Origin of the sequence: Dorea sp. ICN-14282, from assembly GCF_037890115.1 — a bacterium.
Classification (GTDB): Bacteria; Bacillota; Clostridia; order Lachnospirales; family Lachnospiraceae; genus Dorea_B; species Dorea_B phocaeensis.
Window position 1 is genome coordinate 345,199 of the sequence record NZ_JBBKBH010000002.1, and the last position, 57,671, is coordinate 402,869.

56 protein-coding genes, 1 tRNA gene and 1 other annotated feature (2 of these 58 only partly in view) are annotated in these 57,671 nt (G+C 45.2%); of the genes, 10 read left to right on the top strand and 47 right to left on the bottom strand.

Features of this window, described 5'->3' with window-relative positions; translation table 11 throughout:
* From rdgB to murB, 12 genes are all read right to left on the bottom strand, one after another.
* Positions 1-260: the beginning of an RdgB/HAM1 family non-canonical purine NTP pyrophosphatase gene (gene rdgB, locus WKT00_RS07095; RefSeq protein WP_101695055.1), read on the bottom strand. It extends 376 nt beyond the left edge of the window; 260 of the gene's 636 nt are visible here — the first part of the coding sequence; the start codon lies at positions 258-260; the stop codon falls past the left edge of the window.
* Positions 261-299: 39 nt separating this feature from the next.
* On the bottom strand, positions 300-1,448 hold the full coding sequence (locus tag WKT00_RS07100; protein ID WP_101695056.1) for a THUMP domain-containing class I SAM-dependent RNA methyltransferase: 1,149 nt from the start codon (positions 1,446-1,448) through the stop codon (positions 300-302).
* A gap of 150 nt (positions 1,449-1,598) precedes the next feature.
* Positions 1,599-1,814 carry a hypothetical protein gene (locus WKT00_RS07105; protein WP_159459855.1) on the bottom strand — a complete coding sequence of 72 codons (216 nt, stop codon included), beginning with the start codon at positions 1,812-1,814 and terminating at the stop codon, positions 1,599-1,601.
* A gap of 292 nt (positions 1,815-2,106) precedes the next feature.
* Complete coding sequence (locus WKT00_RS07110; RefSeq protein ID WP_173814972.1) at positions 2,107-2,568, bottom strand: DUF1700 domain-containing protein; 462 nt, start codon at positions 2,566-2,568, stop codon at positions 2,107-2,109.
* Between the two features lie 116 nt (positions 2,569-2,684).
* Complete coding sequence (locus WKT00_RS07115) at positions 2,685-4,796, bottom strand: glutamine synthetase III family protein (protein WP_101695059.1); 2,112 nt, start codon at positions 4,794-4,796, stop codon at positions 2,685-2,687.
* A 132-nt stretch (positions 4,797-4,928) separates the two neighbouring features.
* Complete coding sequence (fba, locus tag WKT00_RS07120; RefSeq protein WP_101695060.1) at positions 4,929-5,792, bottom strand: class II fructose-1,6-bisphosphate aldolase; 864 nt, start codon at positions 5,790-5,792, stop codon at positions 4,929-4,931.
* 192 nt (positions 5,793-5,984) lie between these two features.
* Positions 5,985-6,056 (bottom strand) — tRNA-Glu (locus WKT00_RS07125).
* 173 nt (positions 6,057-6,229) lie between these two features.
* On the bottom strand, positions 6,230-7,162 hold the full coding sequence (locus tag WKT00_RS07130) for a diacylglycerol/lipid kinase family protein (RefSeq protein ID WP_101695061.1): 933 nt from the start codon (positions 7,160-7,162) through the stop codon (positions 6,230-6,232).
* Positions 7,163-7,247: 85 nt separating this feature from the next.
* Complete coding sequence (locus WKT00_RS07135) at positions 7,248-7,505, bottom strand: HPr family phosphocarrier protein (protein WP_101695062.1); 258 nt, start codon at positions 7,503-7,505, stop codon at positions 7,248-7,250.
* A 16-nt stretch (positions 7,506-7,521) separates the two neighbouring features.
* On the bottom strand, positions 7,522-8,403 hold the full coding sequence (whiA, locus tag WKT00_RS07140) for a DNA-binding protein WhiA (protein WP_101695063.1): 882 nt from the start codon (positions 8,401-8,403) through the stop codon (positions 7,522-7,524).
* Between the two features lie 9 nt (positions 8,404-8,412).
* Positions 8,413-9,294, bottom strand: a complete 882-nt coding sequence (gene rapZ / locus WKT00_RS07145) for an RNase adapter RapZ (RefSeq protein ID WP_101695064.1) — start codon at positions 9,292-9,294, stop codon at positions 8,413-8,415.
* 1 nt (position 9,295) lies between these two features.
* On the bottom strand, positions 9,296-10,219 hold the full coding sequence (gene murB, locus WKT00_RS07150; RefSeq protein WP_101695065.1) for a UDP-N-acetylmuramate dehydrogenase: 924 nt from the start codon (positions 10,217-10,219) through the stop codon (positions 9,296-9,298).
* 187 nt (positions 10,220-10,406) lie between these two features.
* Here murB and WKT00_RS07155 point away from each other — a divergent pair, with 187 nt between their 5' ends.
* Complete coding sequence (locus WKT00_RS07155; RefSeq protein WP_340263048.1) at positions 10,407-11,696, top strand: HlyC/CorC family transporter; 1,290 nt, start codon at positions 10,407-10,409, stop codon at positions 11,694-11,696.
* Between the two features lie 60 nt (positions 11,697-11,756).
* On the opposite strand, the gene WKT00_RS07160 is transcribed toward WKT00_RS07155, so the two are convergent.
* The 3 genes from WKT00_RS07160 to rpiB form a co-directional block, all read right to left on the bottom strand.
* Positions 11,757-12,491 (bottom strand): hypothetical protein, encoded by a 735-nt coding sequence (locus WKT00_RS07160; protein ID WP_340262449.1) that lies wholly within the window; start codon positions 12,489-12,491, stop codon positions 11,757-11,759.
* A gap of 43 nt (positions 12,492-12,534) precedes the next feature.
* Positions 12,535-13,296 carry an N-acetylmuramoyl-L-alanine amidase gene (locus WKT00_RS07165; RefSeq protein ID WP_101695067.1) on the bottom strand — a complete coding sequence of 254 codons (762 nt, stop codon included), beginning with the start codon at positions 13,294-13,296 and terminating at the stop codon, positions 12,535-12,537.
* A 122-nt stretch (positions 13,297-13,418) separates the two neighbouring features.
* Positions 13,419-13,859 carry a ribose 5-phosphate isomerase B gene (rpiB, locus tag WKT00_RS07170; protein ID WP_101695068.1) on the bottom strand — a complete coding sequence of 147 codons (441 nt, stop codon included), beginning with the start codon at positions 13,857-13,859 and terminating at the stop codon, positions 13,419-13,421.
* A gap of 97 nt (positions 13,860-13,956) precedes the next feature.
* Between rpiB and WKT00_RS07175 the strand changes: the two genes are divergently transcribed.
* Positions 13,957-14,736 (top strand): HAD family hydrolase, encoded by a 780-nt coding sequence (locus WKT00_RS07175; protein WP_101695069.1) that lies wholly within the window; start codon positions 13,957-13,959, stop codon positions 14,734-14,736.
* A 94-nt stretch (positions 14,737-14,830) separates the two neighbouring features.
* Here WKT00_RS07175 and WKT00_RS07180 read toward each other — a convergent pair whose 3' ends face one another.
* The 9 genes from WKT00_RS07180 to WKT00_RS07220 form a co-directional block, all read right to left on the bottom strand.
* Positions 14,831-15,448 carry an HAD family hydrolase gene (locus WKT00_RS07180; RefSeq protein WP_242962652.1) on the bottom strand — a complete coding sequence of 206 codons (618 nt, stop codon included), beginning with the start codon at positions 15,446-15,448 and terminating at the stop codon, positions 14,831-14,833.
* A 15-nt stretch (positions 15,449-15,463) separates the two neighbouring features.
* Positions 15,464-16,726, bottom strand: a complete 1,263-nt coding sequence (uraA, locus tag WKT00_RS07185; RefSeq protein ID WP_101695071.1) for a uracil permease — start codon at positions 16,724-16,726, stop codon at positions 15,464-15,466.
* 119 nt (positions 16,727-16,845) lie between these two features.
* A complete protein-coding gene (gene xylB / locus WKT00_RS07190; protein ID WP_101695072.1) occupies positions 16,846-18,303 on the bottom strand; it encodes a xylulokinase in 1,458 nt (485 codons plus the stop codon).
* A gap of 196 nt (positions 18,304-18,499) precedes the next feature.
* Positions 18,500-19,693, bottom strand: coding sequence for an elongation factor Tu (gene tuf, locus WKT00_RS07195; protein WP_101695073.1), 1,194 nt, complete (start codon positions 19,691-19,693; stop codon positions 18,500-18,502).
* 119 nt (positions 19,694-19,812) lie between these two features.
* On the bottom strand, positions 19,813-21,930 hold the full coding sequence (gene fusA, locus WKT00_RS07200; RefSeq protein WP_101695074.1) for an elongation factor G: 2,118 nt from the start codon (positions 21,928-21,930) through the stop codon (positions 19,813-19,815).
* Between the two features lie 14 nt (positions 21,931-21,944).
* Positions 21,945-22,415: a 30S ribosomal protein S7 gene (gene rpsG / locus WKT00_RS07205; protein WP_207653806.1), complete on the bottom strand. Its 471-nt coding sequence runs from the start codon at positions 22,413-22,415 to the stop codon at positions 21,945-21,947.
* A gap of 184 nt (positions 22,416-22,599) precedes the next feature.
* Positions 22,600-23,022 carry a 30S ribosomal protein S12 gene (gene rpsL, locus WKT00_RS07210; protein ID WP_101695076.1) on the bottom strand — a complete coding sequence of 141 codons (423 nt, stop codon included), beginning with the start codon at positions 23,020-23,022 and terminating at the stop codon, positions 22,600-22,602.
* A gap of 117 nt (positions 23,023-23,139) precedes the next feature.
* Complete coding sequence (locus WKT00_RS07215; RefSeq protein WP_340262465.1) at positions 23,140-23,616, bottom strand: VanZ family protein; 477 nt, start codon at positions 23,614-23,616, stop codon at positions 23,140-23,142.
* Positions 23,617-23,625: 9 nt separating this feature from the next.
* Positions 23,626-24,189 (bottom strand): HD domain-containing protein, encoded by a 564-nt coding sequence (locus tag WKT00_RS07220; protein WP_101695078.1) that lies wholly within the window; start codon positions 24,187-24,189, stop codon positions 23,626-23,628.
* 160 nt (positions 24,190-24,349) lie between these two features.
* On the opposite strand from WKT00_RS07220, the gene WKT00_RS07225 reads away from it, so the two are divergent.
* Positions 24,350-25,111 carry a sulfite exporter TauE/SafE family protein gene (locus WKT00_RS07225; protein WP_101695079.1) on the top strand — a complete coding sequence of 254 codons (762 nt, stop codon included), beginning with the start codon at positions 24,350-24,352 and terminating at the stop codon, positions 25,109-25,111.
* Positions 25,112-25,124: 13 nt separating this feature from the next.
* On the opposite strand, the gene WKT00_RS07230 is transcribed toward WKT00_RS07225, so the two are convergent.
* The 14 genes from WKT00_RS07230 to WKT00_RS07295 all read right to left on the bottom strand — a co-directional run bounded on the left by WKT00_RS07230 (position 25,125) and on the right by WKT00_RS07295 (position 40,907).
* The gene (locus WKT00_RS07230) at positions 25,125-25,292 is read right to left on the bottom strand and encodes a FeoB-associated Cys-rich membrane protein (protein WP_101695080.1); all 168 of its coding nucleotides are present in this window, start codon (positions 25,290-25,292) and stop codon (positions 25,125-25,127) included.
* 49 nt (positions 25,293-25,341) lie between these two features.
* Positions 25,342-27,531, bottom strand: a complete 2,190-nt coding sequence (gene feoB / locus WKT00_RS07235; RefSeq protein ID WP_101695081.1) for a ferrous iron transport protein B — start codon at positions 27,529-27,531, stop codon at positions 25,342-25,344.
* 19 nt (positions 27,532-27,550) lie between these two features.
* Positions 27,551-27,769, bottom strand: a complete 219-nt coding sequence (locus tag WKT00_RS07240; RefSeq protein WP_101695082.1) for a FeoA family protein — start codon at positions 27,767-27,769, stop codon at positions 27,551-27,553.
* Between the two features lie 51 nt (positions 27,770-27,820).
* Positions 27,821-28,030 carry a FeoA family protein gene (locus WKT00_RS07245; protein WP_101695083.1) on the bottom strand — a complete coding sequence of 70 codons (210 nt, stop codon included), beginning with the start codon at positions 28,028-28,030 and terminating at the stop codon, positions 27,821-27,823.
* Positions 28,031-28,215: 185 nt separating this feature from the next.
* Positions 28,216-31,884 carry a DNA-directed RNA polymerase subunit beta' gene (rpoC, locus tag WKT00_RS07250; RefSeq protein WP_101695084.1) on the bottom strand — a complete coding sequence of 1,223 codons (3,669 nt, stop codon included), beginning with the start codon at positions 31,882-31,884 and terminating at the stop codon, positions 28,216-28,218.
* A 14-nt stretch (positions 31,885-31,898) separates the two neighbouring features.
* The gene (gene rpoB / locus WKT00_RS07255) at positions 31,899-35,765 is read right to left on the bottom strand and encodes a DNA-directed RNA polymerase subunit beta (RefSeq protein ID WP_101695085.1); all 3,867 of its coding nucleotides are present in this window, start codon (positions 35,763-35,765) and stop codon (positions 31,899-31,901) included.
* A gap of 285 nt (positions 35,766-36,050) precedes the next feature.
* The gene (gene rplL, locus WKT00_RS07260; protein ID WP_101695086.1) at positions 36,051-36,428 is read right to left on the bottom strand and encodes a 50S ribosomal protein L7/L12; all 378 of its coding nucleotides are present in this window, start codon (positions 36,426-36,428) and stop codon (positions 36,051-36,053) included.
* 47 nt (positions 36,429-36,475) lie between these two features.
* Positions 36,476-37,039: a 50S ribosomal protein L10 gene (rplJ, locus tag WKT00_RS07265; RefSeq protein WP_101695087.1), complete on the bottom strand. Its 564-nt coding sequence runs from the start codon at positions 37,037-37,039 to the stop codon at positions 36,476-36,478.
* Between the two features lie 33 nt (positions 37,040-37,072).
* Positions 37,073-37,210: a sequence feature (ribosomal protein L10 leader region), on the bottom strand.
* Between the two features lie 157 nt (positions 37,211-37,367).
* On the bottom strand, positions 37,368-38,060 hold the full coding sequence (rplA, locus tag WKT00_RS07270; RefSeq protein ID WP_101695088.1) for a 50S ribosomal protein L1: 693 nt from the start codon (positions 38,058-38,060) through the stop codon (positions 37,368-37,370).
* A 56-nt stretch (positions 38,061-38,116) separates the two neighbouring features.
* On the bottom strand, positions 38,117-38,542 hold the full coding sequence (gene rplK, locus WKT00_RS07275; protein ID WP_101695089.1) for a 50S ribosomal protein L11: 426 nt from the start codon (positions 38,540-38,542) through the stop codon (positions 38,117-38,119).
* Positions 38,543-38,606: 64 nt separating this feature from the next.
* The gene (nusG, locus tag WKT00_RS07280) at positions 38,607-39,122 is read right to left on the bottom strand and encodes a transcription termination/antitermination protein NusG (RefSeq protein ID WP_101695090.1); all 516 of its coding nucleotides are present in this window, start codon (positions 39,120-39,122) and stop codon (positions 38,607-38,609) included.
* A 33-nt stretch (positions 39,123-39,155) separates the two neighbouring features.
* A complete protein-coding gene (gene secE / locus WKT00_RS07285; protein ID WP_101695091.1) occupies positions 39,156-39,347 on the bottom strand; it encodes a preprotein translocase subunit SecE in 192 nt (63 codons plus the stop codon).
* Positions 39,348-39,371: 24 nt separating this feature from the next.
* The gene (rpmG, locus tag WKT00_RS07290; protein WP_076781083.1) at positions 39,372-39,521 is read right to left on the bottom strand and encodes a 50S ribosomal protein L33; all 150 of its coding nucleotides are present in this window, start codon (positions 39,519-39,521) and stop codon (positions 39,372-39,374) included.
* A 150-nt stretch (positions 39,522-39,671) separates the two neighbouring features.
* Entirely contained in the window at positions 39,672-40,907 is a 1,236-nt protein-coding gene (locus WKT00_RS07295; protein ID WP_101695092.1) for a threonine/serine exporter family protein, read from the bottom strand.
* Between the two features lie 124 nt (positions 40,908-41,031).
* Here WKT00_RS07295 and WKT00_RS07300 point away from each other — a divergent pair, with 124 nt between their 5' ends.
* From WKT00_RS07300 to WKT00_RS07310, 3 genes are read left to right on the top strand one after another with little or no spacing between them, the layout of a single operon-like run.
* Positions 41,032-42,171, top strand: coding sequence for a glucose-1-phosphate adenylyltransferase (locus WKT00_RS07300; RefSeq protein ID WP_340262501.1), 1,140 nt, complete (start codon positions 41,032-41,034; stop codon positions 42,169-42,171).
* A 2-nt stretch (positions 42,172-42,173) separates the two neighbouring features.
* A complete protein-coding gene (gene glgD, locus WKT00_RS07305) occupies positions 42,174-43,289 on the top strand; it encodes a glucose-1-phosphate adenylyltransferase subunit GlgD (RefSeq protein ID WP_101695094.1) in 1,116 nt (371 codons plus the stop codon).
* A complete protein-coding gene (locus tag WKT00_RS07310) occupies positions 43,286-44,842 on the top strand; it encodes an ABC-F family ATP-binding cassette domain-containing protein (RefSeq protein ID WP_101695095.1) in 1,557 nt (518 codons plus the stop codon). Before glgD ends, WKT00_RS07310 begins: the two co-directional genes overlap by 4 nt.
* 47 nt (positions 44,843-44,889) lie before the next feature.
* Here WKT00_RS07310 and WKT00_RS07315 read toward each other — a convergent pair whose 3' ends face one another.
* Positions 44,890-46,311 (bottom strand): alanine/glycine:cation symporter family protein, encoded by a 1,422-nt coding sequence (locus WKT00_RS07315; protein WP_173814986.1) that lies wholly within the window; start codon positions 46,309-46,311, stop codon positions 44,890-44,892.
* Positions 46,312-46,604: 293 nt separating this feature from the next.
* Between WKT00_RS07315 and WKT00_RS07320 the strand changes: the two genes are divergently transcribed.
* The 4 genes from WKT00_RS07320 to WKT00_RS07335 are packed head-to-tail and all read left to right on the top strand — an operon-like array spanning position 46,605 to position 50,628.
* Entirely contained in the window at positions 46,605-47,006 is a 402-nt protein-coding gene (locus tag WKT00_RS07320; protein WP_101695097.1) for an RrF2 family transcriptional regulator, read from the top strand.
* 54 nt (positions 47,007-47,060) lie between these two features.
* Entirely contained in the window at positions 47,061-48,944 is a 1,884-nt protein-coding gene (gene cooS / locus WKT00_RS07325; RefSeq protein ID WP_340262510.1) for an anaerobic carbon-monoxide dehydrogenase catalytic subunit, read from the top strand.
* An 11-nt stretch (positions 48,945-48,955) separates the two neighbouring features.
* On the top strand, positions 48,956-49,408 hold the full coding sequence (locus tag WKT00_RS07330; protein WP_340262513.1) for a 4Fe-4S dicluster domain-containing protein: 453 nt from the start codon (positions 48,956-48,958) through the stop codon (positions 49,406-49,408).
* Positions 49,405-50,628, top strand: a complete 1,224-nt coding sequence (locus WKT00_RS07335; RefSeq protein ID WP_101695099.1) for an NAD(P)/FAD-dependent oxidoreductase — start codon at positions 49,405-49,407, stop codon at positions 50,626-50,628. Before WKT00_RS07330 ends, WKT00_RS07335 begins: the two co-directional genes overlap by 4 nt.
* Positions 50,629-50,706: 78 nt before the next feature.
* Here the strand turns inward: WKT00_RS07335 and WKT00_RS07340 are convergent, their stop codons facing one another.
* The 8 genes from WKT00_RS07340 to WKT00_RS07375 form a co-directional block, all read right to left on the bottom strand.
* On the bottom strand, positions 50,707-51,618 hold the full coding sequence (locus WKT00_RS07340) for an NAD(P)-dependent oxidoreductase (protein WP_101695100.1): 912 nt from the start codon (positions 51,616-51,618) through the stop codon (positions 50,707-50,709).
* An 18-nt stretch (positions 51,619-51,636) separates the two neighbouring features.
* Positions 51,637-52,248: a M48 family metallopeptidase gene (locus WKT00_RS07345; RefSeq protein ID WP_340262520.1), complete on the bottom strand. Its 612-nt coding sequence runs from the start codon at positions 52,246-52,248 to the stop codon at positions 51,637-51,639.
* A 3-nt stretch (positions 52,249-52,251) separates the two neighbouring features.
* Positions 52,252-52,725, bottom strand: coding sequence for a MazG family protein (locus WKT00_RS07350; protein ID WP_340262523.1), 474 nt, complete (start codon positions 52,723-52,725; stop codon positions 52,252-52,254).
* On the bottom strand, positions 52,712-53,731 hold the full coding sequence (locus WKT00_RS07355) for a helix-turn-helix transcriptional regulator (RefSeq protein WP_101695102.1): 1,020 nt from the start codon (positions 53,729-53,731) through the stop codon (positions 52,712-52,714). Before WKT00_RS07355 ends, WKT00_RS07350 begins: the two co-directional genes overlap by 14 nt.
* Before the next feature lie 283 nt (positions 53,732-54,014).
* Positions 54,015-54,374, bottom strand: a complete 360-nt coding sequence (locus tag WKT00_RS07360; protein ID WP_173814989.1) for an arsenate reductase family protein — start codon at positions 54,372-54,374, stop codon at positions 54,015-54,017.
* Positions 54,375-54,492: 118 nt separating this feature from the next.
* A complete protein-coding gene (locus WKT00_RS07365) occupies positions 54,493-55,848 on the bottom strand; it encodes a GntP family permease (RefSeq protein ID WP_340262531.1) in 1,356 nt (451 codons plus the stop codon).
* Complete coding sequence (locus WKT00_RS07370) at positions 55,829-56,578, bottom strand: SDR family NAD(P)-dependent oxidoreductase (protein ID WP_340262534.1); 750 nt, start codon at positions 56,576-56,578, stop codon at positions 55,829-55,831. Before WKT00_RS07370 ends, WKT00_RS07365 begins: the two co-directional genes overlap by 20 nt.
* 20 nt (positions 56,579-56,598) lie before the next feature.
* Positions 56,599-57,671, bottom strand: partial view of an MFS transporter gene (locus WKT00_RS07375; RefSeq protein WP_159459856.1) — the 3' portion only. Its footprint extends 400 nt past the window's final position; the window shows 1,073 of its 1,473 coding nt (coding positions 401-1,473); the start codon falls outside the window, past its right edge; its stop codon occupies positions 56,599-56,601.

Genomic DNA, 57,671 nt, shown 5'->3' on the forward strand with positions numbered 1-57,671 from the left:
CCTCCAAGATAATCGATCTCCAAGCCCGAATCATCCGCAAGCACAACTGCATCTTGGTACGCTTCATATTTAGCCGCTTCCTGTGCGATTTTCGTAGCCTTAATCAGCGCATTTTCTTCAAATGTCGTTCCATCCTCTACCACATCCACATCAATCCCCGCTTCTTTCTGCGAAAGAATCTCTGCTCCTAAATCCGAAAGAATCATCCGAATTTCTACCATCTTATGTTCATTTCCTGTTGCAAATATAATCGTTCTCATGTTCGTCCTTCTTTCTGTCTTATCCGTCTTTTAAGGCGCCTATTTCTTGATTCTCGGCGGTCTCGGTCCCTGATACTGATAAAAGTACGTCTTTAACATTCCATTGTAAATTTTTCGATTCTTGTCTGCCTTGCGTCCAAAGTAGCGCTCCGCCTCCTCATAAGAGGTAATCATATATGCCGACCAGCTGTCTAACCTTTGATAGCTTTCCCCAAACGCCCGATAAAGCGCCGGCAAATCCTTTTTCTCTTCCAATCGTTCTCCATAAGGTGGGTTCGTAATAATAAACCCATACTTTTTCGGATGATTTAACTTGCTTACATCTCGCTCCTGAAAATGAATCAGATGATCCACTCCGGCCTCTCTTGCATTTCTTCTTGCGATCTTAATGACAGAACCATCCACATCATAGCCTTGAATATCTGTCTCAATCTCATCGTCTATCAGGTCATTTGCTTCATTAATACCATCATACCAAAGCTTCTTCGGAATCAGGTTTGTCCATGCTTCTGCCGTAAAAGACCGATTCATTCCCGGCGCAATATTCGCCGCCATCATCGCCGCTTCAATCGGAAATGTCCCGCTTCCACAGAATGGATCCACCAAAATCCGATCTTTCTTCCACGGAGTCAGCATAATCAGAGCCGCAGCCAATGTCTCCGTAATCGGCGCCTTGCCGGACACCTCACGGTACCCTCTCTTGTGAAGAGAGATTCCCGAAGTATCAATACCAACCGTCACTACATCCTTCATTAAGAATACGCGAACCGGATAAGACGCCCCATCCTCCTGAAACCAGGAAATGCCATAATGCTGCTGCATCCGTTTGACCATTGCCTTCTTCATAATTGATTGAATATCCGACGGGCTGAATAACTTACTTTTTACAGAAGCGGCTTTCGCCACCCAAAACTTCCCGTCTTTGGGAATGTAATCTTCCCATGGAAGTTCTGCTGTCCGGTCAAACAGTTCCTCAAAACTCCTTGCCGTAAAACTTCCCACTTTCCATAGAATTCGCTCCGCCGTCCGAAGGAAGATATTGGCTCTGCATACCGCATCTGCATCTCCATAGAAAGTAACTCTTCCATCCTCTACCGATGAAATCTCATAACCAAGATCTATAATTTCTCTTTTTAATACCGCTTCCAGGCCAAAGTGACAGGGAGCGATCAACTCTGCTTTTTTCATATATTTCTCCATATGTATCCTATTTTTACAACTTTATCTTACTGGCAATACTTCCTCTTTGTCAATCAGAATTTACAGCTTCAAAAATCTCCACATACAGTAACAGGAGGTATGCGAAATCCCGCACACCCCCTGCCACACCATTTTCAATTAGTAACGACTGCTCTCACTGCCAGCGGAAGCATTTTTGTTAGATGCATTTTTGTCAGACGCGTTTCTGTCAGATGCATTCTTATCGGAAGCATTTCTACCTGCTGCATTCTTATTAGACGCATTTCTGTCAGATGCATTTCTGCCCGCTGCATTCTTATTAGAAGTGTTCTGTGCAGACATTTTGTCGTTTGATGCATGATAATTCTTAGCCATGTCAATTCCTCCTAATCTTTTCTTGGTACACTGTTATTTTGATCTATCTTTCCACTTTTTATGTATCATATTCAGAAAATCTTAAGGAGAATTAGATTTTTTTAATTTTTAACTTGCTTTTTGACCTTTCCTATATTATACTAACACATGTAGAAAGGATGCTTTCTACAACCCCTTATTAATTATTTATACTCCCCTCAAAAGACCGATGGCTCCCCCATCGGTCTTTTACTTTATCTTTATTCTTTTACATCAAACTGTTCTCATCTTCTTCGTGCTTTTCGCGCAGTTCTCACCGCCGTCTTCCTCCAATGATACGAAGAATCAGCCAAATCAACAACAACGGCATTATAATCGGCGCTACCAGGCTAAAGATCCCGCCAATCACTGCCACAACAATTACGATTACACCTATAATTCCAAGTATCAGGAACAGCTTCTTCCACCAGGTGTCAAATCCAAACACATGCACTTTTCCCGCTGCCTGCTCCTTACCATTTCCTCCTGAACTTCTTTTAGGCTCATAAGAATATTCCTCGTAAGCCTGCCCTCTATTCTCCACAGAATCCACAATCGTCTTCGCAATCGCCCATGGATCCCCTAATTCCGCCGTCACTTCTGCCTCACTTCTACCTTTTCCAATCTCATCATCAATATAACTGCTGTAATATTCTACATTTTCCTGTACTACAGCGCCACTTAAATCATTGCCGAGTGCGCGTTTTAATCTGATTAAAAATTCCTTCTTTGTCATCAATCTCCTCCTGGTAAAACTAAAAACCCTGCATTTAGAATAGCATATCCAATTGCCCATTCCAAGTGCAAGGTTCTTAAAATTTTCTAATGTATTTCTAAAGTTCTTTTCTCTTTTTATACTTCAAAGATCAGATCTCCATAAGACGGCATCGGCCATGCCTCTTTATCAACGATCATTTCCAGCTTGTCAATTGGCGCACGAAGGGCTTCCATAGCAGTGCACACTTCAAAGTGATAGTATCTTGCCCGCTCTTCTCCGTCTTCCATTCCTGCTGCCGTCTCCGCCACCTGTTCCAAGTTCTGAAGCGCTCGTTTTGCTTCTATAAGAAGCCCCGATGTCTCTTCCAGAAGTTCTGCCTGTACTGTCGCTTTCACACCAGCTTCCCGAACAGCCAAAACCGTATCAGCCAGCGTCTTGGTATATCCGATCACAGCCGGAATGAACTGCTTGCCCGCCATATCAATCATCGTACGCGCCTCAATATTGATGGCCTTTGAATAATTTTCAAACTTAATCTCCGCGCGGGACTCAAGCTCTGCTCGTGTAAATACGTGGAACCGCTCAAACATTTCTACCGTTTTCTCCGTCGTCAGCGCCGGAATCGCCTCTACCATCGAGCCAAGGTTTGGAAGTCCACGGCGTTTTGCTTCAGCTACCCAATCCTCAGAATATCCGTCTCCGTTGAAAATAATCCGCTGATATTTGGATGCATATTCCTTAATCAGGTCATGGACCGCCATTTCAAAGTCCTCTGCCTTTTCCAGTACCTCACAGGCATCCGCAAATGCTTCCGCCACGATGGTGTTCAGCACCACATTCGGACCTGCCACAGAATCTCTGGAACCAACCATTCGGAACTCGAATTTATTTCCTGTAAATGCAAACGGAGACGTCCGGTTACGATCTGCCGTGTCCTTCGCAAAATCCGGAATAGCACGCACACCGGTTTTCATCTTTCCGCCCTTTAAGCTATGAGTTGCCTCTCCTGTATCTACTAGCTGCTGGATTACATCCTCCAGCTGTTCTCCTAAGAACACAGAAATAATTGCCGGCGGAGCCTCTGCCGCCCCAAGCCGGTGATCATTTCCCGGATTCGCTGCAGATTCCCGCAAAAGATCCGCATGTTCATCTACTGCTTTTAAGATACATGTCAAAACCAAAAGGAACTGAATATTTTCATGCGGTGTCTTCCCCGGATCCAGCAGATTCTTTCCATCGTCTGTTGTCAAAGACCAGTTGTCATGTTTTCCGGATCCATTGACTCCCGCAAATGGTTTTTCGTGGAGGATGCATTTCAGTCCATGTTTTCCTGCCACCCGTTTCAATGTCTGCATCACAATATGGTTGTGATCAACCGCCACATTTGCCGCTGCATATATCGGTGCAAGCTCATGCTGTGCCGGAGCAGCCTCATTATGTTGAGTCTTAGCAGAAACGCCCACTTTCCAGAGCTCTTCGTTGACATCTTTCATAAATCCCGCAATTCTCTGGCGAATGGTTCCAAAATAGTGATCATCCAACTCCTGCCCCTTTGGCGGCATCGCGCCAAACAGGGTACGCCCCGCATAAATCAGGTCCTTTCTCTCTTTAAACTTTTTCGCATCTACAAGAAAATACTCCTGCTCCGCACCTACGCACGGTGTTACTTTCTTAGATGTCGTATTTCCGAACAGACGGATCAGGCGAAGCGCCTGCTCATTGATGACTTCCATAGAACGAAGCAATGGTGTCTTCTGATCCAGTGCTTCTCCTGTATAAGAACAGAATGCCGTCGGAATACACAGAGTCGCACCTGCTGCATCATGGCGTACAAACGCCGGAGAAGTACAATCCCACGCCGTATATCCTCTTGCTTCAAATGTCGCCCGCAACCCTCCAGACGGGAAGGAAGAAGCATCTGGTTCTCCCTTGATCAGTTCTTTCCCCGAAAAACTCATCAGTACTTTACCGCTCGGAAGTGGAGCAGATATAAACGAATCGTGTTTCTCAGCCGTAAATCCCGTCAATGGCTGGAACCAATGCGTATAATGCGTCGCACCTTTCTCAATTGCCCACTCCTTCATCTCATGCGCAATGACATCGGCCGTCACAAGATCCAATTCCTTGCCTTCCTCAATCGTCTTCTTCAGATCTTTATAGACTTTTTTCGGCAGACGTTCCTGCATCACGGCATCATTAAAAACATCTTCCCCAAAAATATCTGCTACATTAAATGCTTCACCCATGTTTCCTTCGTTTCCTTTCCCGTTACTTTTCTCTCTTCTTTAGTATCTCATTCCTATCTCATGCCCCTCCCGGAGAGGGATTAGAAAAAGGCACTCCAACCCTCGTTGGAACGCCTTTGTTCTCAAGAAGTCTTAAGCTTTTCCTACAGAACCGAATAACTCCATCTTCTCTTTTACAGTCGCCATAATTGCATCTGCACCTGGTTTTAATAACTTACGTGGGTCAAATCCCTTGCCTTCCAGGTCTTTTCCTGCTTCGATATATTTGCGTGTAGCATCTGCAAATGATAACTGACACTCTGTATTTACATTGATCTTAGCTACTCCAAGATCGATTGCTTTCTTGATCATATCTTCCGGAATACCTGTACCTCCGTGAAGAACTAATGGCATCTTTCCAGTCAGTTTCTGGATTGCATCCAATGTCTCAAAACTAAGTCCTGCCCAGTTAGCCGGATATTTTCCGTGAATATTTCCGATACCTGCTGCCAGCATATCTACACCGAGGTCAGCAATCATCTTACACTCCTGAGGATCTGCGCACTCGCCCTGTCCTACAACACCGTCTTCTTCTCCACCGATAGAACCAACTTCTGCTTCCAGAGACATCCCCTTCTCTCTGCAGATCTCAATCAGTTCTTTTGTCTTTGCAACGTTCTCTTCGATCGGATAGTGAGATCCATCAAACATGATAGAAGAAAATCCTGCTTCGATACATTTCTGACATCCTTCATAAGAGCCGTGATCCAAATGTAATGCTACCGGCACGGTAATTCCAAGCTCCTCGATCATAGCTTTTACCATAGCTGCTACTGTCTTAAAGCCTGTCATATACTTTCCTGCACCTTCAGACACACCTAAGATTACCGGTGATTTGCACTCTTCTGCTGTCAAAAGAATACTCTTTGTCCACTCCAGGTTATTGATATTGAACTGTCCTACTGCGTAGTGACCTTCGACTGCTTTTTCAAGCATCTCCTTTGCTGATACTAACATGATTAATTCCTCCAATCTTTTCTTGCCCAAAGGCGCGGCAGCTGTTTGTCTGCCGTGTATAATTTCGCTTGTTCTATTATATCTCATTCCCAGAGAAATGACAACTAAAAAACTTTCAGCAAGTGTTTTTGAAAGACAAAATCTCAGCCAAAGCAAAAAAAGATCTGTGAAAACTTCACAGATCTTTTCAAGTGACTCCAAGGGGAATCGAACCCCTGATTCCAGCGTGAGAGGCTAGCGTCTTAACCGCTTGACCATGGAGCCTTGTCGTTTCGTACTTGCTTAGTATAGCAAACCCTTCCGGAAAATGCAAGCACTTTTTTTACTTTTTTTATGTTTTCTACTTTTCCAGTCTTTTGAAGGCTTCCGGGAAGAGAGCCTTTTCTCTGTTTCGACTTCCTTCCCGGGATGATCCTGATTCGATTCTTTTGTTCTTTCTACTCTTCTTCGTCCTTCTTCTCCATCAGATCCTTCACATGTTCTTTGGGTACCATGATATGGAGCTGCTGCTTTAGATTTTCAATCTCTACCCGATCATGCTCCCCGCCAAATTCTCCATCCAGCGTCCAGGGAATCTCTTCTAGTGACTCAAACACAATCTTCCCTGTCTTGAACGTGTACATATGCTTCGTATCCACCTGCTCAATCAAAAGCGCTGCAATAATCTCCTGAAGTGCAATCGGATTCTTCGGTGTACGAATCAGCGTCACCTCAAAGACTCCATCATCGAATACAATCTGTTTTCCGACCATGCTTCGAAATCCTCCTACCGACCGGGAGTTCGTTACCATTCCAAAGATAAATTCATCCTCAATCACTTCCCCGTCATGGGTCACCTTAATTCGATAAGACGGTACATTGAACAGCCGCTTTGTTCCTTCCAATACATAGGCTAGATGACCTAACACATTCTTCATCCCCTGCTTCGTCTGGTAGGACACGTCCGTAAACAGTCCAAAAGCCGCAATATATACAAAAATATCATCATTAAATCTTCCCACGTCACAAGGGAATTCCACCCCATTCACAGCATTGTCCGCCGCTCCTAAAAGATTCTTTGGAATATGCAGACTATTTGCGAAGTCATTGGTTGTTCCGGTAGGAATATAGCCGATAGGATTACGATCTGTACGCTGCATCATCCCGGTCACCACCTCGTCAATGGTTCCGTCTCCGCCGCTGCACACAATCAAATCAAATTCCTGTGACTGGTAAGAACAGATCTTCTTATAAGCATCCTTATACGCCTGCGTTGGGTAGGCAACCACTTCATATCCTGCTTTCACAAAAATGTCGATCACATCCGACAGCTTCGGTTTTAGCAGTTCCTTCCCCGCATGCGGATTATAGATAAATAACAAGCGTTTCATTGCCCTTCCTCCTTCATGTATCTATTCTATATGAAAAAAGACTGCTGTAAATCACTTTACGGCAATCCTCTTACACCTCTATGTATTAGCCACGGGCAGCCAGAAATCTCTCAACGCCGGCCGCAGCCTCTGTCTCGTCTTTCCCGTCTGTGATCACAACAATATTTTCTCCCTGCTGTAGGCGCAGACTCATCATTCCCATGATACTCTTTGCGTTGATCTTCTTACTGCCAACTTCGAAGTACACAGTGCTGGAATACTGGCTTGCTTCCTGAACCAGATGCGCAATCGGCATATCTTCCTTTTCCATATCCTTCTCAATCGTAACAGGCTTCTTAATCATAATCTATTGCTCCTCCTTACTGATCCCTTAACTTTTCTGCTAACTCACTTAACTTCCTAAGACGATGATTCACTCCCGACTTTCCAACGGGATTCTCCATCAACCGTCCCAGTTCTTTCAATGTTGCTTCCGGATATGTCAGACGTGTAAGGGCAACGTCTTTCAGTCCTTCCGGCAACTTATCAAACCCAAGGGTATCTCTGATATATGCAATATCCTCCAGCTGTCTTACCGCAGCCGATACGGTTTTGTTGATATTGGCTGTCTCACAGTTTACCTTTCGGTTCACACTGTTGCGCATCTCCTTCATAATCCTGACATTCTCAAGCTCCATCAGAGAAACGTGCGCCTCCATAACGTTTAGAATATCTACAATCTGGGAACCTTCCTTCAAGTAGACAACATACATCTTCTTGCGCTTTACAATCTTTGCATCCATACCAAAGCTGTTGATCATATCTTTTAAGTGCTCCGCCTGTTCTTCTTTATCACAGACAATCTCAAAATGATAGGATTTGCTCGGATCACTTACCGACCCTGCCGCAAGGAACGCACCTCGTATATAGGCTCTCTTACAGCATACAGACTGCGTCATTGCATTACGCACCGCTAAAAGTTCTTCCCCTTTTGCATAGAGGAAATAACTGCAATTTCCGGTTGCCATATTTCGGCGAACCACAATATCATTTCCTATATTAAAGGTTTTTCTCAATAATGTAAAGCATTTTCTTGCCACCCCAAAATTTTCCATATGCACGCGAAGAGCGCATCCACCGTTTTTTTTGTCCGCAAAGATTCCCGACAGCCGCACAATCGCGGACAATTCTGCCAGATTACAGTGCCTTGCCGTTGCAAAATGCTCCGCCAACTCTTCTTTTATTTTACTCGAAAACGACATGTTACACCTCTATTTTTCCTTCGTAATCGCGTCTTTCCCAATGTCCCGGTGCTCCACGCGGATTCCGTAATCTTCATTTCCTTTGATCGCATCGTAAAGCTCATTGGCTAGTGTTACCGAACGGTGCTTGCCGCCCGTGCACCCAATTCCGATTACCAGCTGCGTTTTCCCTTCCTGCACATAATTAGGAATCAGGAACTCCACCATATCCACCAATTTCTCCAAAAAGCAAACCGCCTTTTCATTGTCCATCACATAGCGTCTGACCGGTTCATCATTGCCGCTCATCGGGCGTAGCTCGTCAATATAATACGGATTCGGAAGAAAACGCACGTCAAATACCAGATCTGCATCTGCCGGAATTCCATACTTAAACCCAAAAGACAACACAGAGATATATAAATTCTTGTACTCCTTATTCTGAACGAAAATTTTAGTCAGCTCTGCCTTCAATTCCCGCGTCAGCATATGGCTGGTATCAATTAAGTAATCCGCCCGTTCCTTTAGAAAGGCAACTTTGCTTCGTTCTCTTTGAATCCCTTCATCTACCCGGCCGCCGTTTCCTGACAGCGGATGAAAACGCCTGGTCTCTTTATAACGTTTAACCAGCACATTGTCACTGGATTCCAAATAGAGGATCTCATACTTCATCCCCATATCATCCAGCTCTTCCAATACATGTTTCAGTTCTTTAAAAGTCTCTCCGCTTCGAATATCCACACCCAAAGCCGCCTTATTAATCTCCGTTCCTGATACCCTCCACAGATCCGCCATTTTGGGAATCAACGGCACCGGAAGATTATCCACACAGAAATACCCCATATCTTCCAGCATTTTAAGGGCTGTACTTTTTCCTGCTCCCGACATTCCTGTCACGATTACAAATCTCATCTTAGAATTCTCCTAATCTCTTTACTTCCGGTTCCAGCTTCACGCCAAACTGCGCTTCCACCTTCTCTGATACCTGGCGTATCAGTTCTGCAATCTCTGCTGCCGTTGCATGATCCTTATTGATTACAAATCCGCAATGCTTTTCAGAGACTTGAGCGCCGCCCACCTGAAAGCCGCGAAGCCCTGCATCCTGAATCAATTTCCCTGCAAAATATCCTTCCGGACGTTTAAAGGTACTTCCAGCGCTTGGATATTCCAATGGCTGTTTTGTAATCCGACGTTCCTTAAGATCGTCCATCACTGCCTGGATTTCTTCTTTCTTCCCTTCGGAAAGGGCAATCTCTGCCTCCAGCACAATATAATGCTTTCTTGCAATCACACTTGTCCGATAACCAAGCTCCAACTCCTCATTTGAAAGCGTCAGTACCTCTCCTTCCTGTGTCAGCACCGTCACTGCCTTCAGCACATCTTTCATCTCTCCGCCATACGCTCCTGCGTTCATCACGCAAGCGCCTCCAAGCGTTCCCGGAATGCCCGCTGCAAATTCAAATCCGGTAAGTGATTCCGAAAGCGCCCGATTAGCAACCGCTGATAAAAGTGCACCTGCCTGTGCACGAAGCAGTGTTCCCTCCACAGAGATATCATTCATTTCCTTATAAAATTGGATGATCACTCCGCGGTACCCCTGATCGGACACCAAGAGATTACTGCCATTTCCCATGATATAATATGGGACACCTTCCTCACGGCAAAGCGCTGTCACCTTGCACACTTCTTCCACGGAATTCGGGCTAACGAATAAATCTGCCGGTCCGCCCACACGGAACGTCGTATGCAGCCGCATCGGCTCCTCCTTTTTCACACGTTCTTCCGGCATCCATTCTGTTAATTTCTGATACAAATTTTTATATACATACTCACTCATAGATCCTTACTCCATCATTCTAATTCTATCTTATTTTCTACTAATCCTTTTGATTCACCGTTCATCATACACTATCTACCAGGTAAATTCAACGTGCACTTGCAAATTCACTCCAAATGCGGTATATTAAATCCGTATAACATTTTCAAATGATAAGATTATTATGAAAAAAGGAGTGGATTATTCATTGGACTCGAGTGACGTCACGCAACTAATTATACTGATTCTTTTATTGGGGCTGTCTGCATTCTTTTCATCTGCAGAAACAGCGCTTACAACTGCAAACCGGATTCGGATGCGCAGCATGGCAGAAGAGGGCAATAAACGTGCCCAGGCCGCAATGCAGGTAACCGACAATTCCGGGAAAATGTTAAGTGCGATATTAATCGGGAACAACATTGTTAACCTGTCAGCCGCATCATTGACCACAAGCTTAGCTTATAGCTTCGGTGGCTCCATGGTCGCGATTGCCAGTGGTATTCTGACAGTATTAATTCTTTTATTTGGTGAGATTACACCAAAAACCATGGCTACCATTCACGCTGAAAAGATGGCGCTTATCTATGCTCCTATCATACGCGTGTTTATGAAAATTATGACTCCGCTTATTTTTGTAATCAACGGATTATCCATGGGCATCTTATTCCTTCTTAGGGTCGACCCTTCTGCAAAGAATAAGGCCATGACCGAGACAGAGCTTCGTACTATCGTGGATGTCAGCCACGAAGACGGTGTCATTGAATCCGACGAGCGGGAAATGATATATAACGTGTTCGATCTGGGTGATGCCAAGGCAAAAGATGTTATGGTTCCCCGGGTTCACGTAACCTTCGCCGATGTTAACAGCAGCTACGATGAGCTGATCGACATCTTCCGCGAAGACAAATTCACAAGACTTCCGATTTTTGAAGATACCACGGACAATGTAATCGGAACCATTAACATGAAAGACCTTCTGTTGTACGATAGTTCCAAAGAATTTCATATCCGTGACATTTTGAGGGAAGCTTATTTCACTTACGAATATAAAAGCATTTCTGAACTTTTGGTTGAAATGCGTCAGGCCTCTCTTAATATCGCCATCGTTTTAGACGAATACGGCGAGACAGCCGGTCTTATTACACTGGAAGATATTCTGGAGGAGATCGTCGGAGAGATTCACGACGAATATGATGAAAACGAGGAAGAATATGTCAAAGAAGTAGGGGAGCGTGAATATCTGGTTGAAGGATCTCTGAATCTGGATGACTTAAATGACCGTCTGGATCTTGACCTTTCTTCTGAAGAATATGATTCTCTGGGCGGATTCATTATCGAACGATTGGATCGTCTGCCAGAAGCCGGAGATGAAATCACAACTGACGAGGGCATCCGTATGGTGGTCGAGAAGTTAGATAAAAACCGAATCGAACGCGTTCATCTTTATCTACCGGAAAAAGAAGAGACCAAAGAGGAAGAAAGCGAAAAAGATTCCTAAATCATCGATTGCAATAAAAAAGCTGGAACAGATTTTTACTGCTCCAGCTTTTCTTTTGCCTTATTCATCTTCTGCGCTATCAATCTCTTCTCCCGCAAGCTTCAGGATATCTGCAATCTGAGCCTCTGAAATTCCAAGCTTTTCTGCCACCTCATCTACTGCTACTTTTCTTCCCATTTCTTCACTCATAGACTGAATGGTCTCATCCAGCTCCGATACCTGTTCCACCATCTTCTTATCCTGGCGTTTCACTTCTGTCTGTTCTTCCACCAGCGCAAGCATTCCGGCGCGAACCTGATCCATAATCTCTTGCTCCTCCAGCTCCCGGTCATTTCGGCTGTCAGATTCCTTCAATGCAAGCATCAAGCTGACATTTCCTTCCTGAATTACATCTCCGATAAATACCTGTGATCTGTTAATCTTCACCGCCAGCTCTACTACCTTCGGAAAATAATAAAGCAGCCTTGCTTCCTCTTCGCTTCCCGCCTTCATTTCTCCTAGCTCTTCAAGATAACTCTCTACATATCTCTGCTCTTCTTCCGTAAGAATCGGACATGGTTCTTCCTGCGCCTCCACCTGCTTAGGTCCGCTAAGAATGCCGCCCATCTTCTCATAGCCACTCACAGCAACCTTTTGAGACAATAGATAATCGCAAACCAAATCTATCTGCTCTCGGCTTAACTGCTCATCTTCAAAGTAAGTTTCAACCTCTTCTAAGGTTATCTTCTTCTCCTGAGACTCTGCCAATTCCAGAATCCTCTGCAGCTTTCCTCTAAACTCTAATCTATCTGACACACTTTGTTCCTCCAATTTCTTTCGTGTGATTCCTTATCTTCCTCTACTTTACAATAACCGCCGGATAACCTGCACGCTTTATCTTACGCTCCATCTCTGCCGCTTCATTCAGATCCTGATACGAGCCTATCTGCACACGATAGTACGGCCCGTCATCATTGATATAAGCCGGATAATCCAACTCCATTAGTTCAGCAAGCAGACGTTCCGCATACACCCGGTTCCGGAATGCTCCCACCTGCACACGATAATCAGAATCTCTAATAACGCCTGCATTATCTAGAGAATCTAAGACTCCTTCCGCAATCGCCTGTGCAATCGAGTCCAAATTCTTATCAAACAGATTATTATCCACATCCGAATTGATAAACCCGGCTTCCACCAGTACCGCCGGCATCTTCGTCCTCTTCAGAACCACAAGATTCGGCCTTTCCTTCACGCCCAGATTCACAAATCCAATGGACTCTAGCTGTTCATTAATATCCTGCGCCATCTGATACTTCAAACCCGACAAATTGTAAACCAAAGATTCCACTCCCGACACCTGATTATCCGTCGGGAAAGAATTACGGTGAATAGACAAAAAGAAGTCCACTCCCGCATTGTTCGCTTCCATCGCCTTCTGAAAAGGTGTTTCATAGACATCTTCTGTACGGGTATACAACACATCAATTCCATGGTTCTGAAGGATCTCTCCAACCGCAAGTGTCAGACGCAGCGTATCTTCTGCTTCCTTTCGTCCTTCGTACACTGCTCCCGGATCACGCCCTCCGTGTCCGGCATCCAGCATCATTGAATATGGCATATTTTGACACCTCCTGTGTAATCAGCCTGATAGACCTTATCTGATATCAGCTTATGCCTTCTTCGCAAAATATGCCACACACAATCGGTAATCCTTTCAAGCAATCTCTTTTTCAGCTGTATCTATGCATTCTCAATCTCAGAGATCATATCCACGCGCGTCTGATGGCGTCCGCCAAGGAAACTTGCATCCAAATACTCTTTTACAATCGTTTTCGCCAGTTCCTCTCCAACAATTCTTGCGCCAAAAGCAAGAATATTTGCATTGTTATGTTCTCTTGCCAGCCTTGCAGAACATGGCTCCGAGCAAACAACCGCACGGATTCCTTTAACCTTATTCGCTGCAATAGAAATTCCCACGCCAGTTCCACAGATCAGAATTCCCAGATCCACTTCTTTTGCCACAACGGCACGCGCAACCTTCTCGCCATATTCCGGATAATTACAGCTGTCATTGGTATCCGTTCCAAAGTTTACTACTTCATGTCCCAATTCTTTTAAATAATCCCCAATCGCAAATTTCAGTTCTGTTGCTGCATGGTCATTTCCAATTCCAATTTTCATTCCTAAGATTCCTCTCTTCCATTCATTTTCTTTTTATATTATAATAGCTACAGATTGAATACGCAACCGTACAATCTTGAAACAAAGGAGAATTGCTATGATAAAACTAATTGCCAGCGATCTGGACGGTACACTTCTTAGAAACGGCGCTCAGGAAGTGGACCCGAAAGTCTATGATCTTATAAGAACTCTAAAGGAGAAAGGAGTTCATTTTGCCGCCGCAAGCGGACGCCAGCTCTACAGCCTGAGACATCTGTTTGAACCAGTCAAGGATGAGATTTCTTACATTGCCGAAAATGGTTCCCTTTGTATCTCAGGGAATCAGGTAATCTCTAAAGGCCTGATTTCGCGCGAGTTAAGCTTACGCATTTTTGAAGCCGCAAGGGAATATGGCTCCTGCCACATTCTTCTTTCCTGCGAATCGGCCTGTTATACAGACTCTCAAGACCCTGTTTTCAACCATCACATGCGTGACGTGGTGCATTACGATATCAAAACAGTAAATCGCCTGGAAGAAGTCAACGAACCGTTCTTAAAAATTGCACTGTGCGACTTTGACGGTACCAAAAAGCTGCTCCCTTATTTTCAGGAGCGTTTTGGCGATGAAATCAAAGTCGTTACTTCCGGTAATTTATGGGTAGACTTTATCGCTCCCGGTGCCAACAAAGGAACGGCGCTTCAGGCTCTTGCCAGCCATCTTGGCATCACGCCGGAAGAATGCGTTGCCTTTGGCGATCAGTATAACGATACGGAAATGCTTCAGTTTGCAGGCACCAGCTACGCCATGTCTACTGCAGCGCCAGGCATTGCCTATTATGCCACATATGTAACCAACTCTGTGGAAGAAGTCCTGGAGGATATTGTAGATACTTTATAATCCTGCCGGAACCCTCAAAATCAATCTATATGTTACCACAAAAATGCTCAGATCTTACGATCTGAGCATTTTTATAAACCTTGTACAGCCTTATTTAAAACATTTGCAGCAACTCCCGGAACTTATGAAGCGTCGGATATTCTCCTTCTACTTCTCCAAATCCATATGCCGCATAAATCATCGGAACTCCCGCTTTTTTACACGCATCTGCATCTCCTTGGGTATCCCCCACATACACAGCCTCCCGAATATGATTTCTCTCCATAATGATCCGGATGTTTTCCGCCTTCAGCTTCCCCGTATCTCCCGGACAGGTATGATCTGTAATCACATCTTGAAGTCCTGTATTCTTTAAAAAGGCTTCAATATATCCTTCCTGACAATTGCTTACAATGCAGAGTTTATACGTTTGCGCCAATTGTCTAAGCACTTCCGGAACGCCTTCATACACCTTACACGGCGCTGTCTCCATCCATTTATTCTGATGACGAAACAGCACTTTTGAAAGTTCCAGCTGCTCTTCTTTGGTCAGTTCCACAAACAAATCTGCCATAATTTCTTCTAATGGCTTACCGAACTCTTTCTTCAATTCTTCTTGTGTCACCCTGCGTTTCACTTTTGTCTCTTTCTCTAACGCATCATTCCAGGCAACCGCTACTTCTTTTGTCGAATCCCACAATGTACCATCCACATCAAAGATAATTGCTTCCATAATCCTTTATTTCCCCTATGCTTCTTCCCGGTCATTCGTTAATTTCAGCCGATCCAGAATATAGAATACCAGACTCAAAATCATTCCTACAATACATGCCAGTACCATTCCCGTTAGCTCAATATCTCCAAACTTCACCGCAATTCCTGACAATCCTGTTACAAATACCACGGATGTCAGAGTCAGATTTCTTGAAAGTCCATAATCCACCTGAGAATCCACCAGAATCCGGATACCGGACGCTCCGATCATTCCATATAACAAGAACGAAATTCCTCCGATTACAGGTCCTGGTATCGTCTGAATCAGCATAGAAAGTTTTCCTACAAAAGAACATATAATAGAAAGGAAGGCTGCTCCGGCAATCACCCGCACACTGTACACTCTTGTCACTGCCATCACGCCAATGTTCTCTCCATACGTCGTTGTTGGAACAGAACCGATCAATCCTGAAATCATAGTGGAGAAATTGTCTCCAAAAAGAGATCTATGAAGACCTGGTTTCTTCAGAAGATCCCGGCCGACAATTTTACTGGTTACGACCTGATGTCCGATATGTTCAGAGGTAATCACCAGAAGTACCGGCAAAATCATCATAATAGCTCCCATATCGAATTTAGGCATCTGGAAATTCGGCAGTGCAAACCAGGAAGCTGACGCCACCTGTGAAAAATCCAGAATTCCGCAGGCAAGAGCTGCAACATATCCTGCAATAACCGCAATTAAGATAGGAATTACCGATAAAAATCCCCGGAACAGAATATTTCCAAATATCGCAACACCAAGTGTCACTGCAAATACAATCACATTTCTAGGATCTACCTTATCCGCCAGAAGACCTGCGTTATCCGCTGCAGATCCGGATAATTCCAATCCAATCAATGCAACTACCGGTCCCATAGCCGCAGGCGGCAATACAACATCAATCCAATCTGTTCCACATTTATAAATAATAAAGGATAAAATACAGCCGAAAAATCCGACTGCCACAAAGCCACCCAACGCATATTCGTATCCTAATTTGCTGATTACAATTCCTGCCGGAGCAAGAAACGCAAAGCTAGAGCCCAAATAGGCCGGAGCCTGTCCTTTTGTTACTGCAATAAACAATAATGTTCCCACACCGTTCATAAACAACACGATTGCCGGGTTAATCCCAAACACGAACGGCACCAGTACCGATGCGCCAAACATCGCAAACATGTGCTGAATACTCAGCGGCAGAAGCAGTTTAAATGGAACCTTATCTTCTACCTGAATAATCTTACGACTTTCCATCTTTCATTTCCTCCTGTGTCTCTCCTGACATACCTTGCGCTGGTCTGTATCACAAAGGCCAGCGCGTTACATTCTTGTATATTCTATCACACCAGACCCCAAAAGGAAACGAAAAATCTTTAAAATAGTTCTTTCACCGCTGGATAAATTTTCCGGAATTCCTGATATCTTTCCTCGTATTTTTGAACCAGATCTGCCTCAGGTTCAATGGTATCGATTACCTTAACCACCTTCTCGGCAACGGTCTCTACATCTGGATACGCTCCACATCCGACTGCCGCAAGCATCGCTGCTCCCAGAGCCGGACCTTCCTCACTCTCAATTACATCCACCTTGAGATTCATAATATTTGCAATCATTTTCTTCCAGAGAGGGCTTTTGGCTCCGCCACCGCAAATCTTTGTCCGTTCAAGCTGAATTCCCAGACTTCTGGCAACTTCCAGAGAATCTCTAAGACCAAATGCTACACCTTCCAGCACAGCCTGCGTCATTTCCTCCCGCGTGGTATCCATAGACATTCCGATAAACATTGCCCTTGCATCCGGATTGTTATGCGGAGAACGTTCCCCCATTAGATACGGCAGATAAAAGACATGATTTTCTCCAAGGCGGCAAATGCCTTCCTGTTCTGCTTTGAAATCTTTTGTCTTCAAAATCTCTTCGCTCCACCACTTATTGCAGGAGGCTGCGCTAAGCATACATCCCATCAAATGATAATTTCCATCCGCATGAGCAAAGGAATGCAGTGCATTATGCTCATCCACTCCAAAATTCCTGCTGGAGATAAAAATCGTCCCGGAGGTTCCAAGCGAAATATTGCAGCGTCCATCTCCGACCGTCCCGGTTCCCACAGCTGCAGCTGCATTGTCCCCCGCACCCGCAATTACTTTCACATTTTCAGACAGACCAAGATCCTTTGTAATCTCTGCTTTCAGCGTACCTACTACCTCATAGCTTTCATAGAGTTTCGGAAGCATTTCCTCCGTGATTCCACAGATCTTTAGCATTTCTTCCGACCATCTTCGATTCTTCACATCCATCAAAAGCATTCCAGATGCATCCGATACATCCGTGCAAAAACTTCCAGACAAGCGATAGGCCAAATAATCCTTCGGCAGCATAATTTTTCTGATTTTCCCAAAATTCTCCGGCTCATGTTCTTTCATCCAGAGAATTTTCGGAGCTGTAAATCCTGCAAATGCAATATTTGCCGTGTATTCTGACAGCCGTTCTTTTCCAATCACCTGGTTGAGATATTCGGTCTCCTTACCGGTTCTTCCGTCATTCCACAAAATTGCCGGACGAATCACCTGATCTTGTTCATCCAATACTACCAGACCATGCATCTGCCCCCCGAAACTGATGCCTGCCACTTCTTCCTTCGGATATCCTGCCAATAATTCTTTGATTCCTTCCATAGACTGATCAAACCAGTCCTGCGGATTCTGTTCAGACCATCCTGGATTTGGGAAATAGAGCGGATACTCTCTTGAAGCGATATTCTCAATCTTTCCGTCCTCATTCATCAGCAAAAGTTTTACCGCCGATGTCCCAAGATCTACTCCAATGTACAGCATATTTATGTCCTCCTTCTTATCATGTCTCCATTATGATCTAATTCTAACACAGCCAGATCTAAAACTCTATCATATATATTTTTTCAGCACATAAAAACAATCCTGTCTTTTAGAATACAAAAACAGGGACCCTCAAATCAATGAGAGTCCCTGTGATAATCTTATCTATCGCTTAACACAAAGTTATTGCAAAAGATTACTCGATGATGTCTTTAACAACACCAGATCCTACTGTACGTCCACCTTCACGGATAGCGAAACGAAGTCCCTCTTCCATAGCTACTGGGTGAATCAGTTCAGCTGTCATCTCGATGTGGTCTCCAGGCATACACATTTCAACACCTTCTGGAAGGTTACATACACCTGTTACGTCTGTTGTTCTGAAGTAGAACTGTGGACGGTAGTTGTTGAAGAATGGAGTATGACGTCCACCTTCATCTTTTGTTAATACGTAAACCTGAGCTGTAAATTTCTTGTGGCATGTTACGCTGCCTGGTTTACACAGAACCTGTCCTCTTTCGATCTCTGTTCTCTGAATACCACGAAGAAGAGCACCGATGTTATCTCCAGCCTGAGCCTCATCAAGAAGCTTACGGAACATCTCAACACCTGTAACAACTGTCTTCTTAGTATCTTCGTGAATACCAACGATTTCAACTTCGTCAGATACATGAAGAACACCACGCTCTACTCTACCTGTAGCAACAGTTCCACGTCCTGTGATAGAGAATACGTCCTCTACTGGCATCAGGAATGGCTTATCTGTAGCACGCTCTGGATCTGGAATGTAGCTGTCAACAGCATCCATAAGTTCCATGATCTTGTCTCCCCATGGTCCGTTTGGATCTTCAAGAGCCATAAGAGCAGATCCCTGAACAACTGGTGTATCATCTCCTGGGAATTCGTACTCATCAAGAAGTTCACGAATTTCCATCTCTACTAATTCAAGAAGTTCTTCATCGTCAACCATATCACATTTGTTCATGAATACAACGATGTAAGGAACACCTACCTGACGAGAAAGCAGGATGTGCTCTCTTGTCTGAGCCATAACTCCGTCTGTAGCAGCAACTACAAGGATAGCTCCGTCCATCTGAGCTGCACCTGTGATCATGTTCTTAACGTAGTCAGCATGTCCTGGGCAGTCTACGTGAGCGTAGTGACGTTTCTCTGTCTCGTACTCAACGTGAGCTGTAGAAATAGTGATTCCACGCTCTCTCTCTTCTGGAGCCTTATCGATGTTCTCGAAGTCTACTTTAACGTTTCCTGCAACTCTTTCTGCCAATACTTTTGTAATAGCAGCTGTTGTAGTTGTTTTACCGTGGTCAACGTGACCGATTGTACCGATATTACAATGTGGTTTTGTTCTTTCAAATTTAGCTTTAGCCATTTTGAATATCCTCCTTATTATAGTGCCTTATAAGGCAAAATTTAATTGTTTACGTTTTGCTCGGCTATCTCTGATTATATTTCAAATCAAAGTGTTTTTCAAGCTTTTTTAGCATTTAATTAATCATTTTTACCGGATAAGATCTTTTCCTGTACAGATTTCGGTACTGGCTCATATTTCTCGAAGAACATTGAGTAGTTACCACGTCCCTGTGTTCTGGAACGAAGATCTGTAGAGTATCCGAACATTTCGGACAACGGAACATATCCACGTACGATCTTACCGCCGCCAAGGTCATCCATTCCTTCGATACGTCCACGGCGAGAGTTAATGTCTCCAATAACATCTCCCATGTACTCTTCCGGCATGGTTACTTCAACCTTCATAATAGGCTCAAGAAGAACCGGAGCTGCCTTCTTCATAGCATCCTTGAATGCTAAAGATCCGGCAATGTGGAATGCCATTTCACTTGAATCGACTTCATGGTAAGAACCATCGTATACGTTAGCTTTAATACCAACAACCGGGAATCCTCCAAGGATACCAGACTGCATAGCCTCTTCGATACCTTCACCGATCTTCGGAATATATTCCTTCGGAATTGCTCCTCCGACTACGGTAGACTCGAACTGGAATGTCTCCTCACCGTTAACATCCATTGGCTCAAATTTAACTTTACAGTGTCCGTACTGTCCACGTCCACCTGACTGTTTTGCATACTTGCTGTCAACATCAACCGCTTTTGTAAATGCCTCTTTGTATGCAACCTGAGGAGCACCTACATTAGCCTCTACCTTAAATTCGCGAAGCAGACGGTCAACGATGATTTCCAGATGAAGCTCACCCATTCCGGCGATGATTGTCTGACCGGTCTCGTGATCTGTATGAGCACGGAAGGTCGGGTCTTCTTCTGCCAGTTTTGCAAGAGACTCTCCAAGTTTACCCTGGGAAGCTTTTGTCTTAGGCTCGATAGCGAGCTCGATAACTGGCTCTGGGAATTCCATAGACTCCAGGATTACCGGATGCTGCTCATCACAGATGGTATCACCTGTAGAAGTGAACTTAAATCCGATCGCTGCTGCGATATCTCCTGAATAAACTTTGTCTAATTCTTCTCTCTTATTTGCGTGCATCTGAAGGATACGTCCCACACGCTCTTTTTTGCCTTTTGTAGCATTCAGTACATAAGAACCGGAGTTCATTGTACCAGAGTAAACTCTGAAGTATGCCAGCTTACCAACGAATGGGTCTGTCATAATCTTGAATGCAAGAGCTGCAAATGGCTCTTCGTCAGAAGAATGTCTTACTGTCTCATTTCCGTCCATATCAACACCCTGGATTGCAGGAACGTCTAATGGAGATGGCATGAATTCGATGATTGCATCAAGAAGCTTCTGAACACCTTTGTTTCTGTAAGCAGTACCACAGCAAACCGGTACAGCATCACATTCACAAGTAGCTTTTCTCAGCACAGCTTTCATCTCTTCAACAGTAGGCTCTTCTCCTTCCAGATACTGCATCATCAGATCGTCGTCTAACTCACAAACCTTCTCAACCAGCTCTGTGTGATAGAGTTCTGCATCTTCCTGCATATCTTCTGGAATATCAGTAATGGAGATATCATCTCCCTTATCATCATTATAGATGTAAGCTTTCATTTCAAACAGATCGATAATTCCCTTGAATTCATCTTCTTTTCCGATCGGGATCTGAAGACAGATTGCATTCTTACCTAATCTTGTTTTAATCTGCTCTACTGCATTGTAGAAATCAGCACCCAAAATGTCCATCTTGTTGATGAATGCCATTCTTGGTACGTTGTATGTGTCAGCCTGACGCCATACGTTTTCTGACTGCGGCTCAACACCACCCTTAGCACAGAACACACCAACAGCTCCGTCCAGTACACGAAGGGAACGCTCAACCTCTACGGTAAAGTCTACGTGTCCAGGGGTATCAATGATATTGATACGGTGCTCTAAAGCGCCAGCTTTTGGCTTGCAGTTTTCCTGCAGTGTCCAGTGGCATGTTGTAGCGGCAGAAGTGATCGTGATACCTCTTTCCTGCTCCTGAGCCATCCAGTCCATGGTAGCAGTACCTTCGTGGGTGTCACCGATCTTATGATTTACACCAGTATAGTAAAGAATACGCTCTGTTGTCGTAGTCTTACCAGCATCGATATGAGCCATAATACCAATGTTTCTTGTTCTATCTAATGGATATTCTCTTCCTGCCAAGATCTTTTCCTCCCTTAGAATCTGTAATGAGCAAATGCCTTATTAGCCTCTGCCATCTTATGCATGTCTTCTTTCTTCTTCACAGATGCACCAGTGTTGTTTGCTGCATCAAGAATCTCGTTTGCCAATCTTTCTTCCATTGTCTTTTCTCCTCTTTTACGAGAAAACAATGTTAACCAACGAAGCGCTAATGCCTGTCTTCTGTCAGCTCTTACTTCGATTGGAACCTGGTATGTTGCACCACCGATACGTCTTGCCTTTACCTCAAGTACTGGCATAATGTTGTTCATTGCCTCTTCAAACACTTCGATAGCTGGCTTGTCGGATTTCTCTGCAACTCTTTCAAATGCTCCATATACAATCTTCTGAGCTACACCCTTCTTACCATCAAGCATGATGTTGTTGATAAGCTTTGTAACCACTTTGTTGTTGTATAATGGATCCGCTAATACGTCTCTTTTTTGAGTATGTCCTTTACGTGGCACGGTTCTTCCCTCCTTAAACATTTTAATTTAATTCATCGGTACTCACATGTGTCCTCTAATGATACAGTGTAGTGCTGGGTATAGGCCATACCTCGCGGCATTGCCGCTGATATCTATATCCCTTGCAACTTACTTAATCATAGTTCTGTTTGTGACTACGGTTTTGTTTGGTAAATCCTAAGATTTACTTTTTAGCGTCTTTTGGTCTCTTAGCGCCGTATTTAGAACGAGCCTGTCTTCTCTTTGCAACACCTGCTGTATCAAGTGTTCCACGAACGATGTGGTAACGTGTACCTGGAAGGTCTTTTACTCTTCCTCCACGGATCAGAACAACGCTATGCTCCTGAAGGTTGTGTCCTTCTCCTGGAATGTAGCTTGTTACTTCGATACCGTTAGACAGACGAACTCTGGCGATCTTTCTAAGAGCTGAGTTAGGCTTCTTAGGTGTAGCTGTCTTAACTGCTGTACATACACCTCTCTTCTGCGGAGCAGATGCATCTGTACTTCTCTTTCTTAAAGAGTTGTACCCTTTCTGAAGCGCTGGAGCTGTAGACTTCTTTACAGCTGTCTGACGTCCCTTCTTTACTAACTGGTTAAATGTTGGCATTCTCTTTCACCTCCTACGATTATAATAAGCTGCATATTCATCTTCATGAATATCGGCACAAAAATATAATGCCCTTTTGTGCACGCTAAATTAGTGTATTACTATTTTTCACGGTTGTCAAGATGTTTTCCCGGATTTTCTGGAATCTTGGCATTTCAGCAGTATATATATAAGAAATATTCCTGCCAACAGCCCCACCGAATCAATCAGAACGTCCGTCAGCCGTCCGCTTCTTCCCGGAACAAACAGCTGATGGAACTCATCACTGGCAGCATAAAATGCTCCCACTGCAAACATTATTAAGCTTCCCCGCTTCGCATCCGGTATATAGCTATTCCACGTAAGCATCAATAGAATCCCCAGAATCGCATATTCCGATGCATGTGCACATTTCCGAATAGGGTATTCTATCTTCTCGGTAAATTCCTGCTGGCGATCTTTCTCCCATTCTTCATAGCCCGGGACAAGTTTCTGCAAGATCAATGTGCCGGCAGACATGCTCATCTCTGAGGACTCTTTTGCAGGCGCCGCTGAAAACCAGAAAATAATGCACATCCAGGCAAGCGTTAATCCTGTATAAATGATCCGTTTCATAAATCTTCCTTACAAGCCCAGCACATCTGCGATTGCGCCCATCTCTTCCAATGCCACATCAATCAGATCATCTAAGCTAAGCCCTGTAAACTCAATGGATTCCATATAGTCTCGATTTGCTCCGGACGCAAAACGCAGCTCGTTAAAACGCTTCATAACCGATTTGTGCTTTACACTTGCAATCTTCTTATCCGGATAAATCTGCGCAACCGCCTTTACAAATCCACTCATCGGATCTGCCGCAAGCACCGCATACTGCAATTTCGTCTTTGCTTTCATTCCGCTCTTTGGATTGTGTGCACAAATCGCATCAAATAAAACCTTGTCCTCGATGCCTTCTTTTTTCAGAATCTCTACCGAAGTTGGGCCATGCACACTCATATCATTCTGCCAGTCGCACTGCTCCTCGTCTAAATCATGGAGAAGTCCTACAATCCCCCAGTATTCCACTTCATCCGGTGCAAGTCTCTTTGCAAGCCCTTTCATAATTGCTTCCACTGCGTAGGAATGTACAATATAATTTTCACCCTTCATATATTTCATAAGTATCTCATGTGCTTGTTCTCGATTCATTTTCTATTCCTCCTCTAATGTCTAATTGCTGTAGCCATTGTAGCACACCTCTCTATAAAAAGGAAGGTTTGAACCCTTCCCCATTCTCCTGTATAATAGAAAGAAATCAGCTTACGAATACATGATTTTAGAAAACAAACACATTTAGAAAGGACTCATCATGCATATTACAAGCCAAACATTTCTTATTATCTGTCCACTTCTATTCCTGGCTGGAATGATTGACGCCATCGGCGGAGGCGGCGGTCTCATTTCAATTCCCGCTTACCTGATTGCCGGGCTGCCGCCCCACACGGCCATCGCCACCAACAAACTGTCCTCCGCCTGCGGAACCACTCTTGCAACCATCCGCTTTGCCAGAAACGGACTCATTCACTTAAAACTTGCCATTCCCGCCGTTATTATGGCAATGATCGGCTCTTCCATCGGAGCTCACTTATCGATGCGGGTGCCAGAGCAGATTATGACTGGTCTGATGGTTGCCATTCTCCCAATTTCTGCTTGTCTGGTACTGAACAAAAAGCTCTTTCACGATCAGGGATCTGACGAAGTGATCTTAAATCGCCGCACCTATCTGACCGCCGCCATATCTGCATTCCTAATCGGCGGTTACGACGGATTCTACGGTCCCGGTACCGGAACATTTCTCATCATTGCATTCACCGTTTTTGCAAAAATGGGAATCAAGACGGCAAACGCGCAGGCAAAAGTAATCAACCTGACCACCAACATTACTTCTCTTCTCATTTTCCTTCTAAACGGACAGGTTCTACTTCCCGTTGGTCTTGCCGCAGCGGCATGCAACATGATCGGAGGTCACCTCGGCGCAGGACTCGTTATGAAAAATGGTGCCCGAATTATCAAGCCCAGCATCCTTCTTGTTCTCCTTTTGCTGGCATTAAAAGTGGCAGGCCCATTCTAGCCTGCCATCTTTCTTACTCTTTTGTTTTTATTTCCGGCATATGTCCACAGCTTCCACTGCAGCCGGCGCAGCCGCCGGAACATCCGCAGCCGGAACTGCCATTTTTCTTCTGCTGATGTCTCTTTAGCACAACATACGTACAATATCCCAAAATCAGCGCAACTATGAGTAAATCAATCATCTCATTTCTCCTTTCCCTAAGAAGCCGGACGCTCTTTTTTCTATTTTTCTTAAATATTTGCCGCCTGTACCGAACGCTTCGTATACATCTCGTTTTTCTTTCCCGGATCCGGGCGCAGCAACAGGAATAAAAACAGAATTGCCACTAAGATTCCCACCGCCGAACCAATTCCAAACGCACCGCCCATCATTAGCGATCCAATCTGGTAAACACTCAGACAAATCAAATACGCGAAAACATTCTGGAATAAAACCGCAAACCAAAACCATTTTCTGGACTGCATTTGCTGCGCCATGGTAGCAATCGCCGCCAGGCACGGGGAATCCAGAAGATTAAACAGCAGGAAGGAAAATGCTGCCAGCGCACTTGGAAACCAGACGCTAACTGCCTGCGCCACCGTCACTGCATCTTCAGTGTCACCACTTACATTTGCCAATACACCCATGGTAGATACAATCGCTTCTTTGGCTGTAAATCCAGACAAGGACGCCGCCACAGGCTGCCACTCTCCGAATCCAAGCGGTGCAAAAATCGGTGCAATCACTCCACCAATCATTGCCAACAGACTGTCTCCGCTTTCTTCTACCATTCCAAATCCCGCATCTGTAAATCCGAATCCACCCAGGAACCACATCACTACACACGCCAGGAACAAAATCGTTCCCGCCTTTATGATAAATCCTTTCAGCCTTTCCCATACATGGAGAAGTACCGTTTTGGCCTGAGGAATATGATACTGAGGAAGTTCCATAACGAACGGCGCCGGTTTTCCTGCAAAAGGTTTCGTCTTTTTTAAGATAATCGCAGATACCAAAACAGCTGCAATTCCAACAAAGTACATCAGTGGAGCCATCAGGCCTCCCACTTCATAACTTCCCGTCGCATAGCTGGTCATCACGCCTCCCATTAATGCAATCACCGGAAGCTTGGCTCCGCAAGGAATAAAGGTTGCAGTCATAATCGTCAGCCGTCTGTCATTGTCCTGCTCAATGGTTCGTGACGCCATAATTCCCGGTATTCCACATCCTGAAGAAATCAGCAGCGGAATAAAGCTTTTGCCGGAAAGTCCAAAATGGCGAAATACTCGGTCCATTACAAACGCAATCCGCACCATGTATCCACAGTCTTCCAAAATGGATAACAATAGAAACAGAATCGCCATCTGCGGAACAAACCCAAGCACTGCTCCTACGCCGCCGATAACGCCATCTACCACTAGACTTGACACCAGGTTTCCTACGCCCAGATTCTCCAGCAGGGCGCCCGCCGCATTCTGAATTGCCACCACAAAGGTATCATTGGTCCAGTCCGTCATAAAGGTTCCTACCGTTGTAACAGAAAGATAGTAAACCACAAACATAACTGCAATGAAGATCGGAATTCCGAATATTCTGCTTGTGACAACCCGGTCAATTCGGTCTGATACCGTCATCTTTTCTTTCGATTTCTTTACGGATGCCTCCACAACTTTCTGTACAAACTGATAACGCTGATCCGTTACAATACTCTCCATGTCATCATCGTACTTTTCTTCAAGCTTTTTCCGAATTTCATCCACACTCACATGAGAAGAAGCTCCTGTTTTCCACCGTCCCATTACTTTTTCATCCTGTTCCAGCAATTTTACCGCATACCATCTCTTCTGTTCTTCCTCGACTTCCGCAGGCAAAAGATCGCTCACCCGCTCTACTGCCTGTTCCAGATCTTCTGAGAAAATCCGCTTCGGAAGGTTTTCTCGATCCATCTTTGCTGTGCGGCGAATCTCCGAAAGAAGTTCCGAAAGTCCCATCCGCTTCAGCGCAGACGTCTCAATCACCGGGCACCCCAACAGATTGGACAGCTTCCTGATATCAATACGAATCCCTCTCTTTTGCAGAAGATCCGCCATATTCAGCGCGATCACAACCGGTATTCCCGTCTCAATCAGCTGTGTTGTCAGGTACAGATTCCGCTCAATATTCGTGGCATCCACCAGATCAATGATAACGTCCGGTCGTTCTTCCAGCAAATAGTTGCGGCTTACTACTTCTTCCAATGTATAAGGAGACAGAGAATAAATTCCCGGAAGGTCTGTAATCGTCATTCCTTCCTCATTGCCTTTTCCTTTCAGCTTTCCTTCCTTTTTCTCCACGGTAACTCCCGGCCAGTTCCCAACGTATTGATTCGCTCCCGTCAAAGCGTTAAACATCGTCGTTTTTCCACAGTTTGGGTTCCCGGCAAGCGCCACTCTCATTTCCATCTTGTCTTCCTCCTTTATTCTATCGCACCTGTACACATTCTGCATCATTTTTCCGAATAGAAAGTTCATAGCCTCTCACTGTAAGTTCCACCGGATCTCCCAGCGGCGCCACCTTACGAATGTAAAGTTCACTCCCTTTTGTAATCCCCATGTCCATAATCCGACGTTTATAAGCGCCGTCTCCTTCGATCTTTTCCACCACTACGGTGCTTCCTACTTTTGCTTCCCCTAATGTCATATTCTTCTCCTTTTGTCCTTAACTTCACTCAATCTTCATTTTAAAAAGCAGCTAAATCATAATGTGTTTTGCCATATCCCGGTTAATGGCTACCCTGGAATCCTTCACATTGACAATCACATTTCCTCCCAGCGAAGAGAGCACCTCTATCTTGGTTCCAACTACAAAACCAAGATTTTCCAAAAATCGTCTGGTTTCTTCATTTCCACTGACTCTGCGGATCACATTACTCTCGCCTGTTGTCATCATTGTAAGCGGCATCACATCACATCTCCTTTATGATATATTTCCTTGTTTGATATTGATTATCATTTGCTTTTATATTCTATACGCTTGTGCCCACTTTGTCAATAGTGATATTGATAATTTTTTTCATTTAAAATCAGGCAGTAAAAAAAGATACACCGAAGATTTTCTCTCCGATGTATCCTTCTTCTTTATAAGCTTTATTCTTCTACGATCTCTTCTTCAACCGCTTCAACTTCTTCACTTTCTGCGCTTTCTAATGTCTCGTCTTCCAGCGTCAGATCCAGTTCTTCCTCTTCCAGCAGTTCTTCTTCCAGCTCATCGGACTGAAGTCTGATATCACGATATTTTCTCATACCCGTACCTGCCGGAATATGTTTACCGATAATAACGTTCTCTTTCAGACCTACCAATGGGTCAATCTTACCTTTGATCGCTGCCTCTGTCAGAACTTTCGTCGTCTCCTGGAAAGATGCTGCTGACAAGAAGGAATTGGTTGCCAGAGATGCTTTGGTAATACCAAGCATGATCTGTTCTCCGGTAGCCGGTGTCTTGCCTTCTGCCTCTAATGCTTCATTCACATCTTCAAATTCCAGTCTGTCAACATTGGTTCCCGGAAGGAATTCTGTATCTCCAGCTTCTTCAATGCGAACTTTCTTCAGCATCTGACGAACAATCACTTCGATATGCTTATCGTTGATCTCAACACCCTGAAGACGATATACACGCTGTACTTCCTGGATCATGTAATCCTGCACAGCACGAAGTCCCTTAATCTTTAAGATGTCGTGTGGATTCACGCTACCTTCTGTCAGCTCGTCTCCGGCCTCTAACTGTACGCCATCCTGAATCTTAATTCTGGATCCGTAAGGAATCAAATATGCCTTAGACTCTCCGGTCTCATGGTTTGTTACAATGATTTCACGTTTCTTCTTCGTATCATTGATATTTGCAGTTCCTGCAAATTCTGTGATAATTGCAAGACCCTTCGGCTTTCTGGCTTCAAAAAGCTCCTCGACACGAGGAAGACCCTGTGTGATATCGTCACCGGCAACTCCTCCTGTATGGAAGGTACGCATGGTCAGCTGTGTACCCGGTTCTCCGATAGACTGAGCTGCAATAATACCTACTGCCTCTCCTACCTGTACCGGCTCTCCGGTCGCCATGTTGGCGCCGTAACACTTCGCACACACACCACTGTGAGAACGACAGGTCAGAATCGTACGAATCTTGATCTGTGTCAGAGTCTCGCCGTTCTCGTCTACACCCTTCTTCATAATCAGTTCTGCACGCTTTGGTGTTACCATATGGTTTGCTTTTACAAGAATGTTTCCATCCTTATCAACGATATTTTCGCACAGGTAACGTCCTGTAATACGCTCCTGCAAGCTTTCGATTTCTTCATTTCCATCCATGAATGCTTTTACATACATTCCTGGAATCTCGCCGTTCTTCGGAGCACAATCTACTTCGTGGATAATCAACTCCTGAGATACGTCTACCAGACGTCTGGTCAAATATCCTGAGTCGGCTGTACGAAGGGCTGTATCAGACAGACCTTTACGCGCTCCATGCGCAGACATAAAGTACTCCAATACGTCCAGACCTTCACGGAAGTTGGACTTGATTGGAAGCTCGATCGTACGACCTGTTGTATCTGCCATCAATCCACGCATACCTGCAAGCTGTTTGATCTGCTTGTCGGAACCACGGGCTCCGGAGTCAGCCATCATAAAGATGTTGTTGTACTTGTCAAGACCAGACAACAGTGCCTCTGTAAGGGCATCGTCAGTTGCCTTCCAGGTCTCTACAACCTCTTTATAACGCTCTTCCTCTGTGATCAGACCACGCTTAAAGTTCTTTGTGATCTTATCTACTGTATCCTGCGCCTGCTGAATCATCTCCGGCTTCTGCGGAGGCACGGTCATATCTGAAATAGATACCGTCATAGCAGCTCTTGTAGAATACTTGTATCCAATGGATTTTACCGCATCTAAAACTTCTGCTGTTGCGGTAGAACCATGGGTATTGATTACTTTTTCAAGAATCTGTTTTAACTGTTTCTTTCCTACGTGGAAATCCACTTCCAGAAGAAGTTCATTGCCTTCTACTTCACGGTCAACGAATCCTAAGTCCTGAGGAATAATTTCATTGAAAATGAATCTTCCCAGTGTAGACTCGATCGTTCCCGTCATCTCTTCTCCGTTTGGAAGAGTCTTTGTCACACGCACTTTGATGCGAGAGTGAAGTGTCACTGCATCATTTTCGTATGCAAGAATCGCCTCGTTAACGCTCTTGAAGAATTTGCCCTCTCCCTTAGCTCCCGGTCTTTCCTGTGTCAGATAATAGATACCAAGAACCATATCCTGAGAAGGAACGGCTACCGGACCACCATCAGAAGGCTTCAAAAGGTTGTTTGGTGACAACAGCAGGAATCGGCACTCTGCCTGTGCTTCTACAGATAACGGAAGGTGAACCGCCATCTGGTCACCGTCAAAGTCGGCGTTATATGCAGTACATACCAATGGGTGAAGTTTAATCGCCTTACCCTCTACCAGAATCGGCTCAAACGCCTGGATTCCCAATCTATGAAGCGTAGGGGCACGGTTCAACATAACTGGATGCTCTTTGATAACGTCTTCTAAGACATCCCATACTTCCGGCTGAACTCTCTCCACCATCTTCTTTGCATTCTTAATATTATGCGCAGTTCCATTCTGAACAAGTTCTTTCATAACGAATGGCTTGAACAGCTCAATTGCCATTTCTTTCGGCAGACCGCACTGGTAAATCTTAAGTTCCGGTCCTACGACGATAACGGAACGTCCAGAGTAGTCAACACGCTTACCTAACAGGTTCTGACGGAAACGTCCGGATTTACCTTTCAGCATATCAGACAGTGACTTAAGCGCTCTGTTTCCAGGTCCTGTTACCGGACGACCGCGGCGTCCATTGTCGATCAGGGCATCTACAGCTTCCTGCAGCATTCTCTTTTCGTTTCTTACGATAATATCTGGCGCGCCAAGCTCAAGCAGACGTTTCAGACGGTTATTTCTATTGATAATTCTTCTATACAGATCATTCAGGTCAGACGTAGCGAAACGCCCTCCATCCAGCTGTACCATCGGACGAAGATCCGGCGGAATCACCGGAATCGCTGTCATAACCATCCACTCCGGCTTGTTTCCAGACTCACGGAATGCTTCCACAACTTCCAGACGCTTCACAATTCTTGCTCGTTTCTGTCCGGTTGCTCCCTTTAAGCCTTCCTGCAGCTCTGTATATTCTTTTTCCAGGTCAATATTTCTAAGCAGTTCCTGGATGGATTCAGCTCCCATTCCTACACGGAACGTGCTGCCCCATTTTTCTCTTGCTTCCTGATATTCCTGCTCAGACAGCACCTGCTTATACTGAAGATCTGATTCTCCTTTGTCCAGTACAATGTAAGAGGCAAAGTACAGAACTTTCTCCAATGTTCTTGGAGACAGGTCAAGAATCAGTCCCATACGGCTTGGAATTCCTTTGAAGTACCAGATGTGAGACACCGGAGCGGCCAGGTCAATATGACCCATACGCTCACGACGCACACTTGCTTTGGTAACCTCTACGCCACAGCGGTCGCAGACCACGCCTTTATAGCGGATCTTCTTGTACTTTCCACAGTGACACTCCCAGTCCTTGCTTGGTCCGAAGATCTTCTCGCAGAACAGACCATCCTTCTCAGGTTTCAGGGTTCTATAGTTAATTGTCTCAGGTTTTGTAACTTCTCCTCTGGACCACTCCAGAATCTTCTCAGGTGATGCCAAACCGATTTTGATTGCATCAAAAGTCATTGGCTGATATGTTTGTTCCTTATTATTTTCTGGCATACTGGCACCCCTTCCTATTCATCATCTGACATATCATCATATCCATAGTCATCCGTTTCTTCAAATTCCATGCTGAATTCTTCGTCTTCAGGCTCTTCTACATCCACAAGTTCTTCTCCCTGGAATTCCTGCTCGGTGTATCCGTGTGCCCCAAGATCATCGTCCTGACGGTACTTTCTGTCTCCTTCAATTAATGAGCGGAAATCGGTCTCTCCCATATCGGCAGTCTCCATAATCTCCACTTCCGTATTGTCTTCACGCAGCACCCGTACGTCCAGTCCAAGAGACTGAAGCTCTTTTAAGAGTACCTTGAATGACTCCGGAATTCCTGGCTCCGGAATGTTCTCTCCTTTGATGATCGCTTCGTATGTCTTCACACGTCCGATCACATCATCAGACTTCACGGTCAGGATTTCCTGAAGGGTATAAGATGCACCATAAGCCTCCAGAGCCCAAACCTCCATCTCTCCGAAACGCTGTCCACCAAACTGCGCCTTACCTCCTAATGGCTGCTGTGTTACCAGTGAGTAAGGACCAGTTGAACGGGCATGGATCTTATCATCAACCAGATGATGCAGTTTCAGATAATGCATGTGTCCAATCGTTACCGGGCTGTCGAAGAACTCTCCGGTACGTCCATCGCGCAGACGAACCTTACCATCTCTGGAAAGCGGAACGCCCTTCCACAGTTTTCTGTGATCTCTGTTGTCATAGAGATATTTCAGAACTTCCGGAAGAAGCTCTTCTTTATGCTTCGCTTCAAATTCTTCCCAGCTTAAGTTGACATAGTCATTTGCCAGGTCAAGCGTATCCATAATATCATTCTCGTTCGCACCGTCAAAGACTGGTGTTGCGATGTTGAATCCAAGTGCTTTTGCAGCCAGGGAAAGGTGAATCTCCAATACCTGACCGATATTCATACGAGAAGGCACACCCAGCGGATTCAGCACGATATCCAGCGGACGTCCGTTTGGCAAAAACGGCATATCCTCTACCGGAAGTACACGGGAAACGACACCCTTGTTACCGTGACGTCCGGCCATCTTATCACCCACAGAGATCTTTCTCTTCTGTGCGATATAGATGCGCACTGCCTGTGTCACGCCAGGAGATAATTCGTCTCCATTCTCTCTTGTAAATACTTTCGCATCTACAACGATACCATATTCTCCATGAGGTACTTTCAGGGATGTATCTCTTACTTCGCGTGCCTTTTCTCCAAAGATCGCACGAAGCAGTCTTTCTTCTGCTGTCAGCTCTGTCTCACCCTTCGGCGTTACCTTACCAACCAAGATATCTCCTGCACGCACTTCGGCACCAATACGGATAATACCTCTTTCATCCAGGTCTTTGAGGGCTTCATCGCCGACACCCGGAATATCACGGGTAATCTCTTCTGGTCCTAACTTGGTATCACGAGCTTCTGCCTCATATTCTTCGATATGAACAGATGTATAAACATCATCCTGTACCAATCTCTCACTTAAGAGAACCGCATCCTCGTAGTTGTATCCTTCCCAAGTCATGAAACCGATCAGAGGGTTCTTACCAAGCGCCATCTCTCCGTTAGACGTAGACGGTCCGTCAGCAATCACATCTCCTGCTTCTACGCGGTCGCCCTTGAATACGATTGGTCTCTGGTTATAACAGTTACTCTGGTTACTACGAAGGAATTTGGTCAGTTTGTATTTCTTTAAATTGCCATCTGCCTGACGAATCACAATCTCTGTAGAAGTAGAACGCTCTACCACACCGGCTTCTTCTGCTACGATACATACACCGGAGTCAACCGCTGCTTTTTCTTCCATACCTGTTCCGACAACCGGAGCTTCAGTCATCAGAAGCGGCACTGCCTGACGCTGCATGTTAGATCCCATCAGCGCACGGTTCGCATCGTCGTTTTCCAAGAACGGAATCAGCGCTGTCGCAACAGAGAACACCATCTTAGGAGAAACGTCCATGTAATCGAACACTTTTCTCTCGTATTCCTGAGTCTCTTCGCGGTAACGACCAGATACGTTCTTGTGCATGAAGTGACCTTCCTCGTCCAAAGGCTCATTCGCCTGTGCCACATGGTAGTTATCCTCTTCATCTGCCGTCATGTAAACAACCTCTTCCGTTACCACCGGATTTGCCGGATCATCATGGTTGATCTTACGGTACGGAGCTTCGATAAATCCATACTGATTAATTCTTGCATAGGTTGCAAGAGAGTTGATAAGACCGATGTTCGGACCTTCAGGGGTCTCAATCGGACACATTCTTCCGTAGTGAGAGTAGTGTACGTCTCGGACCTCGAATCCGGCACGGTCTCTTGACAGACCACCTGGTCCAAGTGCAGACAGACGTCTCTTGTGAGTCAGCTCACCAAGCGGGTTATTCTGATCCATGAACTGTGACAGCTGAGAAGATCCGAAGAACTCCTTCACCGCTGCAGTTACCGGTTTGATATTGATCAGGGACTGAGGTGAAATTCCTTCCTGATCCTGCGTCGTCATTCTCTCACGAACAACTCTCTCTAATCTGGAAAGACCGATCCGATACTGGTTCTGAAGAAGTTCTCCTACAGAACGGATACGTCTGTTACCCAGGTGGTCGATGTCATCATCGTTTCCAAGGCCATATTCCAGATGCATATTATAGTTAATAGAAGCAAAAATATCTTCTTTTGTGATATGTTTTGGAATCAGATCGTGAATATCGCGTCTGATTGCGTCTTTCAATTCATCGATGTCGCCTGCTGTCTCTTCCAGGAGTCCTGCCAGAACCGGATAGTATACCAGCTCTGTCACGCCAACTTCCTGCGGATCAATATCTACAACACTTGCCAGGTCTACCATCATATTGGAAAGAACTTTAATGCTTCTTTCCTCGTCTGCTCTCTCGATCCATACATACGGAACAGCAGCATTCTGAATCTCTTCCGCCAGTTCTCTGGTGATCTTGGTTCCAGCTTCAGCAATTACTTCACCTGTCAGTACGCTTGCAACAGGCTCTGCCAGAATCTGACCTGTGATACGGTTCTTAAGCGCAAGCTTTTTATTGAATTTGTATCTTCCTACTTTTGCAAGGTCATAACGTCTCGGATCAAAGAACATGCTGGTAATCAAGCTCTCTGCACTGTCTACTGCCAGAGGCTCTCCCGGACGAATCTTCTTATATAATTCCAGAAGGCCTTCCTGATAATTGGTCGCAGCATCTTTCTCGAAACTTGCCAGAATCTTCGGCTCCTCACCGAACAATTCTACAATCTCTGGATTTGTACCAACGCCCAGCGCACGGATCAGCACGGTAATCGGCACCTTTCTTGTTCTATCTACACGTACATAGAAAACGTCATTGGAGTCCGTCTCATATTCCAGCCATGCACCACGGTTTGGAATTACAGTGGAGGAATACAGCTTCTTACCGATTTTATCATGTGCAATTGCATAGTAGATTCCCGGGGAACGAACCAGCTGACTGACGATAACACGCTCAGCTCCATTGATTACGAACGTACCGGTGCTTGTCATCAGCGGCAGATCTCCCATGAATATCTCATGTTCGTTGATCTCGTCTGTCTCTTTATTGTGAAGTCTCACTCTCACCTTCAACGGCGCAGCGTAAGTTGCATCACGTTCCTTACACTCCTCGATGGTGTACTTCACCTCATCCTCGCATAAGGTAAAATCTACAAATTCCAGACTCAAATGACCACTGTAATCTGCAATTGGGGAAATATCATCAAATACTTCTTTTAACCCCTCATCCAGAAACCACTGATAAGAATCCTTCTGCACTTCAATCAGGTTCGGCATCTGAAGAACTTCTTTTTGTCTGGAATAGCTCATACGAGAACTTTTTCCACTTTTGATGGGACGAATTCTGTTTTTCTCCATATTGACGTTTCACTCCTCTATCTTTTTTTTGTGGGCTGCGAGCTGCCCATACTACATTGCAATCCTTTAGAAACGGGATTTTCAAACCGTTTCTGCACGAAATCATGGCATAACTTTCCACAATAGTGCATTTTTTACTATAGCACAACATTCTAAGGCTTGTCAATGCACAATTTCATTTTTTCTGCCAGAGGAACCTTTTTAATAAAAAAAAGGAAGCTCCGCTTACAGCGAAACTGCCTTCTTGCGAAACTTCCTGATTTTTTCTTACGATAAACGAGGTGATTATTTAAGGGCAACCTCTGCTCCTTCACCTTCAAGTTTTGTCTTGATCTCTTCAGCTTCTGCTTTAGAAACGCCCTCTTTGATTACCTTCGGAGCGCCATCTACTACTTCTTTAGCTTCTTTCAGTCCAAGACCTGTGATCTCACGAACAACCTTGATTACTTTAACCTTAGATGCTCCTGCAGATACTAACTCTACATCGAACTCATCTTTCTCTGCTTCTCCGCCTGCTGCTTCTCCGCCTGCTGCTGCAACTACTACACCTGCTGCTGCAGAAACACCAAATTCTTCTTCACAAGCTTTTACTAATTCATTTAATTCTAATACAGATAACTCTTTGATTGCTTCAATAAATTCAGCTGTTGTTAACTTTGCCATTATTATTTTCCTCCATTTTAAATTATTTTCATTTTATGAGCATCTAACTACTCTGCTGTAGTCTCTGCCGCTTCCTCTGCTGGAGCTTCCTCTGCAGCGTCTTCTTTTGCTGCTTCACAGTTCTCTGCTCCGCCCTGCTCTGCGATCTGATTAAGAACACGAGCAAGATTTGTAATTGGTGACTGTAAGCTTCCAAGTAACTTGGACAGTAACTCTTCTCTTGATGGGATCTTGGACAGTTCTGTCAGTCCATCTACATCGTATACTGTACCTTCAATCACACCTGCTTTTAACTCAAGAGCCTTAGCGTTCTTAGCGAACTTGCACAGGATTCTTGCTGGTGCTGTTGCATCATCTTTAGAAATTGCAATAGCACTCGGTCCTTCCAAGTGCTCGTCTAACTGAGCAAAGTCAGTTCCTTCAAAAGCTCTTTTCATCATTGTGTTTTTACAAACTTTGTAGATGATTCCTGCGTCTCTTAACTCTTTACGAAGAGCTGTGTCTTCTGCAACAGTTAATCCACGGTAGTCAACTAATACAACACTTGTTGCATCTTTGACATCTTCTGCAATAGCCTGTACGATTGGTTGTTTTAATTCAACTTTTGCCACGAATGGTGCACCTCCTTATATTATTTTGGGTATGCTGCCAAAAAAACACCTTCGCATCCAAAGACACAAAGGTGTTGTAAATTCGTCTCTAACAAATCTAACATTCCTCGGCAGGCGTCTCTCAACTTACGCTTACGCACCTGCTGTCTTCGGCAACTTTTATTAAAATACCACATTCCCTTTTATCTGTCAAGACTTTTTTCAAATTCCGCAAGCCTGCATTTTTCAACTTCCATAAACGCAAATTCATCCGATATTCCTGCAAACAAAAAAAGCCCCCGAACGATCCGAAACCAGATCATTCAGAGACTCTTTTATATCACGTCAATTATACAAGCTTCATTGGGTTGATCTTTACACCAGGTCCCATGGTAGAAGTAAGTGTCACGCTCTTTAAGAACTGACCCTTTACTGCTGCCGGTCTTGCTTTGTTAATTGCGTCAATCAGCGTCTGGAAGTTGTCCGTAAGTTGTTCTTCAGTGAAGGAAGCTTTTCCTACTGGTACATGGATAATGTTTGTTTTATCAAGTCTGTACTCAATCTTACCGGCTTTGATTTCCTGAACGGCTTTTGTAACATCCATTGTTACTGTACCAGCCTTCGGGTTCGGCATAAGTCCCTTAGGTCCAAGTACACGTCCAAGACGTCCAACAACACCCATCATGTCTGGTGTAGCTACGACTACGTCGAATTCAAACCAGTTCTCATTCTGGATCTTTGGAATCAGTTCTTCTCCTCCTACGAAATCTGCTCCAGCAGCCTTAGCTTCCTCAGCCTTAGCGTCTTTTGCAAATACCAGGATACGAACCTTCTTACCTGTTCCGTGTGGCAGTACAACTGCACCACGAATCTGCTGGTCAGCGTGACGTCCGTCACATCCGGTTCTGATATGAGCTTCGATTGTCTCGTCAAATTTTGCAACTGCAGTCTTCTTTACTAATGATACCGCATCAGCTACATCGTAGAGTGTTCCTCTGTCGATTGCTTTTGCAGCTTCAACATATTTCTTTCCTCTTTTCATCTAAATAACCTCCTTGTGGTAATGTCGGGATAACCCTCCCACGAATTGTTTACTGTCTACTCTTCTACTTTTACACCCATGCTTCGGCAAGTTCCTGCTACCATGCTCATAGCAGCCTCTACTGTTGCTGCATTTAAGTCTGGCATCTTCATCTCTGCGATTTCCTGAAGCTGTGCCTTTGTAATTGTAGCAACCTTTGTCTTGTTCGGAACACCAGAACCAGACTTGATGTTGCAGGCCTTCTTAATCAGAACTGCTGCCGGTGGTGTCTTTGTTACGAAGCTAAAGCTTCTGTCATTGTAAACAGTGATAACTACAGGAATGATCAGATCTCCCTGATCTGCTGTTCTAGCGTTGAACTGCTTTGTGAATTCAACGATATTTACACCGTGCTGACCAAGAGCAGGTCCAACCGGTGGTGCCGGAGTTGCTTTGCCAGCAGGAATCTGTAATTTGATATAACCTTCTACTTTTTTTGCCATTTTCATTACCTCCTTGTGGTGATGTCGGGACGAACCGCCCCTCCCACTTTTTTGTTTTCTGCGTTTACAGCATCTTCACTTCTGCGAAATTAATTTCAACCGGTGTCTCCCGGCCAAATAACTCAACATTGATTGTAAGACTTTGTTTCTGCACGTTGATCGCCTGTACCATACCGATGGTATCTGCCCACGCTCCGGCAATAACCTGAACCGTGTCGCCAATCTTATAGTCCACCGTAATATCTTCTCGCTGAATTCCAAGCGGCACCATCTCTGCATCCGTAAGCGGAACCGGTTTGGATCCCGGACCTACAAATCCAGTTACCCCTCTCGTGTTACGAACCACATACCAAGTATCATCATTCATAACCATGTGAATCAGCACATATCCCGGGAACATCTTTTTCTGAGCCGTCTTCTGAACGCCATTTTTCATCTCAACAACATCCTGCATTGGGACTCTGACTTCCAGAATCTGGTCTTCTAAATGTCTGTTCTCAATCGTCTTATCAATGTTGGCTTTTACCTTGTTCTCATACCCTGAATAGGTATGAACTACGTACCATTTTGCCTCTGACATAAACTCACCTTTCCTGCCTGCAGTTTATCAGTTCTATTTTACTAATAAATCTACTCCGTACTTGGCAACAAAATCGACAACCGCGATAATAATTCCCAAGACTACGGATACAGAAACAACTGCTGCCGTCTGTTTTGCAACTGTCATTTTATCTGGCCAAATGATTCTCTTAAACTCTTTACTAAGCCCTTTGAACCAGCTGTTCTTCTGAGTCTTCTCACTCATGACATTCACACTCCTTTACGGCGACTATTTTGTTTCTTTGTGCAATGTGTGTGACTTGCAGAATCTACAGTACTTCTTTGTCTCCATGCGCTCAGGATGTGTCTTCTTATCCTTTGTCATGTTGTAGTTACGCTGCTTGCATTCTGTACACTCCAATGTAATTCTTGTACGCACAACTTCCACCTCGCTTTGTAATTCTTAAGTTAACGTGTTGCTTGGACTTCTCTTCTTTATGCCATCCGTTTTTTAGGCATAAAAAAAAAGCCTGCTTCCATTCGCCATGATAGTGTATCATACAAGCTTATAAAAAGCAAGCCTTTTCCCTTAAGAATTCTTTCCAATATGATATTCCCGTTTCAATGCATGCATAATGCTTCTAGATGCCACATCGACAATGATGAATCCAAATCCAATCGCCAGACAGGTCGCAAACAGCACCACCGTCTCTCCAAACGCCATAGAAATATCCTGGCTGACGCAGCCGTACATCATATAGTAGAGATTCGGTCCCGGAATCAGCGGGAACACGGACGCCGTCAGGAAGATTGTCGACGGAGCCTTATTAATTCTTGACATCACAAATGCGTAAGCCGCCACAAACACTGCCGCCAGCATCGTTGCCAAAAAGTTGCTTGGCCGGATTTCATAGACGATCAAATAAATCGCCCAGGTAAAAAACGCGCCAATTCCGGAATACATGACCTGTCTTCCCCGGATTTTAAACCAGAATGCAAATCCTGTACAGGCAATCGTACAGGAGATCAGCTGAATCGGAACATCATGGTTTATGATAAATCCTTCTGCCATCACGCCGTCAAGCAGGAACATAGCAAGAGCCGTTCCGAACGCAATTCCCGCCGCACCAAGCAGCGAATTCATAATATTTAAGAACCCGGAGATGAAATCCCTCTGCAGAATATCCCGAATTCCATTGGTCGTACCAAGTCCACTGATCAACAGCATCACGATTCCGATCATAATCCGCTCCGGATGACTTCCAAGTCCCATCCGGACACAGAGAATAATGATCATTTCTGATAAGAAAGAAAGGATCAGATTATAGATCAGCACATTTCCCTCTCTCTTACCAAGCCAGCCTCCGACAACAACGATCATCAACGACACAATCACCGCCACCAGCGCATCCGCGAAATCACTTCCGAAGAACACAGCAAACCCGGTTCCTCCCATCACCGCCGCAAGATATGGCGTAAACCAACGCTGTCCCGGTCTTTCTCTTACCTCCTGAAGCTTCTGTTGAATCTCCTGTGCATCCGGTTTGTTCTTGCAGACATACCTGCACAAATTATTCAAATAATCCAGCCGGTCAAAATTCACGTCCGTCGACTCAATGTGACGAATCTGAGTAATAATCTCACCCTCCGGCGTCTCAATCGTAATCTGAAGGTTGCTCGGTATCACGAACACATCATACTGGACAAATCCATAGCTTTTGCACATTCTATATAAACTGTCCTCCAGACGGAAGTTTTCCGCACCGCAGACCAGCATTTCCTCTCCAATATCCAGAATCCCCTGGACGATCCTTTTGTAATCCATAGTTATGCCCTCCTGTCTCAATCAATCTATCATATTTCCTTTATTTAATCAATTGAATATTTCCCCAAAAAATCTTATAATAGAATCATACATCGAAGCACGAAAGGAAAGAGAGGAATTAGCTATGAAACACAGCAATATGTTAGCAATGATTCTGGCCGGCGGCCGCGGAAGCCGTCTCCACGAATTAACAAATAAGGTAGCCAAACCAGCGGTGTCCTACGGCGGCAAATACCGGATTGTAGATTTCCCGTTAAGTAACTGCGCTAACAGCGGCATCGACATCGTCGGTGTACTGACACAATACGAGTCCATTCTGCTCAACAGCTACGTTGCAGCCGGAAGACGCTGGGGTCTAGACGCCAAGAACAGTGGGGTCTATGTTCTTCCGCCACGCGAGAAAGCAGACAGTAATCTCGACGTCTACAGAGGAACTGCAGACGCCATCTCACGGAACATTGATTTTATCGACTCTTATGCACCAGAATACGTACTCATTCTCTCTGGTGATCACATTTATAAAATGGACTACGACAAGATGCTGGACGCTCACAAGGAGCACCAGGCAGATGCTACTATCGCCGTTATTCAGGTACCAATAAAAGAAGCTAGCCGCTTCGGAATTATGAACACGGACGAAACCGGCCGCATCGTAGAATTTGAAGAAAAACCAGAACATCCTAAGAGCAATCTTGCTTCTATGGGAATCTATATTTTCAATTGGAAGCTTCTGCGCCGGATGCTGACTGCAGACATGAAGAATCCGGATTCCAGCCATGATTTCGGAAAAGATATTATTCCACAGCTTCTTGCCGATGGCAAAACCCTGTTTGCTTACCAGTTCAAGGGATATTGGAAAGATGTAGGAACCATTGATTCTCTGTGGGAAGCCAATATGGATCTTTTAGATAAGAACAACGAACTTGATTTAAACGACCATACCTGGAAAATCTACACCGAGGATGTGTCCATTCCACCTCAGTACATCGGTGAAACCGCCGATATCAAACGGGCATTTATTACCCAGGGCTGCATCATTGACGGAACCGTACACAATTCTGTACTTTTTACCGGAGCCAGAGTCAGCGAGACGGCCAAAGTCATTGACAGCGTTCTGATGCCGGGTGTAAAAATCGCAGAAGGCGCTACCGTAACCCGTGCATTGGTAGCTGCCAATACCAAGATCGGAAAAGGCGCCGTTGTGGGAAGCGCCGACAGTGAACATATTGAACTTGTATCCAAAGATATAAAGGGGGTTGAATAAATATGGCCAAAGCATTTGGAATCGTTAATTTTGCCGGAAATCATATCCGCGTAGAAGGAATGCAGGCATACCGCCCAATCGGAGCCTTTTCCTTCCTTGGAAGATATCGATTAATCGACTTCCCTATTTCCAACATGAGCAACAGTGGCATCGACCATATTCAGGTATATATCCGCCGCAAACCGCGCTCGCTCGTAGAGCACTTAGGAACCGGACGTCACTATAATATTAATTCTAAAAAAGGAAAACTCCACATGCTGTTTTCGGAAAACGGCGTAGAAAATGACATCTACAACAATGACATTGCCGCCTATCTGGAAAACATGGAGTGTATCGAAGACGTACATTATCCATACGTTGTCATTGCACCAAGCTACATGGTTTATTCTATGAACTACCAGAATCTTTTAAAAAACCATATTAAATCCGGTGCCGACATTACTTTGTTATATCATTCTGTGGATAATGCCAAAGAGTTTTTCTCCAACTGCAGCATTCTGAACCTAAACCGTCAGAATGGTGTGTTATCACTAGAACCTAATCGTGGAAATGTAGAAAACCGCAACATTTTCATGGACACCTATGTCATGAAGAAAGATCTTTTCATCGAATTGGTACATGAAGCAAAGAAGATTTCTTCCGTGTTTACACTGGCTGACATCGTAAACCAAAAATGTGCCGAACTCGATATCCGCGGAATGGCTCACAGTGGTTTTTTTGCTTCCATCACAGACTTTAAGAGCTATTACCATGCAAACATTGCACTGAACAACTATCAAACCGCACGAACTTTGTTTGATTTGAATTGGCCAATTTATACCAAAACCAATGATTCCTGTCCTACACAATATTTTGAAACCTCCAACGTTCACACCTCCGTTATCTCAGACGGCTGTCTAATTGAAGGTTCTATCGAAAACTCCATCATCGGACGCGGATGCATTATTAAAAAAGGTGCCGTAATCAAAAATAGCGTAATCCTTCCCGGATGCACCATCGATGAAGACGTATGGATTGAAAATCAAGTGATTGACAAACGCGCCCAAATCGTTCATGCAAAAGAACTGATTGCCGACGAAAATCATCCAGGCTATGTTCGCAGAGGCGACCGCATATGAGTATCCTGACAGTTGAGCACCTCTCCCACGGATTTGGCGACCGGGCTATCTTCCAGGATGTATCTTTCCGAATGCTAAAAGGAGAACACATCGGACTGGTAGGCGCCAATGGCGAAGGAAAATCCACCTTCTTCAGCATTATTACCGGAGCGCTGACTCCCGATGCCGGAAAAATTGAATGGGCCAAAAACATCCGCATCGGATATCTGGATCAGCACACCGTCTTAGAAAAAGGAAAGACCATCCGGGACGTGTTGAAATCCGCCTTCTCCTACCTCTTTGAACTGGAAGAGAAAATGAACCAAATCTGCGAGGAACTGGGAACTGCCGACGAAGAAACCATGAATACTCTGATGGAGGAATTAGGCGTCATCCAGGACACCTTGACAATGCACGACTTTTACGTAATCGACGCGAAAGTCGAAGAAGTAGCAAGAGCCTTAGGACTTCTTGATATTGGACTCGACACGGACGTCACCGACCTAAGCGGAGGACAAAGAACCCGGATCCTGCTTGGCAAACTGCTGCTGGAAAAACCGGATATTCTTCTCCTTGACGAGCCTACCAACTATTTAGATGAAGAACATATTAACTGGCTGAAACGTTATTTAACGGAATACGAGAACGCCTTCGTCCTGATTTCACACGATATCCCATTTTTAAATGACGTTATCAACATCATTTACCATATGGAAAATCAGGAATTGAACCGTTATGTGGGAAATTATGACGACTTTCAGAAGGTGTACGAAGTAAAGAAAGCGCAGCTGGAAGCTGCCTACAAGAAACAACAGCAGGAAATCAGTCAACTAAAAGACTTTGTCGCAAGAAATAAAGCACGGGTATCTACCCGTAACATGGCCATGTCCAGACAAAAGAAACTGGACAAGATGGATGTGATCGAACTTGCCGCAGAGCGTCCCAAGCCAGAATTCCACTTCCGTCTTGGGCGCACACCGGGCAAATATATCTTTGAAACAAAGGACTTTGTAATCGGTTATGACGTCCCCTTGTCCAAGCCACTGAACCTATCGGTAGAGCGCGGACAGAAAATCGCACTGACCGGAGCCAACGGAATCGGAAAAACCACACTGATTCGGAGTCTTCTCGGTCTGGTACCCGCCATTTCCGGATCCTGTGAGCTGGGGGAAAACGTTTTAGCCGGATACTTTGAGCAGGAGGGCGATTATCAGAATAAAACCACCTGCATCGAAGAAATCTGGCAGGAATTTCCATCCTTTACCCAGTACGAAGTTCGCTCCGCTCTTGCCAAATGCGGACTCACTACGAAGCATATCGAAAGTCAGGTGCGGGTTCTCTCCGGGGGCGAGCAGGCAAAAGTACGATTATGCAAACTCATTAACCGTGATACCAATGTTCTTCTTTTGGACGAGCCTACCAACCACTTGGATGTAGACGCAAAGGAGGCTTTAAAAACTGCTTTGTTAGAATATCGCGGAACCCTGCTTCTCATCTGCCACGAACCGGAATTTTACCAAGATGTGGTCAATGAAGTTTGGGACTGCTCAAAATGGACCACCAAGATCGTGTAACACGATCTTGGCGGCCCATTTTTTTATTCGTCTCTTAAATTTTCATTCTATCTCTTTTCTTTCTTCTTGGAAGCCTCATATCCCGCAAGCTCCTTAAGCGCCTCTCCGCCCATCAGGTATAAGATTCCAATATTAAATACCGTCATCAGTCCGATTCCCACATCACCGAGATCCCACACAAATGTGTAAGTCGCAATTCCTCCAACGAATAACATCACAAGCGCCAGCACCTTGTATGCTGTCTGCCATGCCCACTTATCCCCAAACAAATAGGATACGTTACTTCTTGCATAGAACAGAATTCCAAGAAATGTCGAAAAACTAAACATAAACAATGTCGCCGCAATGAAAATAATTCCAAATTTTCCTAAATGATATCCCATTGCCGTCTGCAGAAGATCCATTCCTTCTTTTCCGGCAATCAGATTCTCCGGAACCAGGAGCATAATCATCGCCGTGCAGCTGCAGATTACGATGGTGTCAATAAATACGCCTAACGCCTGAGCAAGTCCCGCCTGCACCGGAGCTTCGCACTCTGCCGCTGCTGCCGCACAAGGAGCTGAACCGGATCCCGCCTCATTAGAGAAAAGTCCTCGTTTCACTCCATTCATAACAACTGCACCGAATCCTCCGCCTACAACCTGGCGAATTCCAAATGCCTCCCGGAAAATTCTTCCAAACACCTCCGGCATATTTCCCAGATTCTTAACAATAATAAAAATCGTAATCACAAAATAGCAGACCGCCATAATCGGAACCATCACGTCCAGCACTTTTACCGTCGCATTTTTACGAAGTACGATAACTGCCGCACCAATCACCAGCACAATTGTTGTATAAATCGGTGGGATGTGGAATGCATTTTCAAAAGAAGATGCTACGGAATTGCTGATAACCTGACTGATTCCACACCAGCAGATAAGTCCGGAAATCGCAAATAACACTGCCAAAAGAACCTTCTTTTTCTTCTGCCCGCTCCTTTTTTCAAAAAAGTGGTGAATATAATACGCCGGGCCTCCCCGGTAACCGCCGTAAAGCGGATCCTTTTCCTTGTGAAGCTGTGCCAGTGTCGCTTCGATAAACGCGGTAGACGAACCGATAAGCGCCGTTACCCACATCCAGAATACAGCTCCTGCTCCACCTGCTGAAACCGCCGCTACTACACCAACCAGATTGCCCATTCCCACTCTCGTCGCCGTAGACACAACCAGCGTCTGCAAAGTAGAAAGACTGCTCTTTTGTCCTTTGTTTCCTTTCGGTTCTTTCTGTTCCTTCTTCGCCCGCAGCGCCCTTACCATGTCCGGGAACATTCGGATCGGCAGCACCCTTGTCCGAACAGTAAAGTAGATTCCGGTCGGAATCAAAAGGATCACTAGCAAAGATAATCCCAAGCTATTCCCGCCAGGGAGCGGTATCGTAATCAAATCCCCCCATAAAAATCGATATATCGCCTCAATGACTGCAACCATGTTTCCCATTTCCTTTCGTAGATTCTTTTATTTTTACATCTTAGCACTTTAACGCTTTGAATCATCATACTATAGAATCGCTGTTGTTGCAACCTTATTTCACCTTCCTTGTCACATTTGCACATATTTTCATTGTCACATTTGCACATATTTTCATTGTATTTTTCGTTAAAAAGATAACGATTCGGCTCCTATTTTCGTCATAATCCCGGTTTTTTTCATATTCCGCACGCATACTTGACTATATAAGTACAGTATTATATATTGAATCTATACAAGCAAGGAGGTCCGATATGTTATTTACAAGAGAATGTGATTATGGTGTTCGTGTAATGCGAGCACTTTCATCCGGGGAACTTGTAAGCGTTTCCAAAATCTGCGAAATGGAATATCTGTCTTCTGCCATCGCATATAAAGTTACCAGAAAGCTGGAAAAAGCCGGACTGGTCGAAAGCCACCGGGGCACGAACGGCGGCTACTGTCTAAAGCGCCCGCTCTCAGACATTTCCCTATATGATGTCTGTACGGCCATTGACCCCGACATTTTGCTGATGGAGTGTATGAAAGCCGGGCACTGCTGCCCCAAGAACACGGAAGATGCTCCCTGCATCGTACACCATGAATTCTGCCGGCTGCAGTCGTTACTTTTACAGGAAATGAAGGCGAAATTTTTATCTGAATTATTCTGTAAATAATTTTTTATCTAAATCTTTACTATTTTAGTCAAGTTTTAAAAGGAGGATTCACAAATGAACCAATGCTATGGATGCAACACCTGCAAAAGTGCAGATCAGCCGCTGGAAGGATTTATTCGTTCCCTTCCAATGGAAACTTCCCACCACCGCGTCGAAGGACAAAGTACCAAATGTGGATTCGGCTTACAGGGTGTCTGTTGCCGTCTCTGCTCCAACGGCCCATGCCGGATTACCCCAGAAGCTCCAAGAGGTATCTGCGGCGCAAGCGCAGATACGATCGTTGCCCGTAATTTTCTAAGAGCGGTTGCTTCCGGGAGCGGCTGTTATATACATATCGTAGAGAATACAGCGCTGAATCTTAAGAAGACTGCACAGGCAAAGGGAGAATTAAAAGGAATTGCTTCCTTAAACCATCTGGCAGACATTTTTGGAATCGAGGAAGAAGACAACTATAAAAAGGCTGAAAAAGTGGCTGACGCTGTTCTGGCCGACCTCTACAAACCAGAGTATGTCTCTGCGGAATTGATCGAAAAGATTGCTTATGCTCCCCGCGTAGCACGCTGGAAAGAACTTGGTATTATGCCGGGCGGCGCCAAAGCAGAAGTGTTCAAAGGAGTCGTAAAATGTTCCACCAACTTAAATTCCGATCCAGTCGATATGCTGACTGACTGCCTGAAGCTTGGAATCTCCACAGGTGTCTATGGGCTTACCCTGACCAACCTGTTAAACGACGTCCTCCTTGGACAGCCAGAACTTCGCATGGCTCCTGTAGGACTTCGCGTGATTGACCCGGACTATATCAATATTATGATCACCGGACACCAGCACACCATCTTTGTAGATCTTCAGGAACGTCTGATTTCCGAAGAAGCGAAGAAAAAGGCACAGGCCGCCGGCGCCAAAGGCTTCAAACTGGTAGGCTGTACCTGTGTCGGCCAGGATTTGCAACTTCGCGGTGCGCACTACACGGAGGTATTCGATGGACACGCCGGAAATAACTACACCAGTGAAGCAATTCTCGCAACCGGCGCCATTGACGCTGTCCTGTCAGAGTTCAACTGTACACTTCCGGGAATTGAACCAATCTGCGATGAATTAAAGATCAAACAGATCTGCCTGGACGATGTTGCCAAAAAGGCAAATGCAGAACTGATGCAGTTTGATTTCGCACATCGCGAAGAACAAAGCGATATCATTATCGACAAAATCATCGAATCTTACAAGGAACGAAGAGGTACAGTACCGCTTCACCTGATGGAAGACCACGGAAACGATCACACCCTAACCGGCGTCAGCGAAGGTTCTCTTAAAGACTTCCTGGGCGGAAAATGGACTCCGCTTATTGAACTTCTTGCTGCCGGAGAAATCAAAGGAATCGCCGGAGTCGTTGGATGCTCCAATTTAACGGCCGGAGGGCATGACGTCTTAAGCGTAGACCTTACCAAAGAACTCATCGCCCGCGATATTCTGGTTCTGACTGCCGGATGTTCCTCTGGTGGAATCGAAAACTGTGGTCTTATGACACCGGAAGCTGCAGAACTTGCCGGACCTAAACTGCGTGCAGTCTGTAAGAAACTTGGCATTCCACCGGTATTAAACTTTGGTCCTTGCCTGGCTATTGGCCGTCTGGAAATCGTTGCCACAGAGATTGCTTCTGAACTTGGCGTAGACCTTCCGAAACTTCCGTTGGTTCTCTCTGCCGCACAGTGGCTGGAAGAGCAGGCTCTCGCCGACGGATGCTTCGGACTTGCGCTTGGACTTCCACTGCATCTTGGACTTCCGCCATTTGTAACTGGCAGCAAGACGGCTGTTCAGGTACTGACAGAAGATATGAAAGAATTAACCGGAGGTCAGGTCATTATTAACGACAACGCCAAAGAATCTGCCAACATTCTGGAACAGATCATTCTGGAAAAACGGCAAGGCTTACACATATAGGAGGGAGCGCTATGAGACGAATTATGATTGATGCCTCCAAATGTGACGGCTGCAAAAACTGCACCGTCGCCTGTATGCAGGCACACCGGGAAACTCCCGGAACCATATATGATCTGGATCTGACCGATATCCGAAACGAATCCAGAAATCACATCGAGAAGATGCCGGACGGATCTTACCGTCCTATCTTCTGCCGCCACTGTGATCTCCCAGAATGCGTTATGTCCTGCATGAGCGGAGCGCTTACCAAAGATCCGCAGACCGGAATCGTCTCCTACGACGAGAAAAAGTGTGGCTCCTGCTTCATGTGTGTTATGAACTGCCCGTACGGAGTCTTAAAAGCCGACACCGCCGCTCACACCAAGGTCATCAAATGCGATTTCTGCCTGCTGGATAACGCAGAGCCTAACTGCGTAAAATCCTGTCCGAAAAAGGCAATCTATGTAGAGGAGGTGTCTTTATGAAACATGTAATTATCGGAGTTGGCGCTGCCGGAATCACAGCCGCCAAAACGCTCCGCGAAAAGGATCCAAGCTGTTCCATTACCATGATTTCCACAGACACGCACGTGCACTCCCGCTGTATGCTCCACCGCTATCTAAGCCATGAAAGGAATGAGGATACCCTCTCCTTTGTAGAGCCGGACTTTTTTGAAACCAATCGCATTACATGGATCAAAGGCGCTCCTGTTCGTACCATTGATGTGGAACAGAAGCTTGTATGTCTGGAAAATGGAAGTTCACAGCCCTTTGACCAGCTTCTGATTGCAACCGGCGCCAATAGCTTCATTCCGCCGGTGGGACAGTTCCGCGAAGCAAACAACGTCTTTGGCCTTCGTAATCTGTCCGATGCTCAGGCAATCCGCCCATTGTCTGACCAGGCTGACAAAATTCTAATCGTCGGCTCTGGACTTGTGGGTATGGATGCAGCCTATGCATTTCTGGAACAGGGCAAGGACGTAACCGTCGTAGAGATGGCAGACAGAATCCTGCCGATCCAGTTAAATGAAACGGCCGGGCAGGCATACAAAGATTTATTTGAAGCGCACGGCTGCCGTTTCCTTCTTGGAAAAAAAGCTTCTGAAACTCACATGAACGATCAGGGGGCGATCGACTTTGTCTCTCTGGACGATGGAACCCGTATCGACTGCGATCTGGTCATCGTTGCCGCCGGGGTTCGTCCCGCACTGGAATGCGCTCAGGATACTCCGATCGACATCGATCGCTTTATCAAGGTATCAGATACCATGGAGACCAGCTGCCCGAATATCTATGCAGCAGGTGATGTTGCCGGACTATCCGGAATCTGGCCAAACGCTATGAAACAAGGTCAGACCGCCGCACTTAACATGTGTGGAATCCATACCGTGTACGAGGACCGATATGCCATGAAGAACACCATGAATTTCTACGGTCTGGTAACACTCTCTTTGGGTCGCGGAGTCGCCGAAGAAGGAGATCTTGTACTGGAAGAAGAGGATGCTCACAACTATCGCCGCGCAATTCTTAGGAACGGCAAATTAGACAGCATTCTTCTGCAGGGAAAAATTGACTATTCCGGAATCTATCAATATCTGATCAAAAATCAGATTGACCTTTCCGGACGGGAAACGGATATCTTTCACCTATCTTTTGCCGATTTCTACGGTGTCAAAGATAATGGCGGATATCAGTATCAGGTATAGTTCAGAATTTTCAAAGTCTTTCTGTAAATGTAATTTGGGACGGAGTAAAGTTGCATTTTACTCCGTCCCCAATTAACTCTATACCTCTTTGCAGTATCCATCCAGGTTATCAAGCACCTTAGAATTCAAGCGTTCCACCGCCTGCCTTGTCATACCTGAAGAACGTTTCTGACAATAGACATTCTTTCTCTCCAGCAGAGATTCTTCTCCCAATCCCATTAAAGTATCGCAGAAATACCAGGTATTCTCCAGATCCAGCCATTTTTCCAAAGCTTTCTGATCAAAACACGGGCTAAGCGCCGTATTGAATAAGAGTTTATTTGCTCCCATAATCGCAAACTCTTCTTCATACAGTAATGTCACATTTTTACTCAGGCAGCTACAGATCACATCACATTCCTCCAAGAGTCCATGAAGCTCCTGATAGCGATATCCTTCCGCCTCTTCTAGTTCTGGTTTTCTGGTTCGGCTGTAATAACGAACATCTGCGCCCATCATCTTAAGCGCTCTGGCCACTGCCTGCGCGCTGGCTCCCAGCCCCAGAAGTCCAACCTTTGCTCCTGATACCTCTGAGATCTCTCCTAAAAGCGGCTGATAACCATCTACGCCGTGAAGTCGTCTAATCAGATTCATCAGCACGTACTCTGCTACCCCTTCATCTCCATAATCCCGGATTCCGGTCACCGTAATTCCGTGCTCTCTCGCATACGCGATATCCACATTAGAACTTGCCTCGGAATACAAACTGCAGCACATCCCAATATATTTAACATTTGGACATTGGGACAGAATATCTGCTCCGATTGCATGAGTATAGCTTACGAAAATAGCATCTGCATCACCAATCCGGGAGACGATCTCCTGCGCATTCTCCGGCTGCGTATCATAAAAAATGGTTTCCTCACAGTATTGATCTAAAACCGCTTTACTTTCCTCCAAAAAAGATACTGGTTGAATTGCTACTAACTTCTTGATTTTTTTCTTGTTCATTCTATTTTGCTCCTTTTATTATATTTTTTCCTCTGCCATCCGCATCAGCCGCCCGCCATTTTCCTTCAGCCAGCGCTTCCACCGATCATAATCCGGATATACCTCCCCAACCAATTTCCAAAATCGGGGCGAATGGTTCATCTCAATTCGATGGCAAAGTTCATGTACTACCACATAATCAACGACTCCCGTCGGAGCCATCATCAGCAGACAATTAAAATTCAAGTTCCCTCTTTGGCTACAACTCCCCCACCTGGTCTTCTGTCTGCGAATGGTAATTCGCCCGTATGATATTCCCATTTTCCCAGCATAAAAGGCTGCTCGCGCAGGGAACACTTCCTCCGCCTGCATTTTCAATACTTTAAGCTCCGCTTCCGTTAACTTCCCGTACTGCGCTTCCTCTTCTTTGAGCTGCTCTTGTCTTGCCCGCACTTTCGCAAGACTCTTCTGAATCCATGCAGATTTGCTTTCAAAGAACCTTAAGATCACATCCTCTGAAACTCCATATGGAGCCCGAATTCTGATCATTCCTTCTGGTGTCACTTCCAACCCCAAAGTTTTCCGGCTGCTTCTGCTAATCTCTGGCTTTAACAAAGATTTGCGGGCTCTTATGCTTCGCTTTCCTGCCACTATTTAAACATATCCTTTCCGCCGCTTTGCAACATCAATCAATTCCTTCGCCTCATCAAAAGCCTCCGGAAGGTACGCCCTCGCCCACTCTTTTCCCTTTTTTTCTCTCTTCTTAATAGACTCCCAGTTCACCAATACTTCCTGAAAATTCTGGACTTCTGTCGTTCCAAATACATGGGGATGACGGCGGATCATCTTCTCAGAGATTCCGCGGATGACGTCATCCATGGTAAAGAGATTTTCTCCCTCGGCAATCTGCGCATGCATCACCACCTGAAGCAAAAGATCTCCTAGCTCTTCCTTCAGATTCTCTGCATCCCCAGTCTTCTCCAAAATATTAATCCCGCAAACCACCTCTGCCGCTTCTTCCACGCAGGCCGGCTTCAAACTTACATGCGTCTGTTCCCGATCCCAGGGACAGCCATTCTCTCCTCTAAGCTGAGCTATAATCTCCTGCAATCTTTCAAATTCTGTCATTCTCTTCCATCTCCTCCCCCTTGTATCGATCTGCCAGCCGTAAGATCTCCTGATTCATGCGCGCCCGGACGCTTGGCGGTCCCAGAATCTCCACACCATCACCCAAAGCGAAAATCCATCCCAGGAACTGACCGCTGACCTGCACGTCCACCTTCACAGTAAAACGTGCCTCGTCTGCCGGAACCATCATCACATCTTTCCCGAACCGGTCAATAATCACTCCCGCCAGATCATTTTTCACCAAAAGCTTTACCGCCTCTTCTTTTCCTCCATACATCCCAAAACTTTTCTTCGCATAAGCTGCCATGTCAAGCTTTTGGAAAAACTCTTTTCCTTCCCGCGCTTCTTCCGACAGCGTAATCTTCAGCATCTTATCTACACGGTAATGCTTAATTTGCTCTGCATCAGAATCATATCCCACCAGATAATAGTTCTCCGCATCCCAGGAAAGTCCCCAGGGACTGATATGGTAATATGCTCCGCCATGGCGAAGTTCCATCTCTTTCTTCACATTCCACTGATAATACTGGAAGTGGATCTTTCGATTCTTTGCAATTGCTCCATGAATAGTATCTACATTATAGTAAATCGTTTCGTTCATGGTCTTAATCCGTCCCGCAACGAAAACCTGACGCTGCAGTGCAGATGCTTCATATTTGCTCGCCAGTTTTTCCAGCTTTGCGATCAGCTGATTGGACTTTCTGGCAGTGATGAACTTAGAAGACTGAATCACATCCACCAAAAGCTTCAGTTCCGGGATCTCAAACGGACGCTCCACCACATGATAACGATATCCGCCTCCGCAAGGCTCTCCTGCCACCTCGATTCCAAGAACCTCCAGATCACGCAAATCATTGTAGAGACTCTTTCTCTCTGCCGTAATCTCATAACGCGCCAATTCTTCCTTGATCTCTGCCATGGTCAGAAAATGATCTTCATCCGTCTTTTCCAGCATGATCTGTGCCAGCCGGTACAATTTGAATTTCTGATTCTTTCCTTTCGCCATATTTCCTCCTCTTGCCACTTATATGTACCAGTATAGCATGGATGAGACTCTTATGGGACACTTAATCTTCAAGAAATTCATAGTAATCTGATTCACAGCTAAACAACATATATTCTCCGTCCACATATCCCATGTATCCTTTATCTGTATGGTAACCACGCATAATAACCGCTCCTTCCAAAACTCTTGCATCTGTTCTTCTTGTTACTGTTATTATGCAACGTGGGCTGTCCTATAAGAAGGACAGCCCACGCTTTCTTTTCGGCTTTTTTCACTTTTATTTCTATTTTTCTAATTTTTCAGTCCACTCTGCTTCTTTGAATCCCGTCAATACCACGTCATCCCCAATTGCGAGCGGTCTTTTTACCAGCATTCCATCCGTTGCCAGAAGCTCTAGAATCTCTTCATCCGTCATGGTCGGAAGCTTGTCCTTTAAATTCATTTCGCGATACAGCATTCCACTCGTGTTCACAAATCTCTTAATTGGAAGCCCGCTCTTTTGATACCAGACCGCCAACTCTTCTGCCGTCGGATTCTGCTCTTTGATATGGCGGTCCTCATAAGCAATCCCGTGATCATCCAGCCATTTCTTAGCCTTCTTGCAAGTGGTGCACTTTGGATATTCTATAAATAATATGCTCATACTTTTCTTCTCCTTTTCCATGACTGATTGTCTATTTTTCTGTATTTTAGCACAGCTTATGATCCTTGACAATATCGCTTCAAAGATCTTTAACTGGCTTTTTGAAAACCAGAAAGGCTTAAGGAAGATATGGGAAGAAATACATCACCAGCGCACACACCAGTGTTCCACACGCCGTTGCAAGGGTAGTTGCCACAAACATCGGCGGATAACCGCCCTTCATATCCAGATCCGCTATACCAAGGTTGATAATCACGGCAGTTCCATAAGGCAGTGTATCTACAATTGAGCACGCAAAACAGGACACCCGGTGTACGAACGCCAAGGAAAGTCCCGCCTCTGTACATCTTTCCGCAACGATCGGAACTGCAATCCGAATTGCCGCAGTAGACGAACTGGTCAGCGCAGCAATCATACAAACCGCAGCAATCAGAATAACAGCAGGCGAAAGATCTAAGCGAAATACCGCGTCGAGCATATTCTGAAATTCTGGAAGGCTTTGTACAATCGTAGTAAATCCTACGATGGACCCAACTGCACTGACCGGACCAAAAGCCTGTTCCCCAGCAGCCTGCATAATTTTTAAAATCTCCGCACGTTTTTTTCTTCCTCTGCCTGGCAGATATTTCCAGAACAACACCAAAGACAATAACCAGGCAATCATTGTTGCCGAAAAAATATTAACTTTAAAAAGATTAAACAGAACAACCAGCACCAAAAGCGGAATCAACGAAACCATTGCGTTTGGACATTTCGCATCACTTGTCGCAACGACATCTCTCGGTCCGTATGCAAAACGCTCCCCTCTGGCAACCGCCTTCTTTATCATAACTGTCGTTAGCACCGTCGTAACCAGGATTTCCACGATACATGCTGCAATTCCGCCTACGATACCTTCATAAGAAGAAGTGCTAAGCGCCTGCATTGCCAGAATATTCACCGTCTCGGCAGATCCAGGCGCCGACATCGCAAATGTATACACTCCACAGGATAAGATTCCCATTACGAACCGTTTGGGAACATTCGCTCTTTCCATCAGCCGCAGGGCAATCGGATACATGGCCATCAATGTGACAAGCGCATTCAGACCGCAAAAAGCGAGCGCTCCCGATGCCAAAGCCATCGCAAGAATGCAGGATACATATTTTCTCGTTGCGCCCGCGTCCTCTTTAAAAAGAGCATTTGCAATCATATCTCCCACAGCATTGACAGCTCCAGACCGATTGTACACCTGTGCCAGCAGACTTCCCGAAAAAATCAGTGGAAACAGAGACTGAAAGCTTGTACAAAAGCCGTCAAAAAAAGTTGTCATCATGGTTTCCCCATAGGGAAGTCCATTCATAAAAATCACAACTGCGGCAGCGGCAATCCCAACCATAAGAGGACTCCACCTGCGCATCATCAGGCAGATTACCGCTGCAAGCCCAAGAAAAATACTAACGTAGCCCATAACTCTAAACCATGGTCGTTCCACCGTTTGGTGACACAACCTGGCCAGTAATAAAATCAGAAGCCAGGAAATATCGCACAAGGTGGCACATCTCTGTCACTTCTCCTGCACGCTGAAGCGGACAGGATTTCGTACGAGTCTCCATCAGAACCGGATCTGTCTTCACCGCATCCCAGTACATATCTGTTTTGTGTGCCCCCGGCGCAATTGCATTCACCTGAATATTGTACTGGCCAAGATCAAGCGCCATCGCCTGCGTCATTCCTCGAACCGCAAACTTAGAACTTGCATACGCAATAGAACCAGGAGCCGCACGCAGACCAACCGCCGAACAAAGATTAATAATCTTCCCAAAATGATTTGCAATCATAAGGTCCACAAAATGACGATTCATAAAGAAAGTTCCTTTTACGTTAACGTCAATAATATCACAAAATACTTTTGATTCTATCTTATCACTGGGAACGTTTGCATAGATTCCCGCGTTATTGACAAGGACGTGAAGGTCTTTCCCCATCCGCTCTTCCGCCCATTTACGGAACACAATTATCTCCTCTTCGTTCTGCACCGCCAGCTTAAATGTTTCTACTCGAACTCCAAACGCCTTCTCAAGGCGGGCTTTTACCGCTTCGGCTTTCGCCGCGTTTCCATTATATGTAATGATTACATTGTAACCTTCTCTTGCAAGCTCTTCGGCAATCGCCGCTCCAAGCCCGCGAGAAGCTCCCGTTACAATTCCATACTTATCTGCCATGTTCTCTTTCCTCCATTTTGCTATTCTACCGATCCGTTTTCCTTGATTTTACGGCTAAGTAATGCAGATGCTGCCACACCAATCAAGCCTGCGATACCAGCTACAAACATCGCCGCTACATATCCTGCTCCACTTGCCGCTACCTGCTCTACACCAGCCGCTACCTTGCTTGCCGTCACGCCATTGGCAACAGCCTGCATCACTGCAAGTCCAACACTTCCTGCAATACAGATCGCAATGTATGCCACTGCATTTCCATCTGCCATACGGCTCTCTGGAAGATATTCTTCCGCCGCGTTGTAACAGAGCGTCACACAGGATGCATGTCCCAGACCTCCGATAACGGAGATAAAATAAATCATGCCAAGGCTTGTTGTCGGCGCAAGGAACAATCCATACATGAAGCAGTTTGCGCAAACCAAAAGCATCGTAATAACAAGAAGTGCTTTACACTTTCCAGTCTTTTTATAAATATATCCATACACGGTAGGCATTACCAGCGTTCCAACCGAAAAGATCGTAAACGGAATTGCAGAAATTGCCGCCGACAGTCCCATCACTACCTGCATATAGTAAATTACGAACACAAACTGTCCCATACATACCACGCAAGAGAAAAACGACTGCAGGAAAATCATGGTGCAGTTACGGTTGTCTTTAAATAGTTTAATCGGAAAGATTGCAGTGGAACCCAACCTATATTCAACAACAATAAACACTGCAAGGCTCACGAATCCAACCGCCAGAAGCGTCAGAATCGCCGGACTCGCCCATCCCCATGCGTTACCAAAGTTACATGCAAGTACGATACAGCACACCCATACAACGAAAAGAATCGTTCCCTTTACATCAAAAGATTTTTCAACGTAATTCCGCTGGGTCGTATCTTTCGGTGTGAAAATCATCATACTTATAAAGCCGACTGCCTGAATTGCAATCATTACGAAATATACAGATTCCCATCCCCACTTATCAATCAAAACTCCTGCAAGAGTAGGAACCACGATCGCTGCAATTCCCTGTGTAATTCCGATAGACGAAAGCCACATCGCACGTTTGGACGGCTGCCAGATCTTATTCATCATTGCGATCA

What these genes read in the sequence shown, in the direction of transcription:
- WKT00_RS07100 (WP_101695056.1), bottom strand. Translation starts at nt 1,448, where the DNA reads ATGAAAAAAGCAGAGTTGATCGCTCCCTGTCACTTTGGCCTGGAAGCG.
- WKT00_RS07105 (WP_159459855.1), bottom strand. Translation starts at nt 1,814, where the DNA reads ATGGCTAAGAATTATCATGCATCAAACGACAAAATGTCTGCACAGAAC.
- WKT00_RS07110 (WP_173814972.1), bottom strand. Translation starts at nt 2,568, where the DNA reads ATGACAAAGAAGGAATTTTTAATCAGATTAAAACGCGCACTCGGCAAT.
- WKT00_RS07115 (WP_101695059.1), bottom strand. Translation starts at nt 4,796, where the DNA reads ATGGGTGAAGCATTTAATGTAGCAGATATTTTTGGGGAAGATGTTTTT.
- fba (WP_101695060.1), bottom strand. Translation starts at nt 5,792, where the DNA reads ATGTTAGTATCAGCAAAGGAGATGCTTGAAAAAGCAGTCGAAGGTCAC.
- WKT00_RS07130 (WP_101695061.1), bottom strand. Translation starts at nt 7,162, where the DNA reads ATGAAACGCTTGTTATTTATCTATAATCCGCATGCGGGGAAGGAACTG.
- WKT00_RS07135 (WP_101695062.1), bottom strand. Translation starts at nt 7,505, where the DNA reads ATGATTAAGAAGCCTGTTACGATTGAGAAGGATATGGAAAAGGAAGAT.
- whiA (WP_101695063.1), bottom strand. Translation starts at nt 8,403, where the DNA reads ATGTCGTTTTCGAGTAAAATAAAAGAAGAGTTGGCGGAGCATTTTGCA.
- rapZ (WP_101695064.1), bottom strand. Translation starts at nt 9,294, where the DNA reads ATGAGATTTGTAATCGTGACAGGAATGTCGGGAGCAGGAAAAAGTACA.
- murB (WP_101695065.1), bottom strand. Translation starts at nt 10,219, where the DNA reads ATGAGTGAGTATGTATATAAAAATTTGTATCAGAAATTAACAGAATGG.
- WKT00_RS07165 (WP_101695067.1), bottom strand. Translation starts at nt 13,296, where the DNA reads ATGCCATATTCAATGATGCTGGATGCCGGACACGGAGGGCGTGATCCG.
- rpiB (WP_101695068.1), bottom strand. Translation starts at nt 13,859, where the DNA reads ATGAAAATTGGAATTGGAAATGACCATGCAGCAACAGAACTGAAATTT.
- WKT00_RS07175 (WP_101695069.1), top strand. Translation starts at nt 13,957, where the DNA reads ATGATAAAACTAATTGCCAGCGATCTGGACGGTACACTTCTTAGAAAC.
- WKT00_RS07180 (WP_242962652.1), bottom strand. Translation starts at nt 15,448, where the DNA reads ATGGAAGCAATTATCTTTGATGTGGATGGTACATTGTGGGATTCGACA.
- uraA (WP_101695071.1), bottom strand. Translation starts at nt 16,726, where the DNA reads ATGGAAAGTCGTAAGATTATTCAGGTAGAAGATAAGGTTCCATTTAAA.
- xylB (WP_101695072.1), bottom strand. Translation starts at nt 18,303, where the DNA reads ATGCTGTACATTGGAGTAGATCTTGGGACATCGGCGGTAAAACTTTTG.
- tuf (WP_101695073.1), bottom strand. Translation starts at nt 19,693, where the DNA reads ATGGCTAAAGCTAAATTTGAAAGAACAAAACCACATTGTAATATCGGT.
- rpsL (WP_101695076.1), bottom strand. Translation starts at nt 23,022, where the DNA reads ATGCCAACATTTAACCAGTTAGTAAAGAAGGGACGTCAGACAGCTGTA.
- WKT00_RS07215 (WP_340262465.1), bottom strand. Translation starts at nt 23,616, where the DNA reads ATGAAACGGATCATTTATACAGGATTAACGCTTGCCTGGATGTGCATT.
- WKT00_RS07220 (WP_101695078.1), bottom strand. Translation starts at nt 24,189, where the DNA reads ATGAATCGAGAACAAGCACATGAGATACTTATGAAATATATGAAGGGT.
- WKT00_RS07225 (WP_101695079.1), top strand. Translation starts at nt 24,350, where the DNA reads ATGCATATTACAAGCCAAACATTTCTTATTATCTGTCCACTTCTATTC.
- WKT00_RS07230 (WP_101695080.1), bottom strand. Translation starts at nt 25,292, where the DNA reads ATGATTGATTTACTCATAGTTGCGCTGATTTTGGGATATTGTACGTAT.
- feoB (WP_101695081.1), bottom strand. Translation starts at nt 27,531, where the DNA reads ATGGAAATGAGAGTGGCGCTTGCCGGGAACCCAAACTGTGGAAAAACG.
- WKT00_RS07240 (WP_101695082.1), bottom strand. Translation starts at nt 27,769, where the DNA reads ATGACATTAGGGGAAGCAAAAGTAGGAAGCACCGTAGTGGTGGAAAAG.
- WKT00_RS07245 (WP_101695083.1), bottom strand. Translation starts at nt 28,030, where the DNA reads ATGCCGCTTACAATGATGACAACAGGCGAGAGTAATGTGATCCGCAGA.
- rpoC (WP_101695084.1), bottom strand. Translation starts at nt 31,884, where the DNA reads ATGCCAGAAAATAATAAGGAACAAACATATCAGCCAATGACTTTTGAT.
- rpoB (WP_101695085.1), bottom strand. Translation starts at nt 35,765, where the DNA reads ATGGAGAAAAACAGAATTCGTCCCATCAAAAGTGGAAAAAGTTCTCGT.
- rplL (WP_101695086.1), bottom strand. Translation starts at nt 36,428, where the DNA reads ATGGCAAAGTTAACAACAGCTGAATTTATTGAAGCAATCAAAGAGTTA.
- rplA (WP_101695088.1), bottom strand. Translation starts at nt 38,060, where the DNA reads ATGAAAAGAGGAAAGAAATATGTTGAAGCTGCAAAAGCAATCGACAGA.
- rplK (WP_101695089.1), bottom strand. Translation starts at nt 38,542, where the DNA reads ATGGCAAAAAAAGTAGAAGGTTATATCAAATTACAGATTCCTGCTGGC.
- nusG (WP_101695090.1), bottom strand. Translation starts at nt 39,122, where the DNA reads ATGTCAGAGGCAAAATGGTACGTAGTTCATACCTATTCAGGGTATGAG.
- secE (WP_101695091.1), bottom strand. Translation starts at nt 39,347, where the DNA reads ATGAGTGAGAAGACTCAGAAGAACAGCTGGTTCAAAGGGCTTAGTAAA.
- WKT00_RS07295 (WP_101695092.1), bottom strand. Translation starts at nt 40,907, where the DNA reads ATGGATTACAAAAGGATCGTCCAGGGGATTCTGGATATTGGAGAGGAA.
- WKT00_RS07300 (WP_340262501.1), top strand. Translation starts at nt 41,032, where the DNA reads ATGAAACACAGCAATATGTTAGCAATGATTCTGGCCGGCGGCCGCGGA.
- glgD (WP_101695094.1), top strand. Translation starts at nt 42,174, where the DNA reads ATGGCCAAAGCATTTGGAATCGTTAATTTTGCCGGAAATCATATCCGC.
- WKT00_RS07310 (WP_101695095.1), top strand. Translation starts at nt 43,286, where the DNA reads ATGAGTATCCTGACAGTTGAGCACCTCTCCCACGGATTTGGCGACCGG.
- WKT00_RS07315 (WP_173814986.1), bottom strand. Translation starts at nt 46,311, where the DNA reads ATGGTTGCAGTCATTGAGGCGATATATCGATTTTTATGGGGGGATTTG.
- WKT00_RS07320 (WP_101695097.1), top strand. Translation starts at nt 46,605, where the DNA reads ATGTTATTTACAAGAGAATGTGATTATGGTGTTCGTGTAATGCGAGCA.
- cooS (WP_340262510.1), top strand. Translation starts at nt 47,061, where the DNA reads ATGAACCAATGCTATGGATGCAACACCTGCAAAAGTGCAGATCAGCCG.
- WKT00_RS07330 (WP_340262513.1), top strand. Translation starts at nt 48,956, where the DNA reads ATGAGACGAATTATGATTGATGCCTCCAAATGTGACGGCTGCAAAAAC.
- WKT00_RS07335 (WP_101695099.1), top strand. Translation starts at nt 49,405, where the DNA reads ATGAAACATGTAATTATCGGAGTTGGCGCTGCCGGAATCACAGCCGCC.
- WKT00_RS07340 (WP_101695100.1), bottom strand. Translation starts at nt 51,618, where the DNA reads ATGAACAAGAAAAAAATCAAGAAGTTAGTAGCAATTCAACCAGTATCT.
- WKT00_RS07350 (WP_340262523.1), bottom strand. Translation starts at nt 52,725, where the DNA reads ATGACAGAATTTGAAAGATTGCAGGAGATTATAGCTCAGCTTAGAGGA.
- WKT00_RS07355 (WP_101695102.1), bottom strand. Translation starts at nt 53,731, where the DNA reads ATGGCGAAAGGAAAGAATCAGAAATTCAAATTGTACCGGCTGGCACAG.
- WKT00_RS07360 (WP_173814989.1), bottom strand. Translation starts at nt 54,374, where the DNA reads ATGAGCATATTATTTATAGAATATCCAAAGTGCACCACTTGCAAGAAG.
- WKT00_RS07370 (WP_340262534.1), bottom strand. Translation starts at nt 56,578, where the DNA reads ATGGCAGATAAGTATGGAATTGTAACGGGAGCTTCTCGCGGGCTTGGA.